Genomic DNA, 57,671 nt, shown 5'->3' with positions numbered 1-57,671 from the left:
TTAGAAATGCAAGACCAGAAGACTCTGCGGATCTTATAAAGTATTTGAAGACAACAAGTGCCGAGACGCCTTACTTAATTAGAGAACCTGATGAAATAACGATTACGGAAGAAAAGGAAAAGCAGTTTATCCAATCTAAGATAGATGATGAACGTGAGCTCATGCTTGTTGCACTTATTGACGGGAAGCACATAGGAAACTGCTCTCTCATGAGCATTGCTCCATATAAGAGGTACAATCATAGATGTGATGTAGCTATTGCATTATACAAAGAATACTGCGGATGCGGTATAGGGAAGGCTATGCTGCAGACTATTCTAGATGTTGCAAAAAGCGTGGGTTACGAACAGGCGGAGCTAGAAGTGATGGAAGAGAACAAGGATGCTATTGCCATGTATGAAAAATTGGGATTTAAAAAATATGGAACATTACCAAATAACATGAAATATACAGATGAATCCTATATGGATGCATACTGGATGATGAAGAAGCTATGAAAGTAGTCCTTATAAGACATGGAAAAGTAAATTTTAAATGGCGGTTATGGTATACATCAGAACAGTTTAATGAAGCGTGTAGACAGTATAATATGGCTCCGATTCAACAGATAGAATATTCTATTCCAGAAATGGTGATTATGTAGTGGCGAGGACTTCGTAAAAAGCATTTCAACAGTTCGATTGCCCATCAGGTGTTATATTGTGTTACAGTAAATTCTTTCCCTTGTTTTTTCCCTTATCAGCACTCATAAAGCACTATGGAATGATATAACACAAGGGAAATCATAAGGGAAAGTAAAACATCTGCAAATTTAGTGTTTACAAGGGTTTGCAGATGATGAAATAACAAATAGTAATGAGCTATAACATCCTTTGGAATGGTTCATTCCCAATTCATGTTTGTTGAATTAAAAATGAAATAAAGTTCCAGTAATCATAGAGTGTATGGATTCAATTCCATATGCTCTTTTTCTTTACTTGATTTCATGAAAAATGTAAAAATCTAATGTTACGAGTTGCATTAAAGAAAACTCGTAAGAAAAAAAGTAAAAAAATTTGCTTTTGACCACTGTAAAACATGCTCTGAGCGTTTCGTTATATGAAGGGATAATTTTTCTTTCATATTTCAAAGAAAAGAGGATAAAGAAATGTCAGAAAAAAGATGTTATACAGTTCAAGAGTTACAGGAAATCTTAGGAGTCAGCAGACCTACTATTTATAACCTTTTAAAGAAAAAGGAATTCCGGTGGATCCAGTTGGATGGCGGAAAGTATCGCATCTCTAAGAAGAGTTTCGATGACTGGCTCGATAACTTGGAACAATAAAAAACAGGGTGTTGATCAGGCAGATTTTGTCTGCAATCGACATCCTAAATTTTTATCTGGATTTGAGATATGATATAAGAAAAAACACTAACACTAAAAAAGACAGGAAGTGAAGAATAAATGGCAACAGCAATTATGAAACAAAAAGAAGTTCCGGAAATGGACGCTGTTGAAGAGATCATTTCAAAGATATCAGAAGACAGTCCTTACAAACGGCGTCCGACACAAAAGAGAACCTGGATGACCGTGCCGGAAATGGGAAAGCTGCTGGGATTAAAAAAGACAGATCGATACTGGCTGGTGCATAAAAATGTTTTTGAATCTAAAGAGATTGCCGGAAAGATACGAATCAATATTGCCAGCTTTGAAAAATGGTACGCCAATCAGATTAAATACCATAAAGTTACCGGAGAAGAACCGGGGAAAGAATTGAAATCCTGGTCCTATTCCGTTAAGGAAGTTGCGGATCTGTTGGGTGTTGATGAGTATCTTGTTTATGATTTACTCAAGAAAAATCAAATGGAAGTAATGATGTGACAGAAGTGATTAATAGTACATTTTGTGATTATTGTGAAGAATCCCTGACTTAGTGCCCATAGAGTATGATGAAAATAAAAAGGTTTTTATAAATGATAAATTATTTAATACTAATATTGGTACGCAAATAAATATGTATATAACAAACAAATGTTCTAAAAATGAGCAATGCGAATTTCTACAAAATAATTTTAATGAATATAAAGACTTTAAAAAGTTACAGCAGGAATGGTTAAACAGAAAGGATAGATGTAGGAAAATCATTGCTAAATGTCAGAAAAAGAGAGAACTTTTGTCACAAATTGAAGTATTAGAAGAACAAAGAAAAAAACTTATAGAGAGCCGAGATGAACTTTTGGGAGTCTTTGATGAAGCGTGGTTCGATGAATATCAAAAAAATATTGAGTTGAATGTAAAATATTCGACAGATAATAATAAATTAAATAATAGCAGATTTGAGTTGGAAAATATTACTAGTTACATTGAAAGTCTACGACAAAAAGTTATTAAGATTGAACAACAGAAAAACGATGTATTGAAGCATTGGGAAGAATGGAAACAGCAGATTACGGATTTAAATGAAAAGAGAAAAGAATTATTTAAAGAAGATGTTTTAAAAAAACTTATAGAAGAGAAAGAAAGTGTAGATAAACAAAAGCAGATATATCAAAAGGAAGTACGATATTTAAATCAGGTATTTACGGAAGGGTGTGAGAATTTTCTACAATCTATAACTGCGGGTACAACATTAGAGTATCCGTGGATAAAGGGGCATGTAGATTATGAGAATAATAGTAGAGTTGCATTAGCAAAGGCAGTGGCAGAAGAAGCAGATGCAAAATCTCGGTATGAAACAATGCGAGAGGAAGTTGATAACTTAGATGAACTTCTTACTTTGGCAAAAAGGGAAATTCAAAAAAGTAATTCATGCACATGTCCTGTATGCAAAAGTAAATTTAGTAACAAGGATGAATTACTTGGAAAAATAGATTTATCTGGTCAGAGGACTATTCTATTAAAATTAAAAACAGAATGGGTTAATGCGGGACAGAAACTAAAAGAGGCACAGGAAGGACATAAGAAAGGTATTGACAGCATACAAGTATTAATAAATGATCGTATATGTGAATTAAATAAGTTGATTTTAAAGTGTGAAAATGATATAGAGCAATATCAAAGAGAGTATGAAGAAAGGCAATTGAAAATTCAAAAAATAAAACGTGAAGAAGAAAACTTAAAACAGGTTATAGAACAAGAACTGGGGACGAGTATAAAAGACATTTTAAAGGAATCTGTAGATACCGCATGCAGTGAAAAAATAGTCATAATAAGCAATCTGCAAAAAGAAAAGGAAAATGAGATAAATGAACAGCAAAAAAAACAAAGGATGGTTAATACTGAAATTGAACAAATTGAGAAAATATTAAATGATGAGAAAATGAGAATAGATGCTTTTAACAATGATCTTTCTAATTTAGAAAAGCAAAAAATTATGCAGCAAAGACAAATTTTTTCAAATGGACAATTTCAAAGTCTAGTACAAAAATATGTATTGGATATACAGCAGAATGAAGATAAAAAGCAAAGGCTGCAGGAAGAGTTAAACGATTATAAAATATATTACACAGATAATATTGATAAATATAAAAAGCTTTTGGTAGATATGGATGAGAAGTCTATTGATAGAATGGGTCGCTATGACCAATATAAGAAAACTCTTTTTGCAAAAAAGCAAATATCCAAAAAAACTATTATACGGTATCGTAAAAAAATTGAGTCAGAAATAGAGATAGCTAAAGAAAAATTAGATATTTGGAATCAGTGTGACAGTAATGTTGTTGTTGAACAGTTTATAAACAAATATAATCAGATGTTTGAGGAACAGGGAAAATTACAGCAGGAAAAAGAACTTTACAGCCAAAAACAAAGTTTGGCAGAACAAATTTTTAAGAATGTGCAAAGCCAGATGGAGAATCATATAAAGGAAGCATTTGGTGGCGTTACAATTAATCAGATATACTCTAAGATACAACCTCATAAACGATTCAAACAATTACAGTATCAGATAAATATGAATGAAGATAGTGCTCCAGAGCTTTATATCAAGGTAAAAAACGATGAAAGCGAGGGGATTATGCCGGAATTATTTTTCAGTTCTGCACAGCTAAATACAGTAGCATTGAGTGTATTCTTAGGAGGTGCATTATCAAAATCAAATCCCAAAGTTAATACAATTTTTATTGATGATCCAATAGGGCATTTTGATGATCTGAATGTTCTTTCTTTTATTGATGTTTTAAGGACAATTATTACCGAAACTAATTGGCAGATTATAATTTCTACGCATGAAGAGAATTTTTATGAGGTTATGAAGATAAAGTTAAATTCAAAATATTACAATTCAAAGTTTTTTAAATTTAAAGATGAGGGGAATATTGAAGAAGATATGGAGGAATAGAGGATGTCATGAGTTGGGATTTACAATGTACCTTGTGATAAAATTAGAATTATAATCTGGTCATGGCAACAACTTTGGACTTCCAATAGGAGACAGCTATATGAGGACAAAATGTAGGATATTATAGAAAAATTGGGACTGCCGGATGTAGTATTTCACAGTCTGCGTCATACCAATGTTACCTACAAACTGAAACTCAGTAGTGGAGATTTTGGTCATGTGTAGGCAGACATGGTGACGGAAGTATATGGTCATATCCTTGATGAAAATCGAAGAAAGAATGTGGAACCGATGGAGAATGCTTTTTATAATAAGGAAAATCTCAATCCGCAGATGAAAAATCAGGATGAAGGCGGCAGTACAATTACTGTACCGGATGGAGTGGATGCGGAGCTGCTGATGAAAGTGCTGGGAAATCCGGAGATGGCAGCGTTGCTTACATCACTGGCAAAGACGATGAAGGTATAATAAGTGGATTTTGTGTCACCAGTGGTGTCACAAATAAGCAGTTAATTTTGCAACAACTTGTTACAGATTCTAAAGTTATCATGCATAATTAAAATATAAAAGATGTATATAAGGTCGGAACAGAGACCTTAAACCTGTTCCAGTGGTCGGGATGGAGACTGAAAACCCATTCCCATTGCAAAATAATGGTATATGATAAATGACATCGGCATATACTATAGAGAACTGTAGAAATTGCTTGACAAGACGCATAAAGTTAAGTAAGATAAAATACAGTGATCGCGTTGCAGAAACCTGTGAGGCCTGCGACCGGGGGAGAACCTGCGGGGGCTCCTCTTTTTTTATATTAGGGGGATGGTGCATATGCAAAAGATTTTTTTGAACTATGATCAGCAGATAGAAAAATTGAAAAATGAAAAGAATCTGTTGATCAATAATGAGGCATATGCAAAGGAGATTTTAAAACAGACAAGTTATTATTCCCTGATTGGTGGATATAAGGATATCTTTAAGAACCCAACCACTAAAAAATATAAGGACGGAACAAGGTTTGAAGATATTGTGGAACTGTATTATTTTGACGAATTATTAAGACAGTTATTCTTACGGTATCTTATCAAGGTCGAAAATGGAATAAAATCTCAAGTGTCCTATTATTTTACAGAAAAAAATGGGGAAAATCAAAAAGAATACCTTGATACATCAAATTACAATTATTCAGGAAAGAAGAATCAGAGAGATATTGACCGCTTGATTAAAATATTAGAGGGGTATGTCACAAAACCAACGGACTATCATTATATAAATCATTCGCAGAAGAAATATGGAAATGTTCCATTGTGGGTACTTACTAATGCTTTAACGTTTGGAAACATATCCAAAATGTATATGCTGCTTCCACAGGATATACAAATCAAAGTCAGTAGGAATTATCAGTGTGTCAATGAAAAACAAATGGTTTCCATACTGGCAGTGCTTGTTAAATTCAGAAATGTTTGTGCTCATGGAGAAAGACTGTTTACTTATAGAACTGCGGACAGTATTCCAGATTTGCCAATACATAGAAAACTAAAGATTGCACAAAAGGGTTCGCAATATGTGAATGGAAAAAATGATTTGTTTTCTGTAGTGATCGCATTGAGATATATGTTGAATGATCAGTGGTACAAAGAGTTTATAAAGGAACTTAAAGCCCTGATTGATAAATATCTTAAGAAACATGATAGTATATCGGAACAAGAACTGTATGAGAAAATGGGTTTTCCGGAAAGCTGGAGAAAGATAACCAGATACAGAAAACAATAAGATATGCTTGATGCTGTAACATAGAAGAGAGTACGTGTAATTCGGAGTAAATAATGGTCAAAAAACAATCGACATCCGACCTACGGCACGTTATAATATAGTTAATCTAATAAGAAAACCAAGTGATCATTGTTACAAGCTGAATCGTAATGGTGGCCAACTGAGTGAACTCGATGGAACGGAATGGTTATATCCTCCGGGTGCTCCGAGCACCGGACGAGCACCGAAAGGTGCTTTACAGAGATGAAAACAGGTTTTCTTATTTTGACAGGGAGTAACAGAATAGTTAGGAAAACCAAGGATTTCCTTGACTTAGGTTGACTAATCATTGTATGTATTTACAGTGGTATCTCGAGCTCCTAAGCACTAGATGTGGGTTCGATTCCCGCACGGGACGTTGCGGAATGATTAGCAGAAATCGCGAAATCATTCCGTTTTTTATTGGAAACGTATGAAAAACGCTTCCTTTTTCAGCGGAATTGCAAACGAATGGGTGAAATAGGCAAAGCTGATTTTCCAACAAAAACGGGCCCATTTCTAAAATAAAAAAATAATTTTTTCTAAGAGATTATGGCGACAACATTGTTTTCGCCGATACGGTTAGCGTTAAGTAGAGTAAATTACAGTCAAAACCGGCATTTTCTTAGCAAAAATCATTGCTTTTGTAAGTCTATATAAATTTTTGAATGAAAATACTCATTCACAGATCTGTTTATGGTCTTGTGGATGAGTTTTTTTATGTAATAGAAAATTACTTCGTAATGTTCCTATTACATAAAAAACGCTCCGCGAGGATGCGAAAAGCAGATCAGATGATGAACACCGACTATTCGATCCTGCTGTCGAGAAGGTTGTAGAGATTGGTCTGGAGCGTCTGAGGCCATTCGAGAATCATCCGTTTAAGGTAAAAGAGGATGAAGCAATGGCACGACTCATAGAAAGCATTGAGAAATATGGAATTATGAATCCGTTGATCGTAATGCCGACAACGGAAGGATTCTATCGGATCATCTCCGGACATCGCAGAAAATACTGTGCAGAAAAACTTGGATATACCAAGGTGTCGGCTATTATCCGGTATATGAAAGAAGATGATTCAATCATATCTATGGTGAATTCGAACCTTCACAAGGAAAAGATCAGATCCAGATTCGGATATTCATCAACGATGGATACCAGATTCTGTTTTGTGTACCAGCTGTCACAAAAGATGATGATATAATCTTTGCTGTGAAATTCAGGCATAACCTGCCGGATCATGGAGGCTGCCAGTTCCAGTTTAGATTCTTTTTTTTCTGGATGTTTCTGTGATATACTTATACGCGGTCATATCAGACCGGAAAGGAAATATTATGTTACAAAAATTATATGTTTTTTTCAGGAAAGAAACCGTTCTGTCAATTGCAGTGATCCTGGGGTAGTGTAAATTATTCTGTGTAAACCTCTCAGATTGATGATAAAATCATAGATTTATAGAATACAAAAATATAATGTAATGGGCTGAATGGCATACTTTGCTGTTCAGCCTGTTGTTTATTTAGTAGCATGGATTCTATTGCATGTCAAGGGCGCCCGAGAAAATCGGGCGTTTATTTACCCTTGATATGCGATTGAATCTGTGCTTAATCGATATCCTCTGGCTGGATCCGATCCCCAAAATAGATGCATAACTGATCCAGTGTCAGACCCCAGTCCCAAGCCTTTCCGGTCCATTTTTTTGTGGCATCCATCATTGCCAGATAGAGCATCTTGAAAAGTGCATCATCGGTCGGAAAAATAGTCTTGGATTTCGTAACCTTGCGTAGCTGGCGGTTAAAATTTTCGATGGAATTTGTAGTATATATTAATTTACGTATCTCAGATGGATATTTAAAATATGTGGATAATTGTGTCCAGTTATTTCTCCAGGATCCAATGGAAGCAGGGTATTTTTTGCCCCATTTTTCTTCCAGATCTTCCAAGGCTGTGAGTGCAAGATCTTCTGTATCAGCTTTGTAAACCAGCTTTAAATCCGCCATAAATGGTTTTAAATCTTTGTAAGAGATAAATTTTGTAGAATAACGAATCTGATGCACAATACACCTTTGGATCTCCGCCTGTGGGAATACTGCATGGATCGCATCCCCGAATCCGGTCAATCCATCCACAGATACGATCATGATATCCTCTACACCTCGGTTTTTTATCTCGTTGAGGACGGACAACCAGTATTTTGCACTTTCATTTCCTCCTACCCACATGCCGAGGACCTCACGTTTTCCGTTCAGTTTAACACCTATAGCAACGTAAACTGCCTTTTTTACCGTTCGATTGTCCTCCCGAACATGGAAATGTACCGCATCCATAAAAACAATGGCATATTTTCTTTCCAGCGGCCGGTTTTGCCATTCTTTTGCGATAGGAAGGATTCGATCTGTCATATGTGATATCATTTCTGCGGATGCATCCACACCATAAACATCTTTGAGATGAGCGGAGATATCTCTTGTCGTCATTCCTTTTGCATACATAGAAAGTACCTGATCTTCAATGTTTGAGATATCTGTCTGATTCTTTTTCACAATCTGCGGTTCAAAATCTCCCTTTCGATCTCGTGGTATATCCAGATCAATCGTTCCCATTGAAGAGGTGACAGTTTTAGGACTATAACCATTACGGCTATCGTCTGTCTCTTTGTTCTTGTAGTCATACTTGGAATATCCAAGGTGATCATCCATTTCAGCTTCTAACATACCTTGCAGTGTTTCGCCTAACAGGTCTTTCAGCATGTCCTGGATATCCTGAGCATCCTTTGGTTGATAGTGTTCCAACAAGCTGTTGATGAACGCTTTGCGTTCTGGATCCATTTTTCTTCTTCGTGCCATAAAAAAATCCTCCTGAATTGATATTTATTTTAACATCAATCCAAGAGGGTATATAGCTCTTTTAGAGTTTACACAGAATTAATTACAGTCTCGATCCTGGCGCTTCTTTCTATGTTCTGGGTCAGACCGGATAAGGCTTATTTTACTTATATCGATTTCAGGACTCTCGGGCTCCTCTTCTGTTTGATGGCAATTGTAGCTGGTTTGAAGGCTGTTGGTGTTTTTGATATACTCGCCAAAAAATTGCTGATGGGAACATCGGGAACTGTGGGTGTGATCAGGCTGTTGGTACTCTTATGTTTCTTCCTGTCAATGGTGATCACCAATGATGTGGCATTGATTACTTTTGTTCCTCTTGCACTGATCATTGTGCATAAACTGCCAAAGGAACTGGGCAATTACTGGCTTCTTAAAATAGTAGCCATGCAGACAATCGCTGCTAATCTCGGAAGTATGCTCACACCAATCGGAAATCCGCAGAACCTTTATCTATATGCCAGAGCAGGGATGTCCGCGGCAGAATTAATAACCCTGATGCTTCCCTATTCCGCCACAGCACTTATCCTTCTTCTGATATGGATACAGGTAGCCGCTGCCAAAGCACCTCACGTATGCGGTTCCGAAAAAGATAAAACTCTTTTGGGATTCTCTGACAGAAAAGAACTTAACATAGAATACCTGGCCGCTTACCTGATCTTATTTACAATCTGCCTGCTCACTGTTGCTCGTATCATTCCATACCAGATTCCTCTTGTATTGGTTCTTATATATATGCTGCTAAGAAACAGGGAAAATATAAGCAGGGTGGATTACTCCCTGCTTGCCACCTTTATCGCATTATTTATTTTTATCGGCAACCTTGGAAGGATTCCGCAATTCAGCAGTTTTCTGGAAAGAATCATGGCAGGAAGGGAAACACTTACTGCTGTTCTTGCCAGTCAGATTATGAGCAATGTTCCCGCTGCGCTTCTTTTATCCGGCTTTACAGATAATTACCGGGCTTTAATTGTCGGAACCAATATTGGAGGTCTCGGCACTCTGATTGCATCCATGGCAAGCCTGATAAGTTTCAAATATATTGCAAAAGAAAACAGGAATCTGAGAGGGAAGTATTTGGGAATATTCACAGCCTCCAATATTATATTCATGATATTCATGTTAATATTGTATTTTTTTCTTAGATAAAGGTTTTCCCGGAATTACAAAAGCTATAGCAATTCTTTCTTCGCAAAAAATTCTCCGCGGCACTCTCCCCTCCTAGAAGAAAAAGTAAAAGAGCAGGGAAATAGTATTCGATTAAAAGAATGATGGGTGGCAGAGTCATTGAAACAAATACAGATTTTATAGATAACCTATCTGCCGTCTGCCGCCTGCCAGCGTATGAATGATAAGAAAAGATTGCGAACCGCTTGCAATCTGCAATCAAGCAAAATATAATGAAGAAAAAAAGGAGGCGATATCTATGGCAAGAACAGCAAATGTATTTGCACGTGTTGAGCCTGAAGTGAAAGAACAGGCAGAGCAGGTGCTTGATAGACTTGGAATTCCAATGTCCAATGCGGTAGGAATGTTTCTGAGACAGATTGTACTCCAGAGAGGAATTCCTTTTGAAATGAAACTTCCAGCTTATGAGGAGCCTGTTGCATATGGCTCTCTGACAAAGGAACAGTTCAATACAGAAATAGAAAAAGGCATGGAAGATATTAAAGCTGGCAGAGTATATTCAGCAGATGAAGATGAAGTTGAAGCAGAAATGAAACGGGAATTTGGTATATGAAATATAAAGTGATGTATACAGCAGGAGCCAAAAGAGATCTGAGAAATATTTTCAGATATCTCCCAGCTGATATATATAGTTAATAAAGAGAGGTGCATATGCTATGCCAGGTATACTCGTGGTTGAAGATGATGAAAATTTAAATCGTGGAATTACATTCTCACTGAAAAAATCCGGATATGAGGTTTTTTCAGCAGAATCAGTGAAAAAAGCGAAAAAAATTGCAAGTGATCATAATGTGGATGTTACCATTTGTGATGTGAATCTTCCGGATGGGAATGGACTGGAATTTGTAAGGTGGATGAGATGCAGTCAAAATACATACATTATCTGCCTTACGGCACTAGATCAGGAGATGGATCAGGTTATGGGATATGAAGCAGGGGCAGATGATTATATTACAAAGCCGTTTAGTCTTTCGGTACTTCTTTTGAAAATAGAAGCACATTTCCGCCGCAGGCAGGAGAAAACGGAAGTCGGCAAGATGATTTCGGGAGATATCGTATTTATCGCAGGAGAAATGAAAGTCCTGATAAAGAGTCGTGAAATCAGTCTGACAAAAACGGAGTTGAAAATGCTGACTTTTTTTCTGCAGAATCCGAAACAGATTCTTTCAAAAACACAAATATTGGAAAATGTGTTTGATCTGGAAGGGGATTTTGTGGATGAAAATACAATCGCTGTCAATATCAGAAGACTCCGTGAGAAAATCGAAGACAATCCGGCTGCACCGGTCTATATAAAGAATATCAGAGGTCTTGGGTATATATGGAATCAGGAGGTAAGGCAGTGACAAAGAGATATCACAGGAAACTCACATCAGCCTTGTCATTGGTATTGCCGGTCATATTAGTGTTTGCAATATTAAATTGCTTTACCACGTATGTGTTTTATGAAGATTATAAATATAAAATGAATCTTATGACAGAGATTGCTGCAAAGGAAGAATTTTCCGGGCTGGATGCTGTTTCGGAATTGCTTAAGGATAAGGATATTGAAACTAACGAACAGGGAGGGCGATTATTGGAGCAATATGGATACTGGGGGAATAAAGGGAATGCATTTTATTCGCAATTCCAGCATCAGGTTATGGTGACCGGTGCTGTAAGCACTGTGATATGCGTGTTTTTTTTGACTTTTTTACTTTATTGGAAGAAAAAAGAAGATGCGTGTCATCAGAAAATTTTAGACCAGTTGGAAGAAATTCTGATCAGATTCCGTGAAAATAAATTTGATGATTTACTGAAAACGGAAAATTACGCAGAACTGGAAAAATTGAGTGACCAGCTTGAAGCAATCGGACATCATATTCAGTTGCTAAAGGAAGAAGCACGGACAGAAAAAGAGAGTACGAAAGAAATGGTTTCTGATATTTCTCACCAGTTAAAGACACCGGTTGCAGCTTTGGATATATGTTTTAGTGTGCTGATGCAGAATGACTTAAGTGCCACAGAACAGGAGGAGTTTCGTATCCGTTGTCGGAGTGCTCTGGATGGACTGGAGACATTATTGCAGTCGCTTCTTGAAATATCCAAGATGGAAACTGGACTGATTCAGATGAATAAGAAAAAACTTCCACTTATAGATACGGTCATATCTGCTGTGAATCGTACATATCCAAAAGCGGATGAGAAAGAAATGGAATTCGTTTTTGACTATGAAAAAGAGCTGGAAACATGCACGATTATGCAGGATAAAAGGTGGCTTGGTGAAGCTGTGATCAACGTTCTGGATAATGCGGTCAAGTACAGTCCGTGTGGTTCAAAAATATTTATCCGGTTACAAAAAAGAAACGATCTTGTAAGAATGGAAATTGAGGATCAGGGAATTGGTATTCCGCAGAATGAGTATCACAAAATTTTTCAACGATTTTACAGAGGAAGTTCCAAGAAGGTCATGGAAAAGAGTGGTACAGGAATCGGACTTTTTCTATCGAGAGAAATTATCGAAAAACACGGAGGTACAATCATGGTAACCTCCGGCAAAAAGAAAAAAGGAAGCACGTTTGTGATTCAATTACCATATGTTGGTTAAATTTTAAGTGGGCAGAAATCTTACAATTCTGTAAGACTTCTGCTCGTTTTTTGAAAGTGAAATGAAAGATTATCCTGATACAATTTGGATGTAGGTTGAAAATGACCAAATATATAAACAGGCAAAGAAAGCGTGTTGAAAAGGTACGTTTTACAGAATTGAAAAGGAGGCAGCACATGAGTGTGATATTAGAAACCAAGCAGCTTTGTAAGTTTTATGGCGCAGGTGAGAATCAGGTCAAAGCGGTCAATCAGGTGGACATTCAGATTGAGCAGGGAGAATTTGTCGCAATTGTTGGAAAGTCAGGTTCCGGCAAAAGTACATTACTTCATATGCTTGGAGGGCTTGACACCCCAACAAAAGGCAGTGTTACTTTAGCAGGAAAAGATTTATACGGGATGAAGGAAGATGCCCTTGCTGTTTTCCGCAGAAGAAAAATCGGATTTGTTTTTCAGGCATTTAATCTGGTTTCATCTGTTAATGTCTGGGAAAATATTGTACTGCCACTGGGGCTGGATGGAAGAAAAGTGGATGAAGCATATGTAAATGATATTATTGCAACTCTTGGGATTGAAAAGAGGATTTACAATCTGCCAAATCAGTTATCCGGAGGACAGCAGCAGAGAGTAGCAATTGCAAGAGCACTGGTGAATCGTCCGGAAATTATATTTGCAGATGAGCCGACAGGAAATCTTGATTCCAAGACCAGTGATGAGGTGATCGCCCTGCTTAAGATGACAGCAAAAAAATATGGACAGACAATTGTAATGATTACCCATGATGACGAAATTGCACAGGTCGCTGACCGTATTCTGGTGATTGAGGACGGACAGGTGGTGGATTTCAGATGAAGACAATAAGCAGGATTGCATATAGCAATGACAAAAAGAACAAGACAAGAAGTATACTGATTATGATGTCCATATGTCTGACTACGATGCTGCTTGTGATTATCAGTACTGTGGGAAATGGAATGATACGTTTGCAGAAAAGTCAGGCGGCAGGCTCATATGGAAGCAATTATGGTCTGTTTGTCGCAGCAGATGCCTCGCAGTTAAAGGAAGTGGAACGCAGAGCTGAGATATCTGATATCGGCATCATGTGTACGGAGGGCATCCTGAAAGGAAATGAAAATGGCGGCTTTGTCAGTGCGGATGAAACGGTCAGGAAAATGCTTCCCTATAATCAGGAATATGTGTTGAAGGAAGGTACCTATCCGGAAAAGGCGCAGGAAATTGCTGCAGGACGCGCTTTCTTTGATGCAGTGGGATACCATGATGTAAAGGTCGGAGACACCGTAACATTGGAGTACCGTTCCGGCATGCAGTCGGAATACGCACCGGTGGAATTTACTGTCAGCGGGATTTTATATGACCGGGATGAATATACCATCGAGGCTTCCTATGTTGTATTCGGTTCGCAGGATTTTTGTAATGAGCGTATTGCGGAGGGTGACAGGCAATATAATATCTATTTTACCTTGAGCGATTCTGCAAATGTATCTATGAATAATGTTGCGCCTGTTATAAAAGAAATCGCGGATTCCTGCGGCATTGACCAGAAAAACGTGATCATCAATGACCTCTACCTGCAGTGGGTATTGCAGCCGAGCTATGAAATGATTGTGGTTTGTGGAACCCTGATCCTCGGAATCGTGCTGTTTTCCGTTGTGGTCATTTATAATATCTTCCAGGTCGGGATCGCCCAGAAGGTTCAGGAGTACGGAAAAATCAAGGCGCTGGGTGCAACCAGAAAGCAGATGAAGCAGTTGATCTTTCGTGAGGGCATTCTTCTGGCGGTTCCTTCGATACCGCTGGGGCTGCTGTTTGGTTTCCTGATTGCAAAAGTCAGCTTCAACTGGCTGGTGGAGCAGGGAAATCTGGTATCGTCCGGAATCAAGAACCATCAGGTGCCTCTGTTTTCACTGACAATTATGCTCATCTGCATTTTTGTATCGTTTCTTACGGTCGTTTTGGCTCTGCGCAAACCCATGAAAATTGTTTCCCGGATTTCACCCATCGAAGCGACACGGTATCTTGACGGCTCCAAAACGCAAAAACAGGGCAGACGAAAAGGCAGAAAAGATGTCACCGTTTTCTCCATGGCAATGGCAAATGTGACAGGCAATCCGAAAAGAACTATTGCTACGATTCTTACCATGGGGCTTTCCTGTGTATTGTTTGTAATTATCTCTAATTATGTTGGGAATATTGACACGGAGCACGAGGCGCGGATTGCAATCAACCATGGACAATTTGAGTTGCAGCTGGATTATTCCCAGAATTATGATGAAGCCTATTCGGAGAATAATCTGGACACAATCCTACAGAACAACCCACTGAATGATTCTTTGATTAAAGAAATCAAATCCATCCCCGGTGTAACGGATGTACTGACGAGAGAAATCGTCTCTGCAGATTTGAACGGAACAAAATTTCCGGTTGCAATCGTAAATCAAGAGGATTTTGAAATGATGCGCGGGGATGGCGATATCGGTTCCATGGACTATGCACAGGCTGTCAAAAACGGGGATGTTTTCTTTGGCTGGTCCATGTGGATGGAAGCTGACGGGTATTCTGCGGGTGCACCGATTACATTCAACTTTGATAACGGAAGCGGAACCTATACCTATCATGGAAAAATCGCAGGCTCCTTTGTAAACGCGGACACTTATCTGGTCATTCCGGAAGAAGTATACCGCTCTGTAAATCCGAAAGGGACATCTTATGGATACCTGTGGGTGGATTGTGCTAAAAAAGATGTGGCATCTGTAGAGCAAAGCCTGAATGACCTGCTCTCCGATACTTCTCATATCAAGCTGAACACCTATCACGCAGAATTGCAAACCGCAGAATACGCAAGCCGTATGATGAAGCTTGGCTGCTATCTGTTCATGGCAATTGTCGGTCTCATTGGGTTTATGAATCTGGCAAACACCATGATCATCAATATCACCACGAAAAAGCAGGAATACGGTGTGCTGCAAGCGGTAGGCATGACCAATAAGCAGTTGAATCTGAGTTTACAAATACAGGGCTTAATTTTTACGGTTGGCACCATCTGCGTCGCACTTGCTGCCGGTCTGCCCCTTGGCTATGCACTGTTTTCCTATGCGAAGCATAATGGGATTTTTGGAATGAACGTTTATCACGTTCCTCTTATCCCGATTCTTGTTATGATTCTTCTGGTTGGTATTTTACAAATTGTGCTTTCCTGTGTTTTAAGCAGTAATCTGAAAAAGGAAACGCTGGTAGAAAGAATAAGGTATCAGGGATAGCAAGTATTGCTGGGATATCCTCAGTATCATAGTGGCGATAACGAGTACAGCTATTGCAATTTATTTTGGGGAATGGATAAAATCAGTTATTCCTATAGATCTCATTATGTTGTTGCTACTGGTACATATGGTTTATATCAGAATCAGATGTTATGTGAAAGAACGGGGACATTATTAGGGAATAAATAAGATATTGAGAAAACGATGATGTAAACTGTCGTTTTCTCAATTTTTTATATGTTTAAAATACAGCTTGATGAACTTGCCTGTATTCTCTTGGGCTACAAAGATAAAATTCTTTGAATTTTTTTGTATAGTATGCGGGCGAATCAAAACCACATTCCTCTGCCACAATAGAAATGTTTTTATCCGGGTATTCCGTTAGTACAGATGCACTTCGGATCAATCTGTATTTTAACAGATATTGGATAGGAGATTCTCCTGTGATTTTTTTGAAACAACGAAGGTTTTCTCTTTCACTGATATTTACAATTTCAGCAATATTAGAAAGAGTAATATTTTCCGGATAATGTTGTTCTATAAAAGATAAGGAAGAGGATTTTTCGAGAGGATTTTTTGATTATAGATAAGTAGAAAAAGATTCAAATCCTGTGTATAATTAAAAGATAAAGATAGAGACAACTCGAAATTTAAAGAGGAGGAATAATGCAATGAACTTCTTTGAAAATACTCGTAAGCCACAAGGCTTCGGCGGAAAATTGATGACGAAGATGATGAACATCGGTCACGCCAAGTTATCACAATGGGGATTCTCAAATATCTCAGTGAATCCGGACGCTGCGGTACTGGATGTTGGTTGCGGAGGCGGTGCAAATATTGTAGCCTGGTTGGGTAAATGCGGAAATGGACATGTGACAGGAATGGATTATTCGAGGGTCAGTGTGGCAGAATCTCAAAAACTGAACGCCGCCGCCATTAAACAAGGGAAATGTTGCGTGGTTCAAGGTGATGTATCTGCTATTCCTTTTCCTGATGCGGTTTTTGATTATGTTTCTGCTTTTGAGACAGTTTACTTCTGGCCGGGATTGAAAAAATGTTTTTTTGAGGTAAATCGAGTTCTGAAAAACGGAGGGACATTCCTGATTTGTAACGAATCTGACGGAACGAATGACGCAGATGAAAAATGGACAAAGTTGATTGATGGTATGAAGATTTACACATCTGATCAACTCATTGCTGCTTTGAAAGAAGCAGGTTTTACAGAGATAAAAACGTATTCAAATACAAAAAATCATTGGATAAGTATTGTTGCAACGAAATAGCCAATTTCCCGTTTATTGGGAAGTCGCAGAGAACGAAAAATCTGAATTTAACGCTTGAAAAAAGGAGAAATAAACATGGCAAAGAAAGAAGAAAGATTTGAAGTTACATTTAGAGACGGAAGTCAGCTTAAGGATGAAGGAGTTCGCCAAATCCTTGTAGATAAGGAGACTGGGGTTAACTATCTTTGTTGGAAATCTGGATATGGAGCGGCTATTACACCTCTTCTGGATTCAGAAGGAAAAGTCATAGTTACAAAGTAAAATCGGAGTTTGAAGCAGAGGTATGTATTATGAATATAGGATTTTGGTCGTGTATAATTTTGGTAATACCATTTCTGATTATAGGTGTGTTATTTGCGATTTTTAAGGAAAAAGCAGCAAAATTTGTTTCAGGATTTAATTCATTTTCTAAAGAAGAACAGGCATTGTATGATAAAGCTCATATCTCTCGCGATATAAGAAATCAGTGCTTTATGTGGGCTATTATAATGTTGGCAGGAGCATTATTATCCTGCTTTTTAACCCCATATATAGCTATATCAACCTATATTATTTGGTTAGTTCTGTTTTTTAGAGAAGTCCACTTTGATAATCATAAAGCGTTTGAAAAATATTTATTAAAGTAAATTCCAGTTTGACGGACGGATGATTTACTGAAAAAATGTCAGAATAGATAAACGGCAGGTGATCATGTATGTAACAAGTATCAAAGACTACCTGCTTTTCTATGAAAAGATAGTTAATTGGTTATCAACTGCATAGAAATGTGAAAATACACATAAAATAGTAATGGATATTGATTAAATAAATCCTAGATGATATAATTTAATTACTAAAAAGTGTGTAAATTCACAAAAACAAGGAGTTGAACTCATGGAGATTAAAAGAGATGCATACCTTGAACAGTTAAAGATAAGAAAAGATAATGGGATGGTAAAGATTATCACGGGAATCAGGAGATGTGGGAAATCATTCCTGTTATTTGTATTGTTTAAGAAATATTTATTGGAGAGTGGTGTAGATAATGACCATATCATTGAGATTGCTTTGGATGGCATTGAAAATGAGGAGCTGAGAGATCCAAAGAAGTGTTACCAGCATATTAAAGATGCAATGAAAGATGAACAGAAATATTATCTGCTTTTGGACGAAGTACAATTTATGTCACGATTTGAGGAAGTGCTGAATAGCCTGCTTCGAATCAGCAATATTGATGTATATGTGACTGGAAGTAACTCTAAGTTTTTATCCAGCGATATTGTAACTGAATTTAGAGGCAGAGGAGATGAGATAAGAATATATCCGTTGTCCTTCGCAGAGTTCTATGCGGCTTTCGATGGAGATTATGATGATGCTTGGGAGGAATATATGATATATGGTGGTTTACCACAGGTGCTACAGTTTTCTGTGGAACGCCAAAAGGCTGAGTATCTAAAAAACATTTTCACAAATGTTTATATTAAGGATGTTGTAGAACGAAACAAGCTGCGAAATGTTGATGAGATTGATACTTTAGTAGATATCCTTGCTTCTGCGATAGGAGCTCCTACTAACCCAACTAAAATATCAAATACGTTTAAAAGTGAACGAGGCATCAATTACAGCAATAAGACCATATCCAACCATATAGATTATCTTGTGGAGGCATTTTTGATTTCTAAAGCTGACAGATATGATATTAAAGGTAGAAAATATGTGGGAGCAAATCTGAAATACTATTTTTCAGATGTGGGACTTAGAAATGCAAGATTGAATTTTAGACAGCAGGAACCTACTCATATCATGGAAAATATTGTTTACAATGAGCTGCTTATCAGAGGTTATAATGTGGATGTTGGTATTGTAGAGGCGTATGCGAAAAATGATGAAGGAAAAACAACTCGAAAGCAGTTTGAAGTTGATTTTGTGGTCAATCAGGGTAGTCAGAGATATTATATTCAGGTGGCTTATGATATGACCTCTGAGGAAAAGCAGAAGCAGGAATTTAATTCATTTAGAAATATCCCTGATTCATTTAAAAAGATCGTGGTAGTAAACGGAACAAAAAAGCCTTGGAGAAATGAGGAAGGCTTTGTAATCATGGGAATGAAGTATTTTCTGCTTAATGCGGATAGTTTGGAGTTTTAGAAATATTGCTGGGATATTGCCAACGAAAAGTAATTATAGATAGTTTGTCAGACCGGTACCGGATGGATACTATGAGATCATATCCGGCCACAGAAGAAAACATGCCGCGGAGAAACTGGGATACCGAAAAGTACCGGTGATTATCCGGGTATTAAGTGAAGATGATTCCATTTTAAGCATAGATGAAGACAGACGGCGCAATGCGACACTGTTGGAAGATTCCTTTTATAACAGGAAGAATCTGAATCCACAGATCCATGATACAGAATTCTTTGCTGATCTGGAAACCTGGCAGAGGAAGCAAAGGCGGCGGGGGTACAGCTGTGCCTGGCACAGATCGAATATCCGCAAAAATAGAAGTAAAATATGTGTAGATTTCAAAAAAAATTATTGACGAGAGGAAAACCACGTGGTATGTTTTTTTGAAAAAAGAGATTATTTTAAAGGCAAACCTGTTGAAAGGCAGGGTCGCAAAGCCAGAAGGGACTAAAGTCAGAAAGTTTGACCATGTCAGCCGGTTGCCACTGTTTCCATATCATCATAATATATGGAAAAGATGTTTGAACAAAAGAGATTCCGATACCTTTTATACTATATAGATGTGTGATTTTAAAAAAATATAGTAGGGACACTGGCAGATTTTGGCAAGTGTCCTTTTTGTATGCAAAAATGGGTAACAAAACTAGCAGGGACAGGTTTTTTGTATACAGATAAAAGCAAGATGAAAAAGGCATAAGACGGAGAGAGGATTTTTATAAAATGAAAATTTATGAAGACAAAATATATTCCTTAGGTGAGACTGTAACGGGGCAGACACAGGCCATGTCACAGGCCGTACAGAAAACACTGGAAAATAATGGCGGGGTAGGTATAATGACAGGATCTTATGACCAAAACCTGTCTATTTTGTCTGTGAATAATCTGCTGTTGCATAGTACAGGATATACATTCGATACTTTCATGGAACAGACAAAAGGCTCATTGAGAAACTTCTTTTATGACGAGGAAGATATACTGGAGCGAGACCGTTTTTTGCAGCTTCACGGAACAGGGGAAGCACAGATCCTTACAGCAGACGGTACAGTGAATAATGTACGGCTTTGTAAAGAGGATGCGACAGATGAGGCGGGCAGACAGATCTGGGTTATGTCCGTACAGGTCAACTGGGATCATGTAAATTTGGCACTGCTCAATGAGGCTATCTATTCCGGCTTCTGGTATTTTGACTGTGACGAAAACAGTGAGATTGTGAATGCAAACTGGAGTCATGAATTCCGAAAAATGCTTGGCTATCATGACACTCTGGACTTTCCGAATAAACTGGAATCCTGGTCAGATCTTCTGCATCCACAGGATAAAGAAAGAGTAATGGTGCAGCTTCAGGCAGCAATTAAGGATAAGACGAACCAGATAAAATACCAGGTAGAGTATCGTATGAGAATGAAGGATAATCAATACCAGTGGTTTCGGGCATCGGCAGAAGTAATACGCCGTCTGGATGGTTCTGCCAGCAGGATTGCCGGGATTTTTATTAACATTGATGGGGAGAAAAAAGAAATCATGCAGGCACAAAAATCTGCTGCTTTTCACCGGGCTTTTACGAAAGCAGATTTGTGCGAGTATTATGTGAATCTGGAAGCGAATACTTTTGATACCTTTAAGGTTGAACCGTCCCTGATGACCGTCTTTGAACAGAGTCATACGTGGGATGAATTGATCCGGCATTTTGTGGATTCCTATGTTGTGGAGACAGATAAGAAGGCGGTATCCTCTTTTTACGACCGTGGTTATATTGCAGAAAGGCTGAAGGGGCTGGAAACCGAATTGGCTTTAGAATGCCGTATCACTCTGAATGGAGAAGAACGATGGGTCCGCAATGTGGTCATACGTGGCGAAATAGAGGATTCAGAATATGCCATGATCTTTCTGCGTGATATCACAGAGGCAAAGGTAGAGAGCACACGGCATCTGCAAATGGCAGCGGATAATGCTTCCATGGAGCAGCTGATTCAGAGTATTGTGCGTCTGGTTGACCGCTTTGTTGTCTGTGATCTGGAAAATGACAGATATGAATTCTACAATCTGAATGGACAGATGATATATAAACCTCTGGGATTTTATCATGATTTTCAGATTCAGGTTCTTGAAAAATATAAGACACTGGAACCATTGGAAGCTATAGATATCCTGATATCTCCGGATAATATTCGGAAAAAACTGAAAAGTGAAAATGATATTTATAAGTTTGAGTATTGCAGCCTGGATGAAAAGACTTATAAAATCGCTTCTTATATTCCCTTGGAATGGAAGAATGGAAAGCTGGAAAAGGTATTGCTGGCATCCATGGATGTGACACAGGAGAAGAAAGCAGAGATTGAATCCCGTCAGGCACTGAAAGAGGCTTACCGGTCCGCAGAAAATGCAAATCGTGCGAAAACAGAATTCCTTTCCAATATGTCCCATGATATCCGGACACCAATGAATGCCATTGTGGGTCTGACGGCAATCGCAGGAGCAAATATTGAGAGTCAGGACAGAGTGATTGAATGTCTCAGCAAGATTACAGAATCAAGCCGTCATCTGCTGGGACTGATCAATGAAGTGCTGGATATGGCACGTATCGAAAGCGGAAAAATGACGCTGGCACAGGAAGATTTCAATCTGTCAGATCTGGTAGATAATCTTATTACACTTACGAAACCGGTGCTTGATGAACATAAACATAATTTTGATATACACATCAATCATATTGAACATGAGGCTGTCTGTGGTGACAGCTTGAGGATTCAGCAGGTATTTGTGAATCTGATGAGTAATGCGATCAAGTATACACCGGATGGTGGAAATATTACTTTTTCGATAGAGGAAAAGCCCAATGGATTTTCAGAACTTGGATGCTATGAATTTACGATTGAGGATAATGGAATCGGTATGTCACCGGAATTCCAGAAAATCATGTTTGATCCTTTCAGCCGTGCAGATGACCACCGGACAACCAGAGTTCAGGGAACCGGTCTTGGAATGGCAATCAGCAGAAATATTGTGAACCTGATGAATGGTAATATTAAAGTGGACAGTACCTTACATAAGGGAACCAGAATTACGGTAACAATTTATCTGGAGCTTCAGGAAAAAGAAAAAGAACAGGACAAAAATCTGATGAATCTGCCGGTTCTGGTAGTGGATGATGATAAGACATGCTGTGAAAGTACAGTTGCCACACTGAAGGAAATCGGTATTATGGGTGAATGGGTTCTCTCTGGCAGGGAAGCGGTTGAGCGCTGTTATGCACGGCATGAGTTGAAAGATGATTACTTTGCTGTTATTTTAGACTGGAAGATGCCGGATATGGATGGTATAGAGACTGCCAGACAGATCCGGAAACGGATAGGAAAAGAGATCACCATCATTGTATTGACATCTTATGAATTCAGCGAGATTGAAGAAGAAGCAAAGGCGGCGGGCATAGATGCTTTTATTGCAAAACCGCTGTTCCGTTCCCGGCTGACGGCTACACTGCGGCAGTTTACTTCAGGAAGAAAAGAAAAAACAGCGAGAAATTATCTGGAGAAGCTGTCAGAATCAGACTACACGGGAAAAAGGATTCTGCTGGTTGAGGATAATGAGTTGAACAGAGAAATTGCTGGTGAAATTTTGCAGATGACAGGGGCAGAAGTGGAAACAGCAGAAAATGGAAAAATCGCAGTTGAAAAAGTGGAAACTTCTCCGGAAGGATTGTATGATCTTGTTTTTATGGATATCCAAATGCCTGTTATGAATGGTTATGAGGCAACTGCAGCAATCAGGAGCCTTCCGGGTGAAAAGGGAAAGCTGCCTATTGTTGCCATGACTGCCAATGCTTTTGCAGAAGATGTACAGTTGGCCAAAAATACAGGCATGAATGGACATATCGCGAAACCGCTGGATATGAATAAGCTGAATGATGTTCTGGAAAACTGGCTGTAATTGCTTTCCTGGATGCATGGCAGATAATAGCGATGTAAAACTGTACGAAGATTTGTAGGAATAAAAAGACAGAGCATATAAAGTTGTTATACGCTCTGTTTTTGCAATATTTTATCTTGCGAATTTATCATTGTAACGAATATGCATATCTTCCCAATCCATGAACAATACGTAAAATACTTTCCCGTATTGCGAGCTCTCTACAATTCTTCCATGATCAAGAACAGAAAAATAAGTTCCGTCAGCTTTTCGAAGATGAAAGTGAACATAGTCATTTTCATTACCATTGCCAATCTGTTCCCAGATACTTGATTCTATCTGTTGCTGTTCATCTTCACGAATCAAGTTGCGAAAACTTTTCTTAGTAAGTCTGAACAGTTCATCTATATCTTTATATCCAGACATATGAAGAAATTCATCATTTGCAAAAAATAGTTCATCATCTTCTTTGTCAGCTCTGTATATAACGAATGCACCTGGAAGATGTTCCGCGATATCCTTGAATGCGAATCCAAGTTGTTTGCGGGCACCTGACCGAAGACCTTCCCTGTAGGCCATACATCCATTTTTACCATGAAGCTTTATCTCATAAAGAGCTGCATCTGCGCAGCGCATGAGCTGTGAACGATTGGATGCAAAAGTTGGATATTCTGCATATCCTAGAGAAATATAAAATACATGTTCCTTACCATGGTATGAGAATGATTTAGGAAGTTTGGTAAATTGCTGTAGCTGTACATCTGCTTCTTTAAAGGTACAATTTGGTAAAAGAATGCAGAATTCATCACCACCATTTCTTCCTAGTAATGCATCGGATGGGAAAAAAGCCTTCATGCTGTCTGCAAGATTTTTTAATGCCCTGTCTCCGTAATTATGTCCATAGATATCATTAATAAACTTGAAATCATCGATATCAAAGAGCGCGGCCACAAAATGTGCTTTTGGATTTTTTTGAATCATTTTTTCTGCAAATTCATCAAATCCATAGCGGTTATAAATATTTGTAAGAGAATCTGTGTGCGCCAGTATCTGAAACTTTTTCTTATGTTCTTTTGCTACTAACCATACTCTGGTAAGAACTGACAGGAGAAGGGTTATTGTAAGGAACATTCCGATGATGATTATCAGTAGTGTGGCGTTTCTCCATCCACTTTTAGGACTTACTTCAAATTTCCAGTTTTCATCGCCTATTGAAAAAGTATAAGAAACAGGATGATTTATTTGCCCATCTGATTGATAAACCACTTTATAAGTATCACTCCATGGAGCGTCTGTTTTTGAAATTTTGTATTCGTATCCAAAATTTGAAAGTGCACTGATTGAATCTGAAAAAATATCCGGAACACGCAGGATAACAATAGTAAATCCCCAGAAATACTCATGTCCGTTTTTATCTTTCAGGTATACGGGATTGCGGACTGCAATTCCATATCCTCCCTGGTTTAATTTGAAGGGGCCCTGCGTAATGATTGTATGGTTGTCTCTTGCGTAACAGGAAATTTTTCCACGGTCTTTATCATGGATCAAATCAATCTTACCTGCCTCATTTTCATTTGCCGGATAAATATCTGTAACAACACCATTAGGAGCGAGCTGTACACTTTCAATAGAATCAGACATAAGATTTCCTGCAATTGTTTCAAACTGATGGATTTCGCCATCTTCACTTATTAAGATTTGCTTCAAGGTATCTGTGATCTCAATTCCATTTGTAATTTCATTCTTTATTTGTTCGCCATAGGTGGTTACGTTTAATTGTGCTGTTATGTGTCTCTGCTCTTTTTCGTGGGTGTCTGTTTTGTATACAATCAAACTAATAAGGCATATGCCCAGTAAAAAAGTGATAAGAGGCACAAGTGTTTTCTTTTTCACTTGGTTCACCTCATTTTGTCCATGGGAATTTTTATAATAAAGCATTATATCACAGAAGTTGAAAAACAGAATAAGTTTTATGAAAAAAAAGAACTGTGCAAAATCTTTATACATCTATGACAGAAGAATGTATATCGATACTGTAGACGGCGACGTTTCTGGAAGATAATCATTCATATCATAGTCCACTTTTATCAGGTTTCTGCTGTAACCACAAAACAATGTAGCTATCAGAAACAACACCATAATCACATAGCGATATTTGATTACACCACTGTAAAATTTTTTCATGTCTTCCTCCCACTGTCAATTTCGATATCTATATCTATAGATTACTCTGCAGTATTGTTGGCTTTTTAACCGAGATATCGTATTTATTTGACATTTGTCTTCTAATTTATCAGGATAAGTATATGGAGCAAAAAAGCAACGTACAATTAAATAGCAAATGTAAAATAATTGACATCTCTCAAAAATATTCTTGCAGAGGAAATCCAAATTTCCTTTTTGGAGAAACTACACAGAATAGATGCGGTAAAACTCCGGAAAGATATTGTGCCACAGGTTGCAGCTGCTTACTATTCAGGTGGTATTATCCAGATTTTACGTTACTGGGTTATTTCAAGTTCGCAGGGACGACAAGCGGCTCAGTATGATATTTAATTAAATATTGCAATGAAAAGATCATTTACCGTAAACAAGTAGTAGATGGTCTTTTTTATATTTTTTTGTGAACAAGTAGAGACTTATAGCCGGAAATCTATGTTTTATCATAATCTGTGAAATAAGATGGGTTAATTCTTCGATTTACATGTTTTTTAAGGTGTAATGGCATGGTATTATGGTACTTATAAAGAACATATTATGTCTGTTGGAGAGAGCGGTGAAAAGTTATGAAGCTATTATTTAAACAATTGTTTGATGTTAAGCATTCAGTAATAAGCTTGGTATAAAGAACACATCCAAATATTTATCAGAAAAAGAACAGAAAAAATGAAAGACGCATATCAGAATGAGTTTCAGAAGGAGAAAAAAATGTTATCGTTATTATTTGCAATTTGTATGATTTGGTTTGTTGGAAAATTTTTTATATTTGGATTAAAAGCATCCTGGGGAATTATGAAATTACTTTGTACAGTTATTTTCTTCCCGGTTATATTGATAGGTATGGTTGTAGGTGGACTGATGTACATTGCTTTTCCATTATTGATCATTGGTGGCATTATAGCATTGGTGACGTCACATTCATAATGGATCAGGAGGTAGAAAACGAATGGGATATGATATTGAAAAAGAAAAAAGAGAAGCAATTGAAGCTGGGCGTAGAGCTTTGAACAGTCTTCAGACAGCAAAAGAAAATCTAAACAGTGCAAAGAACTGGGGACTGGCAGATATGTTTGGCGGTGGCTTTTTCACTACGATGTTAAAACATTCTAAAATGGATCAGGCCAAACGGAATATGGAACAGGCAAAGTATGATCTTCGTAATTTCAGTAGAGAATTAAATGATGTAAATATGGTATGTAACTTGAATATCGATACTGGAGATTTTCTTTCTTTTGCGGATTATTTCTTTGATGGCTTTATTGTGGACTGGGTGGTTCAGGATAGAATCAATAATGCAAAAAGACAGGTAGAAGAAGCAATTCGAAGAACAGAAAGTATCGTAAATCAATTACAGCGTATGTAAAGGAAAAGGCAATGAGTCAGAAATGGTTCATTGCCTTTTGTCGCGTTATGGATTATTTCAATTTTTCTTTCTCGGCATTTAAGAGCTCAAGATTAAGCCCCTGTTCTCCGGCGGTCTTATCTACCCAAAGATTCAAAGAGTCTATGGCTAAAGAAATTTCATCAAGTTTTTTACTAATATAAGCAAAATCTTTCATTTCATCATCGCTGATCTTACCGTCACGGGCAATCTGGATCAGACGACCGGTAAGAGGATTGATTTCATTTAGACTGGCAATTGTCTCCAAAATGATATTTGACAGATCGGTCACTTCTACTTCTGGAACATAACGGTGGCCGATTTCGCATTTGTGAGAGCAATAATAATTGCAAAGCTCTGGTCTTTTATAGGCATCTGCCATCTGGAGGATATCATAAGGCGTAGGTTCTTGTGTTTCATATTCAAATTTTTCAATTTTTGAATATGAGACGGCATCCATTTTTTCACTGGCCTCTGCTCTTGTAAGTCCTGCCGCTTCTCGGCAAAGCTGGTAAATTGTTTTGTTTTCCCTGGTGGATTGCTTACCCATGAGAATTTCCTCCCCGTATATCTCCAAACATGAGGATTATCAATATTTAAGTCCTCATGCAAGACGTGCATTTCTCGTATAGAGTTTATTATACTTGAATTATCAATTAACAACAAGCTCAATAATGAACATGAAGTCAAAAAGAGCGAAAGAGTAACTTCGAGGTAAATGGTTTCTGTCATTTTCCCAGAATGTTGATGGCTTTTTTTAATAACATCAAGTGCATCCTGCTATTCCTGCAAAAGACAGCCCTATAGAACAGACGGAAATCCGACAGATGTTATTAAATTCTTATATTACGGACATAACCAAATATGCGAATCCGTCAGATACATATGTCTTGAAAAATGATGGCGGGACAATATGTCGCTGTGATATAATAAAATAAGCGATTTGATGTGCATATTCGGTTTTTGGGAAAGAAAATGAACAGTGGTTAACAAGAGTTTGGAAATAATCAGTTGGAGTTATTAATCAAGCTTAAATTTTACGAAATAAAGAAATTGCAGGAATATATATGCCTAGATAGATGGGAAGGAGCCTATGGAAAAAAAAAGAGGAATCAATTCATTTACACTACATATTTTAGCAATGTTATTTATGCTATGCGATCATTTGTGGGCGACACTATTTCCGGCACAGGAATGGCTGACATGCATAGGAAGGCTCGCATTTCCGATCTTTGCATTTATGATTGCGGAAGGATGTTATTATACTTCGAATGTAAAAAAATATATGCAGCGACTTTTTTTATTTGCTGTAATTTCAGAAATACCATTCAACTTGATTATGGGAAGTTCTGCAATTTACCCGTTTCATCAAAACGTACTGTGGACATTTCTGTTAGGTCTGTTATCAATACAGATTATTGAAAAAGCAAAAAAGAAACAAAAGCAATGGATACTGCTTCTTATAATTTGTCTTGTTCTTTTCATGGACTATCTGCTTGGAACCATATCCATGGTAGATTACAATGCAGCGGGAATACTGACAGTATTGCTTTTTTACTTTTTCCGAAAAAAGACATGGGTTTCTTTTGTGGCACAATTTGCCGGAATGTACTATTTAAATGTAGTTATGCTTGGAGATCTGTATTATCCGGTAACTATTCTGGGACATCATTTTGAGATTCCACAGCAGAGTTTTGCATTACTGGCACTTATTCCAATCTGGTTATATAACAGAGAACAGGGATACCATAGCAAATGGTTCAAGTATTTCTGCTATGCTTTTTATCCGGCGCACCTTCTTATCCTGTTTATTATTTGGCAATGGCGTATCCGGTAATAATCCATAAACGGAGAGTGAACTATAATACTTAAAATCTAGCGCACAAGTAAAGTAGATATCTTCCGGGCAGCAGAATTTATAAGAAAATGAGGGGGAAAATAATGCAAACTTATACATATGTTTCAAAAGGAATTTTCAAATTAATGGAAAAACCGAAACCCGTGCTGGTGCATGAAAAGGATGCCATTGTAAAGGTGACACTTGCCAGCATTTGTTCCAGTGACCTTCACATTAAGCACGGAAGCGTTCCAAGAGCAATTCCGGGCATTACAGTCGGCCATGAGATGGTTGGAATCGTGGAAGAAGTTGGAAGTGCTGTAACGAAAGTGAAGCCGGGAGAGCGAGTAACGGTAAATGTAGAAACCTTTTGCGGGGAATGTTTTTTCTGCAGGAAAGGATATGTAAATAACTGTACCGACAAAAATGGCGGCTGGGCTCTTGGCTGCCGTATTGATGGCGGTCAGGCAGAATATGTCCGTGTGCCATTTGCAGATCAGGGACTGAATAAAATTCCAGATAAAGTTACGGACAGACAGGCTTTATTTGTAGGAGATGTTCTTGCTACCGGTTATTGGGCAGCACGTATTTCCGAGATTACAGAAGATGACACCGTCCTGATCATTGGTGCCGGACCTACAGGTATCTGTACCTTACTGTCCGTTATCCTAAAGAATCCGAAGCATATCATCATGTGCGAAAAAGATGAAAATCGTATACACTTCATTAAAAAACATTATCCTGATGTTCTTACTGTTTCGCCGGAAGAATGCTTTGATTTTGTTCAGACAAACACTGAGCATGGTGGCGCAGATGTTGTTCTTGAAGTTGCAGGAGCAGAATCTACTTTTCGGCTGGCATGGGAATGTGCAAGACCAAATGCGATCGTAACGATAGTGGCACTTTATGATAAAGCCCAGCCCTTACCACTACCGGATATGTATGGCAAGAATCTTACTTTTAAAACAGGAGGAGTGGATGGCTGCGATTGTGAAGAAACACTGAAATTGATTGCAGACGGCAAAATCAATACAGAACCGCTGATCACACACACTTATCCACTTAGCAGGATCGACGAAGCCTATGATCTTTTTGAAAATAAAAGAGACGGCGTGATCAAGGTAGCAATAGAATGTTAAATATAATTGCTTGGAAGCAATCTCAACCATGTATTTTATTATTCCATATACTATGATTTTTAGAAGGAGGGCATACATTGAATTTAAAATTAAAAGAAAAAATCCGAGAGTCACTTTCTGCAGTTCTTCCTATTACTGGTATTGTTTTGATGATCAGTATTTTTCTGATTCCTATGGAGCTTGGCACTATTGTGATGTTCCTTACCGGTGCAATTATGCTGATTGTTGGAATGGGATTCTTTCAGCTCGGTGCTGAGATGTCCATGACACCGATCGGAGAAGGGGTAGGTGTACAGATTTCAAAATTGAAAAAGCTCATTACTGTTTTACTGACAGGTCTGATTATGGGAATCATCATTACGATATCTGAACCGGATCTGCAGATTCTTGCTAATCAGGTTCCCTCCGTCCCTAATATGGTATTGATTATAACAGTGGCACTTGGCGTTGGTCTTTTTCTTGCACTTGCACTTGTTCGTATTCGATATAAGATCAGCCTGTCTGTATTATTGATTATCTGTTATGCAGCTCTGATTCTTACATCATTCTTTGTGCCGAAAGAGTTTTTAGCCGTAGCTTTTGATTCTGGTGGTGTTACAACAGGACCTATGACAGTGCCTTTTATTATGGCCGTAGGTGTGGGACTCGCTTCTGTGCGAAGTGATAAGAATTCGGCAGATGATAGTTTCGGCCTGGTCGCACTTTCCAGTATAGGTCCGATACTGGCTGTTTTAATCCTGGGCTGTTTCTATAAACCTACACAAGCAGCGTATGTTCTTGAAGATGTAGAAACAGTTGTTACCACACAGGATGTTGCCCGCATATTTGCCCGGGGCTTGCCATTATATGCCCGTGAAGTTCTGATAGCACTGCTGCCGATCATTGTAGTATTTTTTATATTCCAAATGCTTACCGGACGCTATCATAAATGGCAGATCCGACGTATTATGATTGGTTTTATATATACATATATTGGCCTGGTTCTATTTCTTTGCGGTGCAAATGTTGGTTTTGCACCAGTTGGAGCTTATCTGGGAAAACAATTGGCTGAACTGTCTTTTAATTGGATCTTACTTCCTCTCGGAGCTTTGATTGGTTATTATATCGTAAAAGCAGAACCGGCAATTCAAGTGCTGAACCATCAGGTAGAAACAGTTACAAACGGTGCAATTTCCGTAAAAATGATGGATCACTGTATGTCAATTGGTGTAGCTGCCAGCGTTGCTCTTGCAATGCTTCGTGTGCTTACAGGAGTTTCCATTCATTGGTTTGTGATTCCCGGATATTTTATTGCCCTCGTATTGTCCCGATTTGTTCCAGATATCTTCATTGGTATTGCATTTGACTCAGGCGGGGTTGCCAGCGGTCCAATGACATCAACCTTCTTGTTGCCGCTTAGTATTGGGGTCTGTGAGGCTCTCGGAGGAAACCTGATGACCGATGCCTTCGGCGTGGTTGCACTTGTTGCATTAACACCATTGATCGCAATACAGCTGATGGGACTCGTATACAAACTAAAAACCGGAAAAGGCACCCCGACAGAAAGAGCAGTGATAGCCGATGATTGTGATATGATCGTTGATCTTGAGGAGGATGAGTAAAATGGAAAATGAAAAAAAAGTATCCTTTCAGTTATTAGTATTAATCGCTACACCAAAACTTGCTGACCGGGCAGCGGAAATGTTTCGAAAGGGCGCACTGCCGTTGCAATACCGCTTTCATGCAGAAGGAACAGCTACAAGCGAGATTATGGATGTACTTGGACTTGGAAACATTGATAAAAGTGTTCTCATCAGTATGATTCCGAAAAATTTATCAGAAATCCTGTTAAATAAATTAAATTCTGAATTACAATTAAACAGAGCAAACAGTGGTATCGCATTTACTATACCATTAAGTGGAGCAAATAATCTGATTTTACGCATTCTTGCCCGAAATACAGGAAAAGAATTGCTGAATATAGCAGGAAAGGAAGAAAACAGTATGTCAGAAACAAAATATACTCTTGTTGCAGCAATCGTAAACAGAGGTTTCAGCGAAGAAGTTATGGAAGTAGTGCGTGCGCAAGGAGTAAAAGGCGGCACCGTAATTCGCAGCCGACGTATAGGAAACAAAGAAGCAACCAGTTTTTGGGGACTCAGCGTTCAGGATGAAAAAGAAATTGTTTTGATTTTGGTTGAATCATCTAACAAAGTGGATCTGATGAAATGTATTGGTGAAAAATGTGGCATGCACAGTGAGGCGCAGGGAATTGTTCTGTCCTTACCAATAGATTCGGTAGTCGGTATCTAAATTATGGCAGACTTCTTAGGATGCTTATGTCAGTGGGAGTTAAAAACTCCCACTGAGAAAGACTTGTTTTTACTCACCACTTGCAGAAGTGGGAGTCTTCTCGACTGAGATAAACTCTGCAAGACAATTTCCATAATTATCTGCTAACCATTCCAGCACATCCTTAGCCGCAACATCATCTTCCGGCAACATTTCCTCCCGGGACTTCCAGCATTGCAGCGGCATTCCAGCCAGCTGTAACATCTGTTTTGCAGCCTCAGAAACTTCCTCTATTCCCAGCATTCCCCAATCCATCTGATCCAGCAGATGTGCAAAAAGAGACGTATTTGTCACAAGACGGTTATTTTTTTTTATCCGGTCAAGGCAGGTCATAAAATCTATCCTCGTTCCTGCCGGCTGCTGCCGTTCCTTACAAAGCTTCTGATACCGTTCCCAGAGACTGTCCCGGGTAATTCCGAAACGATCCATCCGGTTCAATATGTCATGCTGATATTCCGGTCCCATATAACAATGATTGTACAGAGCCTGTTTCACAGCTTTTTTCACGACAAGACCTATATATTCACCCAATTTACAATGCTTTCCTGCATTCGTCAGATAAACCCCAGACTCCGGATTGCTGACCACAATCGTACCGTCTGTTCCGGAACCGGTAGCCAATCCATGGGAATATCTGCTCGGTGCCAGAAGTTCCTGTATGGCAGCCGTCTTTGCTTCTGTACAGGTCACCAGCGCATTTACCAGTGCCCCCGGTGCCAGATCAGCATCAATATGAAGTAAAATATTAATCGTTCCGGACATCACCTCGAAATAAGTTCCGGCACGTTCATGCCAGGTCGTCGGATCCCCCACACGCACGGCATTTACATTAATTCCGGCTGTGACAATCGCTGTAACTGTAAAATCTTCATATTTCATACATTCGATTGCTGCATTTTCCATATGTGCAGCAGTAGAAAGTCCGGTGCAGGTCCGCGGATCTAATCCCAGTTGCTTTGATGCCAGAAGCTCCATATGTTTTTCATAAGTATCTGCCTCAATCCCGCAGGGCATTCCTCCACCCGGATTGCAGTCATTATTAAACACTGCCGTCAGATCACGACGATATCCGCCATTGTTCGGTCCGGTACTCACCACATCCCTTGGACCGGAAAATTTCAGAACCAGTGATTTTTTATAATGATATAGTTCATCGCCTCCTGGCAAATCCAGTATTTTCATAATTTATGATATTCCCTCCTCACTGCTTCTGTATGGCTTTGCAGATTCCGGATTCCACCGCATAAGAGATAAATTTCTTCACCGCCGGAGATGCCTGCGCGATAGAAGGCAGTGCAATTCCCATTTCAATATAATGCTCCGGAACCGTCGGAAGTGTCACAATATCCCGGCTGGTCCGCGTCGGAATACTGATTTCATTCATAATACTGATTCCGAGACCTTTTTCAATCATGGCAATCGCTGTAAAGGAATCAAACGTTGACAGATAGACATCCGGCTTGACATGTACTTCATCCAACATGTCAAATACATCCTGGTCCTGTCCATGCTCAGGCATGATAAAACGCTCGTAACGACAGGCCTCCACCGGAAATACCTCATTTTTCGCCATGGGATGATCCTTCGGCAATACCGCCACCATACGATCTTTCATCAGCGGCAACCAGTCATAATTGATCGTATCGGAACAGTTGAAAAATGCGAGATTTACCGTCCGTTCATCCAGATACTGTAAAATATCCTGCTGTGTACCCTCGTACAGCTGAATACGGATGTTTGGATATTTTTTCTGAAATCCACTGATCAGCGATGGCATCCACACCGCCGCCAGACACTGATACGCGGCAATGTTAATCGCACCGATAGACAGCCCCCGCATTTCCGATGCTGTCTGAAACAATCTGTTTTCCGATTCCAAAATCTCACGGATTGTCGGCCGCAGACGACGTCCTTCCAGCGTCAGGCTGACTCCTTTTTTGCTTCGATAAAGCAGTGTAAATCCCAGTTCTTCCTCCAGTGCCTTGATCAGCTGGCTGACCCCGGATGGCGTATAGCCCAGTTCTTCTGCTGCATTTTTAATACTTCCGGTTTCTGCCGCACTCAAAAAAGCCTGATATCTCGATGTATCCATAACAACTCCCCCTGTTTCCAGTATCTATTATCCTGCAATCAAAATAGCCTCCTAAGCTGACTTTCTCATACAAAATCTTACTATTTTATCATTTTATGACTCGCATAGTTTATGTGTTTCAATCACGGTAAAAAACGATCTGACACCATTATATCCGCAACCCAATCCAAACTCAAGATATACATTATTCTGTGTCACAATCAGCTTTACTGTTTTTATAATTAATTCTATTGTAAAGCGGACATTCGCAATCCGCTTTCGCTACTCCCATTATAGAATAAGTTATTATGCACAATTGTAGAAATAGTATTTGTGCATGATGTATACCATTTAGACGATATCATTAAGTTTTACTTAACCCATCCCTAAGATACAGTAGCTTTACTTTTTTCATCATGTATCATATAATAAGATCAACAAAGGAACAGAACACAAATAATTAACATAGATAGAAGGAGGACACTACAATGAAAATGTTCAGAAATTTATATACAAAAGCACAGGAAATGAGCGAAGAGAAAGTATTAGACACAAACAGTATCATAACTGCATTATCTACTGAAATGGATGATTTAAAAGAAGCTTGGAGAAAAGATCAGAAAACATTTTTTTCTGATATTATGCAGGCAGAAGCCAACAGCACAGAAAGCAATTTACGTCAGAGATTCTGCTAATTTATCATCAGAAATATACACAATATAGAATACCTTCCTTTAAGTAAGATGAAACCCCAAAAAGAGATCTTTACAACGATTCTTCCCCGGAATCAAATATAAAGATCTCTTTTTCTATCCTTCACAGACATACATGAGAACTTTAACTCTGATACAATTCTTTGAAATCCAACATATAGAAAGAATTCAGCAGATACAACCGATTCTCGGAATTTTCCAAATCTATCTCCAGTAGTTCCTTCAGCCGTGAAATACGGTAATTCATCGTACTTCGGTGGATATGCAGCTCCGATGCCGTAATCTTGATATTCCGTTCATTGATCAGATAACGCTGCAGCGTATATGTAAACTCCGTATCATGCTTCTTGTCATACTCAATAAGTTTCAACAGCTGCGGTGCACACAGCATCTCCGGCAACAGCACCTGGGAAGCTTGGCGAAAGAAATAGTGGAACGCATAGTTTTCAAAGTAGTAAATCGGTTCCTGCAGATCCTCGCTCAGTCCCACTTCATGAGCAATCTGCGTCTGCCGGTAATAATATCTGAAATTCACAAAATCATGTCCCTGCATACTGACACCGGCCTTCAGATTTCCAAGTCTTAAGAACTCACCAATATACGCAAAAAAGCGGTCCGTCGCCATATTCTCCTGTGTCAGGTTCAATACCAGAATAATCTGATACTCATTCCGGAATACACAGCTGTTCGGAAACATATTTGCCAGTCTGTGGGTCAGATTCGTTGCTGTATGGATGGCATTATCACTCTTCCGACAGAAGATCGTGATGCATTGAAACATATCATCAATATGCCATTTATAATAACTAAACGGTTTAGCCAGCTGATTTTTCGTATAGCTTTTTCCGTCAATCATCTCCTTAAACAGAATCGACAGCACATTGGACACATCACTCACCAGCAACATTCCCTGCTGCATCGCCAATGCGATATTATCCGCGAAAAATTCCAGCAGTTCATAATCCCGCTTCCGGATCGGTGTACCGATCTCATCTAGACAGACACGTCCCACATACACCCATTCAATCCTCAGATTCACATATAATGTACGATAACCGGTGGCTTTTGCTGAGAAAACATGTGCCCCATAAGTGTGCAATGTCTTATGATATTCGTCAGAAGATTTGAAGGTATTCAGAATTTCCAGCGGCAGATAATACTTATCGAACGTCTCATCATACTGCCAGGAAAACTGTCCCGCCATCTCATTTGCAATAGCCAGCAGTTCGTTGTTCCTGTCGTGGATAAAAATCGGTTTTTCAAAGATCGGAATGCACAGATTGCACATTTCCTCCAATGTAGCATTGCGCTGCATCGCCTTTCGAATCTCCATTTCCCAGGAATTATATAGGAAAAATATCTTTTGGATATCATGATAAAGGCTTGTTCTATCTGTATTTTCCGGAAAAATCAGACAAATGTTATTTTTGAACAGATCTTCCGGCGGTTCACCGATACACAGACACCCCCAGGCTGCCGGGACAGGATGTGATACAAAATATTCTACATGTTCCAGAAGCATGTGATCCGGCAGATATTCCTGTCCTTCCATCGCTTCCTGAACACCCATAAATTTTATTTTTATCAGATCAGAATGTCCGGTCATACGCGGATGATATTCGGCCAGACACTCTTCAAAAACCACCATACTCAGATACATAAACGCCCTCCTTTGTGAAAAATCCCTTCGTACATAATATACGAATGAATGATAAAAAAGTCAAACATATTAGTGAATTTTCAAATACATCCATACGGTCTATGATACAGATATAGAAAAAAGTCCGGACCACTTTTTCAGTAACTGATCATTTCTATTGGTATTTTTGGTTTTATTAAGTTATGGTTATTATTTATCAAACATTTAAGGAGGACTAGGTTATGAACTGGGGTGTACTGATCGCAGTACTGATTTATGAAGTGGTATCCATCGTTGGTATCGGTGCCTTTATGGCATACAAAAATAAGAAAAGCGGCGGTGCGGAAAGCGGAAGCTTTGCATTTGCCGGTGGCGGCCTCCCGGCTTCTCTGGTAGGTATCACACTTGCCCTGACGCTGCTCGGTTCCGCACACAACTGGGGAACCTGTCAGAATGCAGCATCTATGGGAGTTATCGCTGCATGGTTTGGTATCGCATGTGTAATTATGATGGTAGTCATCACACAGATCACCGGTCCATGGATTCGCAGAACCGGAGCGAAAACCATCGGTGATTTTCTGAACAAAGTATTTGGTAAAGTACCTGGAACGATGATTTCCTGTGTAAACGCAGCATTAAGTATCGCAATGGTCTGTCTGGAAGTCGAGACCATCGCCATCACACTTTCCTTCCTGACAGGATGGTCTTATATGATCAGTGCCATCGTCGGCGGTATCCTGGCCATGCTCTATGTATTACTGGCAGGTATGAAAGAGATTGCTTGGCTGAACCTGTTAAATGCCATTTTAATGTACGCAGCTCTGATCGTCGTATTCATCTGTCTGTGCTTCAAACTCCCGGGTGGCTGGGATCAGGTAGAAGCAACCATGACAGCAAGTGCTGACACATCCTGGATGACAAGCATCTTCGGAAACAAAGCACTGATCATCGGATTTGCAATTCCGTCCGCACTTGGTGCTACCATGTTCCATGGTATGGCACAGACCGGTTATCAGCCGGTAGCAACCGCAAAAAACAATCATGAAGTAAAAAAATCCCTCTGGTTTGCAGGCCCGATCAACGGTTTATTCTGTATCATCCCGGCCCTCATCGGTGTAGCTGCTTTCTCTATCCTGGCATACAGAAACGCAGGTTCCATGATGATGACACCGGCCATGCTGCTGGATCTGCTGCCGAAGCCGATCATCGCATTACTGGCTGCAGGATTTTTGGGTGTAGACCTTTCTTCCTTCGCTGTTATGGCACTGGCACCGGCTACCCTGATTTCACATGATATGTACACACTGTACAAACCAAATGCAACAGAAAAACAGAAATCCACCTTATCACGCGTGATCATCATCATCATCGGTATCGTAAGTATTGCCATCTGTAACTTCCAGCCGGCAGTTGTAGACATGGTAAACTGGTGCTTCTCCTTCGGAATCCCGGTATTTATCATGGGCGTGATCGGACTTTGGTGGAAACGAAGCACAAAAGCTTCTGTCATTACATTTATCATCACATGGATCGTTGTATGTATCTGGTCCACCTTCGGATTACAGAATGCACTCGGATGGGCCAACTTCCATGTAAACTACATCTCACTGATCGTTGCTCTGATCGTTGGTGTGATCTCAACCGCCGTATTACCGGGCAAAAAAGGATTGTTTGCCGGTAAACGCGCATAAAGGAGGAAGATATTATGCATATGTGTGTGACAACAATTATTTATACTGCTATCATGGTATTTGCAATAACCGGTATCGGATATGCCATTGGTAAACTCAACAAATTCGGTGACAGCGACGAACTGGTCAACCTGGATGACAAATAAGGGAGGGTATGAAAAATGACTACGACACAGATCTGGATGTTATGTTTTGTTGGGGTTATGGTTTTATTAATGATCCTGTCTGCAGTATGGAATCAGATGGGAAAAAAGAACCGGAAAGAACTGGACAAAAACAATTAATTTTCAAAAAGAAAAACAATCTAACACTGTAATTATCAAACAAAAAGGAGAACTGAAAAAATGAAGGAAATGACACCAAAAGAGAGAGTAATGGCCTTTTTCCGCCATGAGCCGGTAGATGAACTGCCGACTGACGAAGGTATCTTCGTTTTATTCAATCCGGAAGCTTACAAGGAGCGTCCTTCCCATGAGCATGGCGGAGTAGACTGGTTTGGAGTTCCGTGGAAATATGAATCCAGCGTAGATGCCATTGCACCGGATCATTCTGTTGAACCGATCATGGAAGACATCTGTGACTGGAGAGAACTGGTAAAATTCCCGGATCTGGATGCATGGGACTGGTCCAAAGTTGAAGAGATTGATCACATCAGTGAGATTGACCGTGAGAATAAAGTATTTGAGATCATGTTTGTAAACGGACCTTTCGAACGTCTCCATATGCTGATGGGATTTGAGAATGCATTATGTGCATTACTGACAGATCCGGAAGAGGTTGAAGAATTCTTCAACACTTATATGGAATGGAAGATCAAACTCATGGAAAAAGTCATCGAATATTACAAACCGGATGTTCTGATGTTCCATGATGACTGGGGTACCCAGAACAACATGTTCTTCTCCCCGGATGTATGGCGTTCCCTGATCAAACCACAGATCAAGAAAGCCGTTGACCGTTGCCACGAACTGGGCGTACTCTTTGATATGCATTCCTGTGGAAAGATCGAAGCTGTCGTTCCGGAATTTGTAGAACTTGGCATTGACGCATGGCAGGGTATGGAAATCAATGATATTCCAAAATTGAAATCCATCACCGGCATGAACCTCGGATATCACACCACACCGGATTATCAGGGATACCAGACAGAAGCCCTGGCCGGCACTCTGACAGAAGAGGATCTGCGCAGACGCGTGCGTGAAGTATTTGAAAAAACTGCTGAAGGATACTGCTACTGCCCGATGTTCCTTCCATTCGGTGGATGGTCCACGGAAGTGATGATCGACGAGATCATGAAATGCGGCAAAACAATTTACAAAGACGCATAAATACATCTGTAACAGATACATTACTTTTATGATGTACAAAAAAACACGTTCCGGATGTATAACAGAATGCTATGACATCAAGCATATTATTTATTTTACACTTTCCCCCTGCTGCTATATAATATAGAATATAAAGTCATAAAAAACTGACAGGTCAGCAGAAAATCATGGGGAAACATTAACCAGAAGAATCCCGATTTTTCGGATATAAACTGACTGACAAACAGGAGGAGGAAAACATTATGTCTATTATCAATGATATTTCAGATGCTTTACAGAGAGGAAAGAAAAAAGAAGTAACAAAGCTGGTACAGCAGGCTATCGACGAAGGTATTGACGCAACAACCATCTTAAAAGACGGACTTTTAAGTGGTATGAACATCATCGGTGAGAAATTCAAAAATGACGAAGTATTCGTACCGGAAGTATTAGTTGCAGCACGTGCTATGAACGCAGGTACCGCTCTCTTAAAACCACTTCTTTCCGGAGATGCCGCAGAACCGCTTGGAAAAGCTTGTATCGGAACTGTAAAAGGTGACATGCACGATATCGGTAAAAACCTGGTTCGTATGATGATTGAAGGAAAAGGCATTGAAATCATTGATCTTGGCGTCGATGTTGATCCTCAGGACTTCGTAAAATGTGCGATTGAGAACGACTGCAGCATCATCTGTTGTTCCGCACTTCTTACAACTACCATGCCAATGCTTGGTGAAGTAGTAAAAGCAGCAGAAGAAGCAGGAATCCGTGACAAAGTAACCATCATGGTTGGTGGTGCTCCGGTAAACCAGGCATTTGCAGACAGCATCAACGCTGATATCTACACAGAAGATGCCGCTTCCGCAGCAGACGCAGCAGCAGCAGTATTCGAAGGTTAATCCAGTCACGGTTTTCATATTGGATTTTTCATCAGATTTTTATTACAACAGAATCTAATTTTTGGCAGGTGCTGCCCCCATGCAGCACCTTGGCCATTATTATTTTTTACTTTTTTTACCTACTAAAACCATAGGTATTGAAATTAAGGAGGACATTTATCATGACAATGAACATGAAACAGTGGGTAGCAGACATACTCGCAAGTGACAAAAAGAAATCATTACCGGTACTTTCTTTTCCATCCATCCAGAAAATGGGAATCACCGTAGCAGAGCTGATCAATAGCAGCGACAAACAGGCAGAAGGTATGAAGATCATTGCTGATTCCTGTCCGACTGCAGCCAGTGTAAGTTTAATGGATCTGTCTCTTGAGGCAGAAGCTTTCGGTTCCACCATCCGTGTATCTGATGATGAGGTTCCAACCGTTATCGGTTCCATCGTTTCCACTGAAGAAGAGGCAGAGGCTCTCAAAGTTCCGGAAATCGGTGCAGGTCGTACCCAGATTTATATTGATGCTATCGAAAAAGCATGCAAACTCATCACAGATCGTCCGGTTCTGGCAGGTGTTATCGGACCATTCTCCCTGGCAGGCAGACTTTTGGACGTATCCGAAGCACTGATCTACTGCTACGACGAGCCGGATATGGTACATATCGTTCTGCAGAAAGTAACTGAATTCCTGATCAACTACTGCAACGAATATAAAAAAGTCGGTGCAAACGGAATCGTAATGGCTGAGCCGCTGGCAGGACTGTTATCTCCGGATCTGGCACAGGAATTTTCTGCTGATTATGTAAAACAGATTGTAGATGCAGTACAGGATGACAACTTCCTTGTGGTATATCATAACTGTGGAAATACAGCAGTAAAGACCATTGATACTATCGTGACAAATGGCTGCCTGATGTATCATTTCGGAAATGCCATCAATATGGCAGAGATGATGAGCCATGTTCCGGAAAACCTTATCGCCATGGGTAATGTAGATCCGGCCGGAGAATTCAGAAACGGAACTGCTGAGAGCGTATACAATCGTACAAAAGAAGTTATGGACGAGTGTTGCAAATACAAAAACTTTGTAATTTCTTCCGGATGTGATATTCCTCCGATGTCTCCATGGGAAAATATCAATGCATTCTTCCAGGCAGTGGAAGATTTTTACGAAAAATAAAAGCAAATTATCTGCTTGATATTACAGAAACAAATATCACTTACCACACAGGATTATATCTAAAATCCATACCCTACATTTTGTTTCTATAATATAATGATGCCAGGGTCAAAAGCCTGAAACCACGATGTGCTTGCACGGGAGTGGTTTTATGGCTTAATGACCCGCCCCGATATTCGCATAAAAGTGGAGCATCAGCTTCACGATATGCGAATATTGGGTAGAATTGTGGGAGTACGAAGTACGGAACAATTCGTAAGGCATCTTTTGACCCCAACATCATATCATTAAGATAAGAGGACAAAAGTTGTCATCCGACCGCTTTTGTCCTTTTATTGCACTCTATAAAAACGGATATAAAATAAACGCAAAGGAGAAATATTTTCATGATAGGTATAGGTATTGACACCGGCGGAACCTGTACGGATGCAGTTGTTTTCGATATAACCGAAAGATGCATTCTGGCATCCGCCAAATCACAGACCACACACGACCATCTGGAGCAGGGCATTGGAAATTCTCTGGACAAACTGCCAAAAGAACTGCTGCATCAGGCATCTTTTCTTGCACTGTCTACCACACTGGCCACCAATGCCTGCGTGGAAAACAAAGGCGGCCGGGTATTCATGATTTTTATCGGAGTCAGTGAAAAAGTAGTTCGCAATACCTACCGCGACTATGGATTTGAAAGTCTGGATGATATTTTATTTGTGGAAGGAAATGCAAAAGAACATACAGAACCCGGATGGGATCTTTTTGAAATGGAGATTGCGGAACGTCTCTCTGCCTATGACAGCGTCGCCATCGCCCAGATGAATGCAGAAGAAAACGGTGGTGCATATGAGCAGAAAGCTGCAGAGTTGGTTCGCAGACATAGTTCCATGCCGATTGTCTGTGCCTATCATCTATTCCATGACCGCAACGTCATCCAGCGCGGAGCCAGCGCACTTTTAAATGCCCGCCTGCTGCCGGTCATTGATGGATTTCTGAAAGCAGTCCGTTCCAGCATGCAGCTACGAAATCTGAATTATCCGGTAGTCATTATGCGCAGCGACGGTTCTCTGATGAACGAAACTTATGCCCTCAACCATCCGGTAGAAACATTGTTGTGCGGTCCTGCTGCCAGCGTTATGGGCGGTGCCTACCTGGGACATTATCCAAAGTCAGTCATCATTGACATGGGCGGAACTACCAGCGATATCGCACTGGTCAAAGATCATCTGCCTGTCCGCGCAGACAACGGCATCCAAATTGGCAGCTGGCGTACCTTTGTCAAAGGTCTTTATGTAGACACCTTCGGTCTGGGCGGTGACAGTGAAATCTGTTATCAGGAAAACAACCTTTTCCTGTCTGACCGCCGTGTTATGCCGCTGTGTATCCTGGCTGCGCAATATCCCGACCTTTTCCGGGTTCTGGATAATCTGGATGACAATTACTGGAAAGGACACTCCAAACCGATGTATTCTTTCTATATAAAGCAGAAAGACATCGCCGGTAATTCACGCTACACGGAAGAAGAGCAAACACTGGTCAGAATGCTGGAAGACGGTCCACTGAGTCTGGCTGAAACAGCACACGCTCTTCACACGGATGTATACAAGTTGAACCTGCAGCGTCTGGAAGACGAGGGCATTATCCTGCGCAGCGGTCTGACTCCAACGGATATGATGTGTATCCGGGGCGATTTTACACTGTATGATGCAAAGGCTTCCCGGCTGGCAGTTGCTTTTCTGGCAAAATCCACCCATCACACACCCGAAGAAATCCCGGCACTGGTGTATGAACTGGTGGAAAAGAAACTTTACAAAAACATCGTCCGCATTTTGCTGGAAGATCGTTTCCGCAAGACAAAAGGCTATGCCTACACGGATGAGATCAACCTTCTGGCAGAAGAATGTTTCCGTTTTTCCAAAGACGGACAGGACAACCCTAATCATCTGATCCAGGCACGTTTTCAGTCCGATGCGGTACTGGTGGGAGTCGGTGCACCGATCCATGTCTTTCTCCCGGAAGTAGCAAGACTCCTTGGAACCACCTGTTTTGTTCCACAGGAAGCCGGTGTCACCAACGCTTTGGGAGCCGTCATCGGTGATATCCGCGCAGAAGTCATCATCCACATCAAAGCCAACTATGAGATGAATTCGGAGGAAGAAACAAAAAGCGGTTACTACGTCTATGGTGTGAGAGAGCCGCAGATTTTCGAGGCATATGCCGAGGCACTTGCCTATGCAAAAGAAGCCGGAGAAACTGCTGCCCGGGAAAAAGCACTGGAACAGGGTGCTATAGAAATCAGCGATGTCATTTTTCAGGAAGAACAGCAGAATGCCATGGCCTACGGTATGGATCTGTTTCTCGGCTCAGAAGTACATGTGGAAGTCATCGGAAAGATGGATTTTACTTCCTGATATAACCATTACAGTTCACTTCAGTTAGGATTCCTATAACTGAGGTGAACTTTTTCTTATATAGACTTTCTTTTTCCTCCATATTATAATAGAACCCAAAAGGAGAATCAGAAAACAAGATGTGGACAGAACGGGATATCAGAGAACAGACAGATGAACAGACTTTTTACCGTGGAAAATTACTGGAAAGCACCAACGGTGTTCTGGAATTTTCCTCCTTTGAGACAGAAGGTGTATACGGTGACAAGGAACTGAATCTGCGTGCCACCATTCATGGCACAAATAAAAATAATTATAAGGTGGAAGTCACCCTTTACTACGATGAATATGGCGAACCGCAGGACATAGATTATTACTGTCCCTGTGAAGATTTTTTAACCTCTGACGGAATCTGCAAACACTGCGTTGCTACCATACTCTACTATATGCACACGGACGGACAGTCAAAGACTGTTACCTCCCCATTTTCCATGCCGCTGCCCTTTGCATCAGAATACGATGACAGGGATACTTTCTATGGGAACACTTCCTCCGTTTTTGCTGAAAACAGCACTGTTTCACAGGAAAGTATCTGGGAACATCCCGCCCGGACAGATAACAGTATGCAGCAGATTCTCCGCCAGTTCGGCAATCAGGAAAACTGGATGATCACCGATGGTGCACTCATCGGCCGCATCCATCTGGAACCAACGCTGGACATTTCCGGAAAAACGCCATCTGTTTCCCTGCGTATCGGAGATAAAAAAATGTATGTCGTAAAAAGCATTCCGGAATTGGTGCAGCATGTACAACAGACAGAGATGCATAAATATGGGAAAAATCTGGCTTTTGTCCATCAGCTGGATGCTTTCGATGATAACAGCCGTTCTCTGATGTCCTTTTTTATCCGTCAGTATCAGGATTACAATTATTGGTACAGTACGGATATCCGTAATTTTACCCTGAAAAATGAACTTCTGGATGCCTTTATTGAGATAGTGGCAGACTCCGGCACCATGCTGGAACCATCCACAAAAAATCAGGGGCTCTGGTATCTGACCGATGAAGAATATAAAAAGACACTGACGCTCACCGCAGTGGAGGGCGGCCTCGAACTGAAATTGGAACAGATTCCATCTGTCTCTAGTCTGGATTGGAACTACATTTTCAAAGATCAAAAAATTTACCACAGCAGCAGACACACACATCAGGCTATCAACCTGTTTGAAGACCGCATGACCGGCTGGTGCGGCGGCAAATCCTTCATAGCTGAATCCGACCTTCCGCTGTTTGCCCGGGAAATGCTTCCGGAACTGGAGAAAAAATATCATATCGTGAAAGAACATTTTTATCCGGAAAATTATCTGCCGGAGGATGTCAGTTTCCGCCTGTATCTGGATCTGCCACAACGAGATATCATCACCTGTGATCTGGTAGCGGATTATGGAAATAACCGGGAATACCATGTTTTTCAGACAGATAGCAAAAAACAACATCGAAATATCCGGCAGGAAGCAAAGGCTGCAGCCCTTCTGTCCGGCTATTGCAATGCAAAAGACGATGCCACAGGCCTTCCCGCCATTGTGGAGGATAACGACAAACTCTATGATTTTCTGACCAGGGGACTGGCGGAATGTGAGAAGATTGCCGATGTGTATATCTCGGATCGCCTGAAAAAGATTCAGGTCATTCAGCCGCCGAAAGTATCCCTTGGTGTGTCCTTAAATGGCAATTTACTGGATTTTAACATGGAAGCAGAGGGCATGAGTCTAGAACAATTGGCTTTCCTGCTGTCAAAATATAACCGCAAGAGAAACTATTATCGTTTGAAATCCGGTCAGTTTGTCGCCATGGAAGAGAGCAGTCTGGATACGCTGGCACAGCTCAGTCAGGGATTAATGCTGACGGAAGAACAACTTGCCTCTGGACACATTTCCCTGCCAAAATTCCGTGCCTTGTATCTGGATGCACAACTGCGGGACAACGAATCTCTTCCTGTGAACAAAAGCCGGGAATTCCGGGAACTGATCCGTAATATGAAAACAGTGGAAGACAGTGATTTTGAGGTTCCGGATACCTTCCGGAAAATTCTTCGGGAATATCAGAAAAAGGGGTATCTATGGCTGGCAACACTATGCAGCAATGGGTTTGGCGGTATTCTGGCAGATGATATGGGACTTGGGAAGACACTGCAGGTCATTGTATTCTTATATGCCCACTACATCGTGCAGGGGGAAAACAACCGGAATACACTGATCGTCTGCCCGGCGTCTCTGGTATACAACTGGGCACAGGAATGTCAGCATTTTGCACCGGAACTTCCGATCTGCACCGTAGCAGGAACAGCTGCTGAACGCCGGGAACTGCTGGATTCCCTGCCAGATCATCCTGGACAGATCCTGATCACTTCCTATGATCTTCTGCGCCGTGACATCGAACAATATCAGAATCTGACCTTTGATTATCAGATCATTGATGAAGCACAGTTTATCAAAAATGCCACCACAAAAGCCGCCCAGGCAGTTAAGCAGATTAACTCCCGGTTCCGTCTGGCACTGACAGGAACTCCGGTGGAGAACCGGCTGGGAGAACTGTGGAGTATTTTCGATTATCTGATGCCGGGATATTTATTCAGTTATTCCAGATTTCGGGAGGAACTGGAACTTCCGATCATTCAGCAGCAGGATGAAGATGCCCTGCACCGGATTCAGAAAATGATCGCCCCCTTCATCCTCCGCCGTCTGAAAAAAGATGTACTGAAGGATCTGCCGGAGAAGCTGGAAAAAAATATGTATGCAAAGATGACCGGAGAACAGCAGGAACTCTATCAGGCTCACGTCCAGCGGCTTCAGATGCTTCTGTCAAAACAATCTCCGGAAGAGTTTGACCATTCCAGAATCCAGATTTTGTCCGAATTGACCAAACTGCGGCAGCTCTGCTGTGACCCAGCGCTTTTATATGAAAAATATACGTCAGGCTCTGCAAAACTTGATCTGTGTCTGGAGCTGATCCACAATGCTATGGAATCCGGTCATAAAATGCTGGTATTTTCCCAGTTTACCACTATGCTGGACCGCATTGCCGAAAGACTGCAAAAGGAACACATTCCTTATTTCATGCTGACCGGAGCCACCACAAAGCAGGAGCGGATCCGTCTGGTAACAGAATTCAACCAAGATGAAACACCCGTGTTCCTCATTTCCCTGAAAGCCGGTGGCACCGGATTAAACCTGACCGCAGCAGATATCGTCATCCACTTCGATCCCTGGTGGAACACCGCCGTGCAAAATCAGGCAACAGACCGTGTACACCGCATTGGACAGACCAATCGTGTGCTGGTCTACAAACTCATAGCACAAAACAGCATCGAAGAAAACATTGTGAAACTTCAGGAACAGAAAGCGGAACTTGCAGAACAAATTCTGGGCGGCGATAATATTGGAACTCCATTCTTCTCCCGTGAAGAACTTCTGGAGTTGCTGCAATAATATAGTGATACTTGGTGCGTGATTCTGAGACGAATACTATTTAACGGACATTTATAGGCTGAGTTACTGACATTTATTGATTAATCCTGATGGTAACTCAGTCTTTTTTTCTATATCTTACTTTATAAAAGAAATAAAAAAGGATTTCTCTTTTTAAAGAAACGGACATTTTTGGGATTACTTGCAGACATTTACTGATTCTTATTGCATCATCTTTCACTCTGTTTTTAAGAAGAAACGGACATTTATAGGATTACTTGCAGACATTTACTGGTTCTTATTGCATCATTTTTTATTCTTTTTTTAAGAAGAAACGGACATTTATGGGACTATTTGCAGACATTTACTGGTTCTTATTGCATCATCTTTCACTCTGTTTTTTAAAAGAAACGGACATTTATAGGATTACTTGCAGACATTTACTGGTTCTTATTGTATCATTTTTTATTCTGTTTTTAAGAAGAAACGGACATTTATGGGATTACTTGCAGACATTTACTGGCTGCTTTTTAAGTCAAACGATGTGAGACTTGGTGCATGGCTCTGGTCAGCGTAAGCTGACATATTCATCTCAGAATCACTGCACATCTACACGTTGTTTCGGTCGGCAAAAAACCGGCAAATTGTCCTGTTGACAACCTGCCGGTTTCTAAATCTCATATACTTATCTTTTTATCGACTATTCGCTTTCTTTTTCCATGTTTGCAAAATGTTCCAGTCTCATCTGCTCCATATATTCATCAAATTCCACCGTTTCCTCCGGTGCCTGACCTTTTACCTTATGGATTGGGTTATCTTCATACCCGTTTTGAATCGCAGAAGTCATCCATCCGATCAGATTACGGATATTTTCCTGCTTGCAGGCCAGTTCATATGCATATTCAATCTTGTTTATATCATAATTGGCAACTTTCAGCAGCGCTTTTGCCTGGGAAATCTTGATTTTTTCATCAATGATATCCATGACTTTATCAATCAGATCATCCAGTTCCACATCATCCGGTGTCGGAACTTCTTCCTCGACCGTCGGCTCTACATTCATATCTTTTTTAGTTACTTCAAAGTCAATACCATAGATTTTACCGCCACGACCGCTTCGCATCAGATCATATTTTACGGAAATATCAGACTTTTCATTGATCTCATTTACCGCAACATCCAGTACACGACGCTTGAAATCGCACCATTTATCAAAAGATTTCAACTTTTCATGCACCAGTTCATTTACAATATAATCATAATCAATCTCTTTTTTCTCCAACTCACGCTGAATATCACGATTGATCTTTCCTTTGTCATCCTTGATCTGAACTGTACCGAGATGAAGTTTGATTTCAGAAACTCCATATTTTATATGGAAAACATTACCGGTTTCCTTATCATATTTTGAATGATAGGCGCGCGAAGAAAGCAGCTCGTACAGACGGTATGACCACCCGGAACGAAATGATAACATCATCGGAATATTCAACATTGTAAAATTAGCTTTCAGATCATAGATATAATCTTTGATCTCCGGTTCAAACTTAATCTCCATAGTACCGGAACCGGATTCATAACTTACCACACCTACCAGACTCATACACTTGAAACTGCCGTCCGCAGATTCAATAAACATAGTACGTCCCGCCAGAGAAGTAGCCACATCCTTCAAATATGTACCCATTGCATTCCCTGTTACATGCAATACTTCTTTAATTTCTTTTGTCCGGAGTGTTGCTACCGGACGTCCCTGATCACTGAGCCGTACTTTTGTCAAGGCCAGTGCAAGCACTTTATTTTCCAAAAGCGATGCCCGGTATACAGAAGAAATAAGGAAATTACTTTTCTTCAATATATCAGGAAACATCGTCTTTTCCGATTTTGCAATTTCGTTCTTTGTCATTGGTGTTTCTCGTCCCTTTATAAACATGAAAAATTATATCCTTAATTATGCCTTTAAATCCTCAATTTGTCAATGAAAAAACTGTCAGACTTTTTCTAAAAAGTTATCAACACCCATAAATGTCCGCTATAACAATATAAATCATCCTATATTTGTCCGTTATTTGGGATACTTATCCTATAAATGTCCGCTATAACTTGTATGTCCTCCTATATTTGTCCACTAAATAGCAGATTTGCTCCCCATAAATGTCCGTTTCTTTATTTTTTCTATCCCACATTTGTCCGTTAAAAACAATCGGTTCCTATAAATGTCCGCTAAAACATCTGTTCGATACCATATTTGTCGTATTGTTCTAAAAAATGGGCCTATAAATGTCCGTTAAAAAAGGGGGCATCCTATAAATGTCCGTTAATTCATCCACTCATATCCTAAATTTGTCCGTTAAAAAAGTATTTTCTGGAACTTACGGCACAATATCTGGGGACTTCCTTTTTTCACTGTATCCCAAAAATGTCCGTTAAAACGTCTGTTTGCCTCATTTATGCCGTTTCTTTCAGAAAACTATCCTATATTTGTCCGTTAGTTAACCAAATATCCACAAATTCATCCCACATTTGTCCGTTAGTTAATAAAAAAGACTCCTATAAATAGCCGTTTCTTTATACAATAGCCTCCCACATTTGTCCGTTTCTTTCGGATTCTAAATTGTAAAACAATTCATTTTTCCTCAATTCTGCCGTAAGTTTCATGAAATAGTCCCATAAATGTCCGTAATTTCGTTAAAATGCATGAAAATTTAGCTCTTTTTTCTTTTTAACGGACAGATATAGGACCCAAATATGCCTTTTTCTTTGCCTAAATATGCCTTTTTCTTCGCCCAGAGCCGGCTTTTTCTTTGATTTTCCGGCCATCCCACATTTGTCCGTTTCTTTACCCATGAATTATCGCAACTTTTCCTACCCCTCACCGTTAATTGTCCTATAAATGTCCGTACTTTATTTTCATAAACCCAGTAAAATCAACACTTTTCGACCTTTTTCATGCCTGTAATATAAAAGAATAGAAGATTGTTGTTTACAAATAAATAAAAAGAATAGAATATTATCAACAACGGCGTTGTTCCCTGTCGATAACCTCCATTTATTTTGCTCTACAATGCCGATTTTTTCTTTTCTTCTTAGAACAACAAGAAAAAAAACTTCAATACTTAACTTAAATTTTTTTTCTGATATACTGGAACAGGTTGTTGTTGATAAGTACAGCAACAATTTATAACGAAAAAAATACATAATTATCAACAGAAGGTGAAAATATGGAAAAAGGGATTGAAATCGTAGCAAGATATCATTGTCCAAAGGAGTATTTTGTAGAAGTTACAACAGAAAAATCTGTTCTGGCAGGAAGAGATTACTGGTTATGTAAAAAAAACAGTCCACGAAAAGTATTTATGTTCAGCGGAAAATTCAAAAATGAAGATCAAGAAGTACATCAGATTATCGATCAGCTGAAAAGCAGTGTAAAGAAATACGAACAACTGTAATAACCGGAAGTTGTATATTTGGAGGGAAGTTTGTCGGAACACCGGCGGTATCATAAGAAATACTTATTATAAAAAAGATGAGAAAAACAGCAGCGAATTCTGTACATTGGATTCGCTGCTGTTTTTTATACATTTAATGTATAATTATTCATTTTAAGAATTGTTTACTGAATGTAAAAACCGGATCCTTTCTGGGTCCGGTCTTATGGGGAGAGTGAGTTATGAAAAATTTATCTATATAAAGGAAATAGTTTTTTGTCGCCTCTGAATGTGCCAGTGTTGGTTAACTGACTACCCTCAGAAGCTTTTTATAAGTATCAAGTCTTACATCTGTTTCACTTGATTTATTTGATACTGTTATATTACTTGGAAATTGTGTTCATTTTGTGGCGTAAATATGAAGAAAATGGAAAGTATCTCTTAACAAATTATAATCATATAAATTTATGTGAATGCTCTTTGTTATCTAAATAGATTTGGGTGTAAATTGCAACAATTGGATCTGCATTTCCATAATGCGTGTGAATTGTAACAATAGGATTTGTGTTTCCTAAATGTATGCTAAGGATTTATTGACGTGTGTTTTTGATAATGATAAACTGGAAATATCAGGATGCAGGCGGTATTCCTGCACGAAAGTATGGGAGGTATTTCATTATGGAACAGCAGATTTTTACCAACGAGAGCATTTTATCCTGGTTACAGTATTTTGCAAAAAATACAGCCATTGATCTGGAAAAAGTAAAGATGCTCGATATCACCCGAAAAAATAAGAACCTGATTCCAACGGTAGAATCACACAGAGCCGTGCTCGTATTTACAGAAGCTGGTATTGCAGATATTTTTTACCGGATGTGGAATGCGGGACTTGGCGATTGTGAAGTCTGGTACAATGAAGGATCTGAGCCGGCAGGCGAGATCAAACATGATAAAGTAAGCAATATGATCAATCGTGGCATCAATGCTTCCGCAGGTATGTTGATTGTCAACGAGCATGCATGCAATACTTACAAGATTGGTATGGACAACCATAATTTCAAACGTGGTTCCATTCATTATGTAGGAAGTGAGATCCGTTCCGTTATTTTAAATAAGATGCATGTAGGTCATCAGGACGATATCTGTATCATCAGCGGCGAGAGTATTGCCATTGAGGCGGCACTGATCGCCACAGAGGGCACTGTCATTGCCGTGGAGTATAATAAGGACGACCGTGCGACTATGGAAGAGAATATCGATCATTTCGGTCTGCACAACATTCAGGTTATCGATCATGTGGACGAGGAGACCATGAAGGACTGTCCGGTTCCGTCACTGGTATTTATGGTGGCATCAGCCAGCATGGAGCAGGAAATCGCATATCTGACAAAATTAAATCCAAAGATCAATATCGTGATCTATACCCTTGATTTTTGTGTGGCTGCATCTATTTCCGCCATGTTTGAAAAATATGGCATCAAAGATACAGAAGTTATCCAGGTATCCGTATCCAGATTGAACAGCAAAAATTCCTTTGAACAGCAGCCGGCTCCATGGATCATTTCCGGAAAGGCAGACTGTTAAGATGGCAAAAGTATTATTGTTTCAATGTGAAAATGAGCGGGAGATCCGCCAGATTCTGACTCCGATGAAGATTCAGGCGGTGTCCGTTCCGAAGACGAAGTTTCATATGACGTTAAAAGAACTTGAACGGGAGGATGATGAGGAAGGCTATTTTGAAGGAGCTTATCCGGAAGGCAGCATGATCGTGATGTGTGACTTCACAGAGAAGCAGCTGGATCGGCTTCTGATGGATTTTCGTAATCGCAACGTAAAAATAGACTATAAAATGGTTATGACGGCTACAAACGCCTCCTGGGACGTTTTACACGTATATTTTGAAGCTCAGCGGGAGAAGATGATGTACGAGATGGCGCAGCGGGACAGAAAGCGTTTTTAGCATCTTTCCTGGTGGCTGAAAATTTTGGTTTGTGAAAGCATCAGCCATCAATCTCACTTTTTTAGTTAACAATCGTAAATGAAAAGAAAAGAAGAAATTTTCCTCTGCAAGCATTTATTAGCTGCGGAGGTAAATTTCTTCTTTTCTTTATCATAACTTATCGTTTAAAAACATTTTTTTAAATTAGCTTAATGCTGCAGTGATGATAGCCATGGAGTATACTTCCAGTGCGTTGCATCCTCTGGACAGATCGTTGATCGGTGCATTCAGACCAAGAAGGATCGGGCCGTAAGCATCGAATCCACCAAGACGCTGAGCAATTTTGTAACCAATGTTACCGGCGTTGATGTCCGGGAAGATAAATGTATTAGCATGTCCTGCAACTTTTGAATCCGGGCATTTTGTCTGTGCAACACGCGGAGATACAGCAGCATCGAACTGAAGCTCACCATCGATAGCCAGATCCGGATTAGCAGCTTTTGCTTTTGCACAAGCGTTACGCATTTTGTCAACATCCTCACCTTTACCGGATCCGAGTGTTGAGTAGCTTAAGAATGCAACTTTCGGATCAATACCGAAAATCTTAGCACAATCAGCTGTCTCAAGAGCAATCTCTACCAGATCATCTTCTGTCGGTTTGATATTGATCGCGCAGTCACCCATTGCCAGTACTTCGTTGTCGCCTGTAGCAGCCGGACGAACGAGGATGAAGCAGGATGATACGATCTTGTTACCCGGTTTTGTTTTGATCAGCTGAAGAGCCGGACGAACGGTGTCAGCTGTAGAATAAGTAGCACCACCAAGTAAGCAGTCAGCAACGCCCATTTTTACGAGCATTGTACCGAAGTAGTTACCGTGAGATAATGCTTCGCGGCACTGATCCTCTGTCATTTTACCTTTACGAAGTTCAACCATCTGTGCAACCATCTCATCCATGCGGTCATAGTTTTTCGGATCGATGATTTCTGCACCGTTGATATTGTAGCCTGCTTCTTCAGCAGCAGCTCTGACTGCTTCTACATTACCAACTAAGATTGGTTTTAAGAATGTACCTGCAAGCAGACGGGAAGAAGCTTCCAGAATACGTGCGTCAGTTCCCTCGGTAAAAACGATTGTACGAGGATTCTCTTTTAATTTCTGTATTAATTTGTTGAACATTGGTTTTGTTTACCTCCATTAATAATTTGATATACTCGTCAGTTCTATTGTAAACGTTTTGCCCTAAAATGCAAGGAAAATGCCTATTGTTTTGTATAAAAAAACGATAAAATCTTTTCAGTTCTACCAGCAAAGTAAATGTAGTAAAAAAAAGGCTGTTTTTATGCTGAAAAAGATACATCGCATTTTTATCAGATTAGCATTCAAAAAGCATCTGATGTATTTTTTCACCGGGTGCAAGCGTCAGAATATTGGAATCTTGTGTCCCTGTAATCAGATGTTCCAGTGTTGTGATATTTCCAGGAACGGTTTTCCGGTCAAAGCCCAGAAATGTGGCAGCCGTATCAGCATACTGTTCCACGGGGGGCAGGTCATAGCATCCTGTATCAAGGACTGTAAGAGTATGATAGCCGTTGTAGAGAGTCTGCAGGATAAAATTACGGGTCTCTTCATCATATGTCTCAGAGAGCATTTTATATTGTTGTAAAATTCCTTCGTGATCCAGAGTCCAGCCCCGGGTCAGATAGAGGGCATCTTTCTGTGTTTGTTTTCTTTCTGTCCTTGGCTGACGGCAGGCAAGCATATTGATACAATCGTCAAATTTTGGCAGACGCAGCATTGTGTTCGGACTGACAAGCCCTGCAGTACCGTTGCCGCACAGACCAAAGGTAAGCAGAATCTCATCCTGGTTTTGCAGCTGGTTAATATGTTCCTGCAGCAGCTGGTTCAGATTTTCCGGTCTGTTGTGAAGGCCACGGTCAATCCATATGACTGGAAGTGTAAGGTGTGTTTTTTCTAAAATGTGGTTTACTTCGTCTTCCAGCATGGCGCAGGAGATGAGTGTGCGTTTTTGGTTTTTCATAAGAAGAACGGCTCCTTTGGTTGGTGTTAATGATGGTATCGTATCATAAAAAACACATAAAATGAATATTTTTTATCAGAAAAAGCTTGCATTTTATTTTTATATCCGTTATAATAGCACTTGCGTTAAAGACGTATGCGCCTTTAGCTCAGTTGGTAGAGCAGTAGACTCTTAATCTATTTGTCCAGGGTTCGAATCCCTGAAGGCGCATTATACAAGGTCATCCAAACGGATGACCTTTTTAAATAGGATGACAGGGATTCGAACCCTACGGGTTCGGTCTTCGCTTCGCTCCGGTCGGTCCAAACCCGAGATCCCCCGGATCTCGTGGACCCCTGAAGGCGCATTATACAAGGTCATCCAAACGGATGACCTTTTTGAATAGGATGACAGGGATTCGGTCTCCGTAAAAAATATATAAGGCATCTCAGAGCAAATTCTGAGGTGCTTTTCTTAGTATACAGGGAGTTAGAACTGCGTATCTTTTGTAAGAAATGTAAAAAAAAGGTAGGGCAGGTATAACTGAAAAATATGTCAGCTTACGCTGATCAGAATCATTTCAAGTCATACGTGCGTTTAACTGGAAGTGAGTAGTTTGTTTGTAAAGAAAGAGAGTGAGAAATATGACAGAGCTATTGATAAAGCTATTTATAAAAAATAGTAAAGATACGAAGGATGTAAAAGTCCGGTTGGCTTATGGTAATCTGGCTGGAATCGTTGGCATTTTGTGCAACGTATTGTTGTTTGTTGGAAAATATCTGATTGGAACGATATTTGGTTCTATCGCGATCGCAGCAGATGCGATAAACAATTTAAGTGATGCATCAAGCAACATTGTCAGTCTGATTGGATTTAAATTAGGTTCAAAAAAAGCAGATGAGGAGCATCCTTTTGGTCATGCGCGGTATGAGTACCTGGCAGGTCTGGTAGTCTGCGTTATCATCGTTGCCATTGGCCTGTCTCTGGCAAAAGAAAGTATTTTAAAAGTCATTCATCCATCTGAGGTGGATTGCAATGCACTGATGATAGTTGTAATGCTGATTTCCATTGCTGTGAAATTATGGATGAGTATTTTTAACAAAAAAATCGGTACGCGAATCGAATCTGATACATTGATCGCAACAGCGGCGGACAGCAGAAATGATGTGATTTCCACGTCAGCAGTTGTAATTGCAACCATTTTATGTAAAGTGACAGGATGGAATATTATTGATGGTATCGCCGGTATCGGTGTGGCAGTATTTATTCTGTACAGCGGTATTGGACTGATCAAAGAAACCTTAAGTCCTTTGCTTGGAAAAGTGCCGGCAGCAGAATTTGTCAATCATATTACAGAGAAAATCCAGTCGTATCCTGGAGTCATCGGTGTGCATGATCTGATGATCCACGATTATGGTCCGGGAAATTTGTTTGCCACGGTACATGTGGAATTTCCGGCGGAAACACCTGTCATTGAGGCGCATGAAATTATGGATGAGATTGAGCGTGATTTTCAGAAACAGGAGCATATGATCCTGACCATCCACTACGACCCTATTGTGGAGGAAAGTGAGGAAGTGGCAAAAATCCGAGCTTTTGTCAGTCAGGCGGCCAAAGAGTTTGATGAGAGACTTTCGATCCATGAAGTACGTCTGGTTCCGGGAAATTTGTCCAGTAATGTAATTTTTGATTGTGTAAAACCAGCTGGATTCAAAGCCAGCGACAGCGAGATTACATCCTACTTGCAGAAGCGGGTGACTGAATGGAATCCGTGCTATCGCTGTGTGATCAAAATAGAGCAGAGTTATGTCTGAAAAATTCGTTTCCGGAAAGATTCCGGTGAGAATGTAAATGTTTCCAGAAATACTTTGTTAAAATAGTAGGTGCTGGAATATCCGAGCATGGATGCGATGCCATTAATTGGAATATCTTTGTTTTTCAGCAATTGAATGGCTTTATTCATGCGGATTTCCGTCAGAAGTTCAGAAAAGCCTTTCCCGGTAATTTTTTTGAAAATACGGATAATCTGACGTTCACTGTAATTGAAAGCAAGAGCAAGTTTTGACAGCGTAACTGTCTGGTAATGCATTTGCATATAATTCAGCAGGGAACGGAAATTTTCATCAGAATTATTGATATATGAAGTGGAAAAAACAGCTTCATCTTCATGGGAACGCATAAGAATCAGAATAAATTCCATGACAAGCAGTTCAATCATTTTATCGCAGTATTTTAGATTATTTTCCCATTCTTCATAGACCTTTAAGACCAATTCTTTTAATGCAGAGTCATTCTGACAGTGCCAGATAATATAGCCGTTAGAATCTCCGTAAATCACATTGGAAAACAGTGTGGATAAATAATTATTGTTATTCAGTAAATGAAAGAAAACAGTATCAAATGTTGTGACACGTAGAATGAAATCAACAATGATGCTGTTTTTATTTTGTGTCTGAAATGTGTGCTGAAGGTTTGGAGGACATAAAATAATATCCCCATCCTGAAGTGGGGTGGATTTCTCCGCATCAATCAGCAGGCTGTGATTACTTTTCAGAACATAATTGATCTCAATAAACTGATGGGAATGCATCAGCAGTGGCATATATCTCAGATTTTTCAAAATACAGACATTTT

At 39.9% G+C, this 57,671-nt stretch carries 52 protein-coding genes, 1 tRNA gene and 1 riboswitch (2 of these 54 running past the window's edge); of the genes, 40 read left to right on the top strand and 13 right to left on the bottom strand.

All coding sequences use genetic code 11. The features are described 5' to 3' along the window. The 7 genes from ACIRUQ_RS14060 to ACIRUQ_RS14030 all read left to right on the top strand — a co-directional run. Positions 1 to 497, top strand: partial view of a GNAT family N-acetyltransferase gene (locus ACIRUQ_RS14060; RefSeq protein WP_055289867.1) — the 3' portion only. It extends 52 nt beyond the left edge of the window; only the last 497 of its 549 coding nucleotides appear in the window; its start codon lies beyond the left edge, outside the window; the stop codon is at positions 495 to 497. 650 nt (positions 498 to 1,147) lie between these two features. Beyond that, entirely contained in the window at positions 1,148 to 1,324 is a 177-nt protein-coding gene (locus tag ACIRUQ_RS14055) for a helix-turn-helix domain-containing protein (protein WP_003864535.1), read from the top strand. Positions 1,325 to 1,444: 120 nt separating this feature from the next. Continuing rightward, complete coding sequence (locus ACIRUQ_RS14050) at positions 1,445 to 1,861, top strand: helix-turn-helix domain-containing protein (protein ID WP_242853583.1); 417 nt, start codon at positions 1,445 to 1,447, stop codon at positions 1,859 to 1,861. Between the two features lie 133 nt (positions 1,862 to 1,994). Beyond that, positions 1,995 to 4,319, top strand: a complete 2,325-nt coding sequence (locus ACIRUQ_RS14045) for a site-specific integrase (protein WP_404856503.1) — start codon at positions 1,995 to 1,997, stop codon at positions 4,317 to 4,319. 231 nt (positions 4,320 to 4,550) lie between these two features. After that, the gene (locus ACIRUQ_RS14040; protein WP_055289863.1) at positions 4,551 to 4,787 is read left to right on the top strand and encodes a hypothetical protein; all 237 of its coding nucleotides are present in this window, start codon (positions 4,551 to 4,553) and stop codon (positions 4,785 to 4,787) included. Between the two features lie 363 nt (positions 4,788 to 5,150). Next, positions 5,151 to 6,092 (top strand): Abi family protein, encoded by a 942-nt coding sequence (locus tag ACIRUQ_RS14035; protein ID WP_055289860.1) that lies wholly within the window; start codon positions 5,151 to 5,153, stop codon positions 6,090 to 6,092. A gap of 859 nt (positions 6,093 to 6,951) precedes the next feature. Continuing rightward, on the top strand, positions 6,952 to 7,314 hold the full coding sequence (locus ACIRUQ_RS14030; protein WP_082432729.1) for a ParB N-terminal domain-containing protein: 363 nt from the start codon (positions 6,952 to 6,954) through the stop codon (positions 7,312 to 7,314). 400 nt (positions 7,315 to 7,714) lie between these two features. On the opposite strand, the gene ACIRUQ_RS14025 is transcribed toward ACIRUQ_RS14030, so the two are convergent. Continuing rightward, positions 7,715 to 8,938 carry an IS256 family transposase gene (locus tag ACIRUQ_RS14025; RefSeq protein WP_370808086.1) on the bottom strand — a complete coding sequence of 408 codons (1,224 nt, stop codon included), beginning with the start codon at positions 8,936 to 8,938 and terminating at the stop codon, positions 7,715 to 7,717. A 129-nt stretch (positions 8,939 to 9,067) separates the two neighbouring features. Between ACIRUQ_RS14025 and ACIRUQ_RS14020 the strand changes: the two genes are divergently transcribed. The 7 genes from ACIRUQ_RS14020 to ACIRUQ_RS13990 all read left to right on the top strand — a co-directional run bounded on the left by ACIRUQ_RS14020 (position 9,068) and on the right by ACIRUQ_RS13990 (position 16,222). Further along, positions 9,068 to 10,141 carry an SLC13 family permease gene (locus tag ACIRUQ_RS14020; protein WP_242853641.1) on the top strand — a complete coding sequence of 358 codons (1,074 nt, stop codon included), beginning with the start codon at positions 9,068 to 9,070 and terminating at the stop codon, positions 10,139 to 10,141. 277 nt (positions 10,142 to 10,418) lie between these two features. Further along, positions 10,419 to 10,733, top strand: a complete 315-nt coding sequence (locus tag ACIRUQ_RS14015) for a type II toxin-antitoxin system RelB/DinJ family antitoxin (protein ID WP_055291262.1) — start codon at positions 10,419 to 10,421, stop codon at positions 10,731 to 10,733. Positions 10,734 to 10,836: 103 nt separating this feature from the next. Continuing rightward, positions 10,837 to 11,526, top strand: a complete 690-nt coding sequence (locus ACIRUQ_RS14010; protein ID WP_055291260.1) for a response regulator transcription factor — start codon at positions 10,837 to 10,839, stop codon at positions 11,524 to 11,526. Beyond that, positions 11,502 to 12,767: a sensor histidine kinase KdpD gene (locus tag ACIRUQ_RS14005; protein ID WP_055291258.1), complete on the top strand. Its 1,266-nt coding sequence runs from the start codon at positions 11,502 to 11,504 to the stop codon at positions 12,765 to 12,767. Before ACIRUQ_RS14010 ends, ACIRUQ_RS14005 begins: the two co-directional genes overlap by 25 nt. A gap of 176 nt (positions 12,768 to 12,943) precedes the next feature. Continuing rightward, complete coding sequence (locus ACIRUQ_RS14000; protein ID WP_055291256.1) at positions 12,944 to 13,618, top strand: ABC transporter ATP-binding protein; 675 nt, start codon at positions 12,944 to 12,946, stop codon at positions 13,616 to 13,618. Beyond that, the gene (locus ACIRUQ_RS13995; protein WP_055291254.1) at positions 13,615 to 16,044 is read left to right on the top strand and encodes an ABC transporter permease; all 2,430 of its coding nucleotides are present in this window, start codon (positions 13,615 to 13,617) and stop codon (positions 16,042 to 16,044) included. The genes ACIRUQ_RS14000 and ACIRUQ_RS13995 overlap by 4 nt, the downstream gene beginning before the upstream one ends. Positions 16,045 to 16,075: 31 nt before the next feature. After that, positions 16,076 to 16,222 (top strand): DUF6040 family protein, encoded by a 147-nt coding sequence (locus ACIRUQ_RS13990; protein ID WP_242853640.1) that lies wholly within the window; start codon positions 16,076 to 16,078, stop codon positions 16,220 to 16,222. Between the two features lie 63 nt (positions 16,223 to 16,285). On the opposite strand, the gene ACIRUQ_RS13985 is transcribed toward ACIRUQ_RS13990, so the two are convergent. After that, positions 16,286 to 16,528: a helix-turn-helix domain-containing protein gene (locus ACIRUQ_RS13985; RefSeq protein ID WP_404856557.1), complete on the bottom strand. Its 243-nt coding sequence runs from the start codon at positions 16,526 to 16,528 to the stop codon at positions 16,286 to 16,288. 187 nt (positions 16,529 to 16,715) lie between these two features. On the opposite strand from ACIRUQ_RS13985, the gene ACIRUQ_RS13980 reads away from it, so the two are divergent. The 5 genes from ACIRUQ_RS13980 to ACIRUQ_RS13960 all read left to right on the top strand — a co-directional run bounded on the left by ACIRUQ_RS13980 (position 16,716) and on the right by ACIRUQ_RS13960 (position 23,420). Beyond that, positions 16,716 to 17,327 (top strand): class I SAM-dependent methyltransferase, encoded by a 612-nt coding sequence (locus ACIRUQ_RS13980; RefSeq protein WP_021739872.1) that lies wholly within the window; start codon positions 16,716 to 16,718, stop codon positions 17,325 to 17,327. A gap of 75 nt (positions 17,328 to 17,402) precedes the next feature. After that, positions 17,403 to 17,588 carry a DUF6440 family protein gene (locus ACIRUQ_RS13975; RefSeq protein ID WP_005342831.1) on the top strand — a complete coding sequence of 62 codons (186 nt, stop codon included), beginning with the start codon at positions 17,403 to 17,405 and terminating at the stop codon, positions 17,586 to 17,588. Positions 17,589 to 17,617: 29 nt separating this feature from the next. Beyond that, positions 17,618 to 17,953 carry a DUF3784 domain-containing protein gene (locus ACIRUQ_RS13970; RefSeq protein WP_055291252.1) on the top strand — a complete coding sequence of 112 codons (336 nt, stop codon included), beginning with the start codon at positions 17,618 to 17,620 and terminating at the stop codon, positions 17,951 to 17,953. Positions 17,954 to 18,200: 247 nt separating this feature from the next. Beyond that, positions 18,201 to 19,454: an ATP-binding protein gene (locus ACIRUQ_RS13965; protein ID WP_055291250.1), complete on the top strand. Its 1,254-nt coding sequence runs from the start codon at positions 18,201 to 18,203 to the stop codon at positions 19,452 to 19,454. 435 nt (positions 19,455 to 19,889) lie between these two features. Continuing rightward, positions 19,890 to 19,980: riboswitch (cyclic di-GMP riboswitch) on the top strand. 233 nt (positions 19,981 to 20,213) lie between these two features. Then, positions 20,214 to 23,420 (top strand): response regulator, encoded by a 3,207-nt coding sequence (locus ACIRUQ_RS13960; protein ID WP_055291247.1) that lies wholly within the window; start codon positions 20,214 to 20,216, stop codon positions 23,418 to 23,420. A 111-nt stretch (positions 23,421 to 23,531) separates the two neighbouring features. Here the strand turns inward: ACIRUQ_RS13960 and ACIRUQ_RS13955 are convergent, their stop codons facing one another. Further along, on the bottom strand, positions 23,532 to 25,292 hold the full coding sequence (locus ACIRUQ_RS13955; RefSeq protein ID WP_082432925.1) for a diguanylate cyclase domain-containing protein: 1,761 nt from the start codon (positions 25,290 to 25,292) through the stop codon (positions 23,532 to 23,534). 114 nt (positions 25,293 to 25,406) lie between these two features. Next, a complete protein-coding gene (locus tag ACIRUQ_RS13950; RefSeq protein ID WP_021739864.1) occupies positions 25,407 to 25,583 on the bottom strand; it encodes a hypothetical protein in 177 nt (58 codons plus the stop codon). A gap of 216 nt (positions 25,584 to 25,799) precedes the next feature. Between ACIRUQ_RS13950 and ACIRUQ_RS13945 the strand changes: the two genes are divergently transcribed. From ACIRUQ_RS13945 to ACIRUQ_RS13935, 3 genes are all read left to right on the top strand, one after another. Continuing rightward, positions 25,800 to 25,955 (top strand): hypothetical protein, encoded by a 156-nt coding sequence (locus ACIRUQ_RS13945; RefSeq protein WP_154301445.1) that lies wholly within the window; start codon positions 25,800 to 25,802, stop codon positions 25,953 to 25,955. A 372-nt stretch (positions 25,956 to 26,327) separates the two neighbouring features. Continuing rightward, positions 26,328 to 26,543, top strand: coding sequence for a hypothetical protein (locus ACIRUQ_RS13940; RefSeq protein ID WP_044964168.1), 216 nt, complete (start codon positions 26,328 to 26,330; stop codon positions 26,541 to 26,543). Between the two features lie 22 nt (positions 26,544 to 26,565). Further along, on the top strand, positions 26,566 to 26,982 hold the full coding sequence (locus ACIRUQ_RS13935) for a hypothetical protein (RefSeq protein ID WP_021739861.1): 417 nt from the start codon (positions 26,566 to 26,568) through the stop codon (positions 26,980 to 26,982). Positions 26,983 to 27,034: 52 nt separating this feature from the next. On the opposite strand, the gene ACIRUQ_RS13930 is transcribed toward ACIRUQ_RS13935, so the two are convergent. After that, on the bottom strand, positions 27,035 to 27,550 hold the full coding sequence (locus ACIRUQ_RS13930; protein WP_044964141.1) for a helix-turn-helix transcriptional regulator: 516 nt from the start codon (positions 27,548 to 27,550) through the stop codon (positions 27,035 to 27,037). 591 nt (positions 27,551 to 28,141) lie between these two features. Between ACIRUQ_RS13930 and ACIRUQ_RS13925 the strand changes: the two genes are divergently transcribed. From ACIRUQ_RS13925 to ACIRUQ_RS13910, 4 genes are all read left to right on the top strand, one after another. Beyond that, positions 28,142 to 28,837, top strand: coding sequence for a TraX family protein (locus ACIRUQ_RS13925; RefSeq protein WP_404856502.1), 696 nt, complete (start codon positions 28,142 to 28,144; stop codon positions 28,835 to 28,837). Positions 28,838 to 28,941: 104 nt separating this feature from the next. After that, entirely contained in the window at positions 28,942 to 29,976 is a 1,035-nt protein-coding gene (locus tag ACIRUQ_RS13920; protein WP_044964138.1) for an alcohol dehydrogenase, read from the top strand. Positions 29,977 to 30,053: 77 nt separating this feature from the next. Next, on the top strand, positions 30,054 to 31,577 hold the full coding sequence (locus ACIRUQ_RS13915) for a DUF1538 domain-containing protein (RefSeq protein ID WP_021739857.1): 1,524 nt from the start codon (positions 30,054 to 30,056) through the stop codon (positions 31,575 to 31,577). A 1-nt stretch (position 31,578) separates the two neighbouring features. Next, positions 31,579 to 32,268 (top strand): hypothetical protein, encoded by a 690-nt coding sequence (locus tag ACIRUQ_RS13910; RefSeq protein ID WP_055291245.1) that lies wholly within the window; start codon positions 31,579 to 31,581, stop codon positions 32,266 to 32,268. Positions 32,269 to 32,337: 69 nt separating this feature from the next. On the opposite strand, the gene ACIRUQ_RS13905 is transcribed toward ACIRUQ_RS13910, so the two are convergent. Further along, complete coding sequence (locus ACIRUQ_RS13905; RefSeq protein WP_055291243.1) at positions 32,338 to 33,489, bottom strand: adenosylcobinamide amidohydrolase; 1,152 nt, start codon at positions 33,487 to 33,489, stop codon at positions 32,338 to 32,340. Positions 33,490 to 33,508: 19 nt separating this feature from the next. After that, positions 33,509 to 34,399, bottom strand: a complete 891-nt coding sequence (locus ACIRUQ_RS13900) for a LysR family transcriptional regulator (RefSeq protein ID WP_022036616.1) — start codon at positions 34,397 to 34,399, stop codon at positions 33,509 to 33,511. A 467-nt stretch (positions 34,400 to 34,866) separates the two neighbouring features. Here ACIRUQ_RS13900 and ACIRUQ_RS13895 point away from each other — a divergent pair, with 467 nt between their 5' ends. Further along, positions 34,867 to 35,073 (top strand): hypothetical protein, encoded by a 207-nt coding sequence (locus tag ACIRUQ_RS13895; protein ID WP_055291241.1) that lies wholly within the window; start codon positions 34,867 to 34,869, stop codon positions 35,071 to 35,073. 142 nt (positions 35,074 to 35,215) lie between these two features. On the opposite strand, the gene ACIRUQ_RS13890 is transcribed toward ACIRUQ_RS13895, so the two are convergent. Beyond that, on the bottom strand, positions 35,216 to 36,751 hold the full coding sequence (locus ACIRUQ_RS13890) for a CdaR family transcriptional regulator (protein ID WP_055291238.1): 1,536 nt from the start codon (positions 36,749 to 36,751) through the stop codon (positions 35,216 to 35,218). A gap of 221 nt (positions 36,752 to 36,972) precedes the next feature. Between ACIRUQ_RS13890 and ACIRUQ_RS13885 the strand changes: the two genes are divergently transcribed. The 8 genes from ACIRUQ_RS13885 (at position 36,973) to ACIRUQ_RS13850 (ending at position 47,671) form a co-directional block, all read left to right on the top strand. Further along, positions 36,973 to 38,421, top strand: coding sequence for a sodium:solute symporter (locus ACIRUQ_RS13885; RefSeq protein WP_404856501.1), 1,449 nt, complete (start codon positions 36,973 to 36,975; stop codon positions 38,419 to 38,421). A 14-nt stretch (positions 38,422 to 38,435) separates the two neighbouring features. Then, positions 38,436 to 38,567, top strand: a complete 132-nt coding sequence (locus ACIRUQ_RS13880) for a hypothetical protein (RefSeq protein ID WP_275951518.1) — start codon at positions 38,436 to 38,438, stop codon at positions 38,565 to 38,567. Positions 38,568 to 38,582: 15 nt separating this feature from the next. Beyond that, entirely contained in the window at positions 38,583 to 38,705 is a 123-nt protein-coding gene (locus ACIRUQ_RS13875; protein ID WP_022035613.1) for a hypothetical protein, read from the top strand. A gap of 60 nt (positions 38,706 to 38,765) precedes the next feature. Further along, a complete protein-coding gene (locus ACIRUQ_RS13870; protein ID WP_022035614.1) occupies positions 38,766 to 39,749 on the top strand; it encodes a uroporphyrinogen decarboxylase family protein in 984 nt (327 codons plus the stop codon). A 242-nt stretch (positions 39,750 to 39,991) separates the two neighbouring features. Then, positions 39,992 to 40,627 (top strand): corrinoid protein, encoded by a 636-nt coding sequence (locus tag ACIRUQ_RS13865; RefSeq protein ID WP_021739847.1) that lies wholly within the window; start codon positions 39,992 to 39,994, stop codon positions 40,625 to 40,627. 161 nt (positions 40,628 to 40,788) lie between these two features. After that, complete coding sequence (locus tag ACIRUQ_RS13860) at positions 40,789 to 41,799, top strand: uroporphyrinogen decarboxylase family protein (RefSeq protein ID WP_022035615.1); 1,011 nt, start codon at positions 40,789 to 40,791, stop codon at positions 41,797 to 41,799. Between the two features lie 386 nt (positions 41,800 to 42,185). Next, entirely contained in the window at positions 42,186 to 44,204 is a 2,019-nt protein-coding gene (locus tag ACIRUQ_RS13855) for a hydantoinase/oxoprolinase family protein (protein ID WP_055290869.1), read from the top strand. A gap of 119 nt (positions 44,205 to 44,323) precedes the next feature. Next, on the top strand, positions 44,324 to 47,671 hold the full coding sequence (locus tag ACIRUQ_RS13850) for a DEAD/DEAH box helicase (RefSeq protein WP_055290871.1): 3,348 nt from the start codon (positions 44,324 to 44,326) through the stop codon (positions 47,669 to 47,671). A 679-nt stretch (positions 47,672 to 48,350) separates the two neighbouring features. On the opposite strand, the gene ACIRUQ_RS13845 is transcribed toward ACIRUQ_RS13850, so the two are convergent. Both ACIRUQ_RS13845 and ACIRUQ_RS13840 read right to left on the bottom strand, forming a co-directional pair. Further along, the gene (locus ACIRUQ_RS13845) at positions 48,351 to 49,556 is read right to left on the bottom strand and encodes a replication initiation protein (RefSeq protein ID WP_044962954.1); all 1,206 of its coding nucleotides are present in this window, start codon (positions 49,554 to 49,556) and stop codon (positions 48,351 to 48,353) included. A 782-nt stretch (positions 49,557 to 50,338) separates the two neighbouring features. Then, on the bottom strand, positions 50,339 to 50,497 hold the full coding sequence (locus tag ACIRUQ_RS13840; protein ID WP_021738471.1) for a hypothetical protein: 159 nt from the start codon (positions 50,495 to 50,497) through the stop codon (positions 50,339 to 50,341). A gap of 374 nt (positions 50,498 to 50,871) precedes the next feature. Here ACIRUQ_RS13840 and ACIRUQ_RS13835 point away from each other — a divergent pair, with 374 nt between their 5' ends. From ACIRUQ_RS13835 to ACIRUQ_RS13825, 3 genes are all read left to right on the top strand, one after another. After that, on the top strand, positions 50,872 to 51,099 hold the full coding sequence (locus ACIRUQ_RS13835; RefSeq protein ID WP_021738469.1) for a hypothetical protein: 228 nt from the start codon (positions 50,872 to 50,874) through the stop codon (positions 51,097 to 51,099). Between the two features lie 657 nt (positions 51,100 to 51,756). Beyond that, complete coding sequence (locus ACIRUQ_RS13830; protein WP_022036622.1) at positions 51,757 to 52,662, top strand: precorrin-6B methylase 2; 906 nt, start codon at positions 51,757 to 51,759, stop codon at positions 52,660 to 52,662. Position 52,663: 1 nt separating this feature from the next. After that, positions 52,664 to 53,038, top strand: a complete 375-nt coding sequence (locus ACIRUQ_RS13825) for a DUF3783 domain-containing protein (protein ID WP_055290873.1) — start codon at positions 52,664 to 52,666, stop codon at positions 53,036 to 53,038. A gap of 183 nt (positions 53,039 to 53,221) precedes the next feature. Here ACIRUQ_RS13825 and pta read toward each other — a convergent pair whose 3' ends face one another. After that, on the bottom strand, positions 53,222 to 54,196 hold the full coding sequence (gene pta, locus ACIRUQ_RS13820; RefSeq protein WP_021738466.1) for a phosphate acetyltransferase: 975 nt from the start codon (positions 54,194 to 54,196) through the stop codon (positions 53,222 to 53,224). Positions 54,197 to 54,392: 196 nt separating this feature from the next. Beyond that, positions 54,393 to 55,058, bottom strand: coding sequence for a DUF1638 domain-containing protein (locus ACIRUQ_RS13815; RefSeq protein WP_021738465.1), 666 nt, complete (start codon positions 55,056 to 55,058; stop codon positions 54,393 to 54,395). 137 nt (positions 55,059 to 55,195) lie between these two features. On the opposite strand from ACIRUQ_RS13815, the gene ACIRUQ_RS13810 reads away from it, so the two are divergent. Together ACIRUQ_RS13810 and ACIRUQ_RS13805 are read left to right on the top strand one after the other, a co-directional pair. Continuing rightward, positions 55,196 to 55,268 (top strand) — tRNA-Lys (locus ACIRUQ_RS13810). A gap of 413 nt (positions 55,269 to 55,681) precedes the next feature. After that, the gene (locus ACIRUQ_RS13805; RefSeq protein WP_055290875.1) at positions 55,682 to 56,851 is read left to right on the top strand and encodes a cation diffusion facilitator family transporter; all 1,170 of its coding nucleotides are present in this window, start codon (positions 55,682 to 55,684) and stop codon (positions 56,849 to 56,851) included. Here the strand turns inward: ACIRUQ_RS13805 and ACIRUQ_RS13800 are convergent. Continuing rightward, positions 56,842 to 57,671, bottom strand: partial view of an AraC family transcriptional regulator gene (locus ACIRUQ_RS13800; protein ID WP_055290877.1) — the 3' portion only. 238 nt of this gene lie beyond the right edge of the window; 830 of the gene's 1,068 nt are visible here — the last part of the coding sequence; its start codon lies off the right edge, out of view; the stop codon is at positions 56,842 to 56,844. The two genes, ACIRUQ_RS13805 and ACIRUQ_RS13800, sit on opposite strands and share 10 nt — an antisense overlap.

Source organism: Eubacterium ramulus (assembly GCF_045002895.1).
GTDB lineage: Bacteria > Bacillota > Clostridia > Lachnospirales > Lachnospiraceae > Eubacterium_I > Eubacterium_I ramulus.
Note: the sequence above shows the minus strand (reverse complement) of the source record. Positions and strands in the feature narration are given on the sequence as shown.

Excerpts from the sequence above, each read along its gene's own strand:
- ACIRUQ_RS14055 (WP_003864535.1), top strand. The coding sequence starts at position 1,148 with ATGTCAGAAAAAAGATGTTATACAGTTCAAGAGTTACAGGAAATCTTA.
- ACIRUQ_RS14050 (WP_242853583.1), top strand. The coding sequence starts at position 1,445 with ATGGCAACAGCAATTATGAAACAAAAAGAAGTTCCGGAAATGGACGCT.
- ACIRUQ_RS14045 (WP_404856503.1), top strand. The coding sequence starts at position 1,995 with ATGTATATAACAAACAAATGTTCTAAAAATGAGCAATGCGAATTTCTA.
- ACIRUQ_RS14040 (WP_055289863.1), top strand. The coding sequence starts at position 4,551 with ATGGTGACGGAAGTATATGGTCATATCCTTGATGAAAATCGAAGAAAG.
- ACIRUQ_RS14035 (WP_055289860.1), top strand. The coding sequence starts at position 5,151 with ATGCAAAAGATTTTTTTGAACTATGATCAGCAGATAGAAAAATTGAAA.
- ACIRUQ_RS14025 (WP_370808086.1), bottom strand. The coding sequence starts at position 8,938 with ATGGATCCAGAACGCAAAGCGTTCATCAACAGCTTGTTGGAACACTAT.
- ACIRUQ_RS14020 (WP_242853641.1), top strand. The coding sequence starts at position 9,068 with ATGTTCTGGGTCAGACCGGATAAGGCTTATTTTACTTATATCGATTTC.
- ACIRUQ_RS14015 (WP_055291262.1), top strand. The coding sequence starts at position 10,419 with ATGGCAAGAACAGCAAATGTATTTGCACGTGTTGAGCCTGAAGTGAAA.
- ACIRUQ_RS14010 (WP_055291260.1), top strand. The coding sequence starts at position 10,837 with ATGCCAGGTATACTCGTGGTTGAAGATGATGAAAATTTAAATCGTGGA.
- ACIRUQ_RS14005 (WP_055291258.1), top strand. The coding sequence starts at position 11,502 with ATGGAATCAGGAGGTAAGGCAGTGACAAAGAGATATCACAGGAAACTC.
- ACIRUQ_RS14000 (WP_055291256.1), top strand. The coding sequence starts at position 12,944 with ATGAGTGTGATATTAGAAACCAAGCAGCTTTGTAAGTTTTATGGCGCA.
- ACIRUQ_RS13995 (WP_055291254.1), top strand. The coding sequence starts at position 13,615 with ATGAAGACAATAAGCAGGATTGCATATAGCAATGACAAAAAGAACAAG.
- ACIRUQ_RS13980 (WP_021739872.1), top strand. The coding sequence starts at position 16,716 with ATGAACTTCTTTGAAAATACTCGTAAGCCACAAGGCTTCGGCGGAAAA.
- ACIRUQ_RS13975 (WP_005342831.1), top strand. The coding sequence starts at position 17,403 with ATGGCAAAGAAAGAAGAAAGATTTGAAGTTACATTTAGAGACGGAAGT.
- ACIRUQ_RS13970 (WP_055291252.1), top strand. The coding sequence starts at position 17,618 with ATGAATATAGGATTTTGGTCGTGTATAATTTTGGTAATACCATTTCTG.
- ACIRUQ_RS13965 (WP_055291250.1), top strand. The coding sequence starts at position 18,201 with ATGGAGATTAAAAGAGATGCATACCTTGAACAGTTAAAGATAAGAAAA.
- ACIRUQ_RS13960 (WP_055291247.1), top strand. The coding sequence starts at position 20,214 with ATGAAAATTTATGAAGACAAAATATATTCCTTAGGTGAGACTGTAACG.
- ACIRUQ_RS13950 (WP_021739864.1), bottom strand. The coding sequence starts at position 25,583 with ATGAAAAAATTTTACAGTGGTGTAATCAAATATCGCTATGTGATTATG.
- ACIRUQ_RS13940 (WP_044964168.1), top strand. The coding sequence starts at position 26,328 with ATGTTATCGTTATTATTTGCAATTTGTATGATTTGGTTTGTTGGAAAA.
- ACIRUQ_RS13935 (WP_021739861.1), top strand. The coding sequence starts at position 26,566 with ATGGGATATGATATTGAAAAAGAAAAAAGAGAAGCAATTGAAGCTGGG.
- ACIRUQ_RS13930 (WP_044964141.1), bottom strand. The coding sequence starts at position 27,550 with ATGGGTAAGCAATCCACCAGGGAAAACAAAACAATTTACCAGCTTTGC.
- ACIRUQ_RS13925 (WP_404856502.1), top strand. The coding sequence starts at position 28,142 with ATGTTATTTATGCTATGCGATCATTTGTGGGCGACACTATTTCCGGCA.
- ACIRUQ_RS13920 (WP_044964138.1), top strand. The coding sequence starts at position 28,942 with ATGCAAACTTATACATATGTTTCAAAAGGAATTTTCAAATTAATGGAA.
- ACIRUQ_RS13910 (WP_055291245.1), top strand. The coding sequence starts at position 31,579 with ATGGAAAATGAAAAAAAAGTATCCTTTCAGTTATTAGTATTAATCGCT.
- ACIRUQ_RS13905 (WP_055291243.1), bottom strand. The coding sequence starts at position 33,489 with ATGAAAATACTGGATTTGCCAGGAGGCGATGAACTATATCATTATAAA.
- ACIRUQ_RS13900 (WP_022036616.1), bottom strand. The coding sequence starts at position 34,399 with ATGGATACATCGAGATATCAGGCTTTTTTGAGTGCGGCAGAAACCGGA.
- ACIRUQ_RS13895 (WP_055291241.1), top strand. The coding sequence starts at position 34,867 with ATGAAAATGTTCAGAAATTTATATACAAAAGCACAGGAAATGAGCGAA.
- ACIRUQ_RS13890 (WP_055291238.1), bottom strand. The coding sequence starts at position 36,751 with ATGTATCTGAGTATGGTGGTTTTTGAAGAGTGTCTGGCCGAATATCAT.
- ACIRUQ_RS13885 (WP_404856501.1), top strand. The coding sequence starts at position 36,973 with ATGAACTGGGGTGTACTGATCGCAGTACTGATTTATGAAGTGGTATCC.
- ACIRUQ_RS13880 (WP_275951518.1), top strand. The coding sequence starts at position 38,436 with ATGCATATGTGTGTGACAACAATTATTTATACTGCTATCATGGTATTT.
- ACIRUQ_RS13875 (WP_022035613.1), top strand. The coding sequence starts at position 38,583 with ATGACTACGACACAGATCTGGATGTTATGTTTTGTTGGGGTTATGGTT.
- ACIRUQ_RS13870 (WP_022035614.1), top strand. The coding sequence starts at position 38,766 with ATGAAGGAAATGACACCAAAAGAGAGAGTAATGGCCTTTTTCCGCCAT.
- ACIRUQ_RS13865 (WP_021739847.1), top strand. The coding sequence starts at position 39,992 with ATGTCTATTATCAATGATATTTCAGATGCTTTACAGAGAGGAAAGAAA.
- ACIRUQ_RS13860 (WP_022035615.1), top strand. The coding sequence starts at position 40,789 with ATGACAATGAACATGAAACAGTGGGTAGCAGACATACTCGCAAGTGAC.
- ACIRUQ_RS13855 (WP_055290869.1), top strand. The coding sequence starts at position 42,186 with ATGATAGGTATAGGTATTGACACCGGCGGAACCTGTACGGATGCAGTT.
- ACIRUQ_RS13850 (WP_055290871.1), top strand. The coding sequence starts at position 44,324 with ATGTGGACAGAACGGGATATCAGAGAACAGACAGATGAACAGACTTTT.
- ACIRUQ_RS13845 (WP_044962954.1), bottom strand. The coding sequence starts at position 49,556 with ATGACAAAGAACGAAATTGCAAAATCGGAAAAGACGATGTTTCCTGAT.
- ACIRUQ_RS13840 (WP_021738471.1), bottom strand. The coding sequence starts at position 50,497 with ATGGGTAAAGAAACGGACAAATGTGGGATGGCCGGAAAATCAAAGAAA.
- ACIRUQ_RS13835 (WP_021738469.1), top strand. The coding sequence starts at position 50,872 with ATGGAAAAAGGGATTGAAATCGTAGCAAGATATCATTGTCCAAAGGAG.
- ACIRUQ_RS13830 (WP_022036622.1), top strand. The coding sequence starts at position 51,757 with ATGGAACAGCAGATTTTTACCAACGAGAGCATTTTATCCTGGTTACAG.
- ACIRUQ_RS13825 (WP_055290873.1), top strand. The coding sequence starts at position 52,664 with ATGGCAAAAGTATTATTGTTTCAATGTGAAAATGAGCGGGAGATCCGC.
- pta (WP_021738466.1), bottom strand. The coding sequence starts at position 54,196 with ATGTTCAACAAATTAATACAGAAATTAAAAGAGAATCCTCGTACAATC.
- ACIRUQ_RS13815 (WP_021738465.1), bottom strand. The coding sequence starts at position 55,058 with ATGAAAAACCAAAAACGCACACTCATCTCCTGCGCCATGCTGGAAGAC.
- ACIRUQ_RS13805 (WP_055290875.1), top strand. The coding sequence starts at position 55,682 with ATGACAGAGCTATTGATAAAGCTATTTATAAAAAATAGTAAAGATACG.